The organism is Albibacillus kandeliae (assembly GCF_003116585.1).
Lineage (GTDB): Bacteria > Pseudomonadota > Alphaproteobacteria > Rhodobacterales > Rhodobacteraceae > Albibacillus > Albibacillus kandeliae.
Map to the genome: position 1 here is coordinate 1 of NZ_QEHM01000010.1, position 57671 is coordinate 57671.

Annotated in this window: 48 protein-coding genes (1 of these 48 running past the window's edge); 25 read left to right on the top strand and 23 right to left on the bottom strand. The window is 64.7% G+C overall.

All coding sequences use genetic code 11. The features are described from left to right. The first annotated feature begins 295 nt into the window (after positions 1-295). Complete coding sequence (locus tag DDT93_RS21200; RefSeq protein WP_109467903.1) at positions 296-1408, top strand: zinc-binding dehydrogenase; 1113 nt, start codon at positions 296-298, stop codon at positions 1406-1408. A gap of 235 nt (positions 1409-1643) precedes the next feature. Here the strand turns inward: DDT93_RS21200 and DDT93_RS21205 are convergent, their stop codons facing one another. Continuing rightward, the gene (locus DDT93_RS21205) at positions 1644-3113 is read right to left on the bottom strand and encodes a DUF1254 domain-containing protein (protein ID WP_198654927.1); all 1470 of its coding nucleotides are present in this window, start codon (positions 3111-3113) and stop codon (positions 1644-1646) included. A gap of 368 nt (positions 3114-3481) precedes the next feature. Here DDT93_RS21205 and DDT93_RS21210 point away from each other — a divergent pair, with 368 nt between their 5' ends. The 10 genes from DDT93_RS21210 (at position 3482) to DDT93_RS21255 (ending at position 12819) form a co-directional block, all read left to right on the top strand. Further along, positions 3482-4108 (top strand): hypothetical protein, encoded by a 627-nt coding sequence (locus tag DDT93_RS21210; RefSeq protein ID WP_109467905.1) that lies wholly within the window; start codon positions 3482-3484, stop codon positions 4106-4108. 516 nt (positions 4109-4624) lie between these two features. After that, entirely contained in the window at positions 4625-5143 is a 519-nt protein-coding gene (locus tag DDT93_RS21215) for a MarR family winged helix-turn-helix transcriptional regulator (protein WP_109467906.1), read from the top strand. Between the two features lie 141 nt (positions 5144-5284). Beyond that, on the top strand, positions 5285-6304 hold the full coding sequence (locus DDT93_RS21220) for an ABC transporter substrate-binding protein (RefSeq protein ID WP_109467907.1): 1020 nt from the start codon (positions 5285-5287) through the stop codon (positions 6302-6304). Positions 6305-6404: 100 nt separating this feature from the next. Continuing rightward, positions 6405-7460 (top strand): ABC transporter ATP-binding protein, encoded by a 1056-nt coding sequence (locus DDT93_RS21225; protein WP_109467908.1) that lies wholly within the window; start codon positions 6405-6407, stop codon positions 7458-7460. Beyond that, positions 7457-8314, top strand: a complete 858-nt coding sequence (locus DDT93_RS21230) for an ABC transporter permease (protein WP_109467909.1) — start codon at positions 7457-7459, stop codon at positions 8312-8314. Before DDT93_RS21225 ends, DDT93_RS21230 begins: the two co-directional genes overlap by 4 nt. Further along, positions 8311-9099 carry an ABC transporter permease gene (locus DDT93_RS21235; protein WP_109467910.1) on the top strand — a complete coding sequence of 263 codons (789 nt, stop codon included), beginning with the start codon at positions 8311-8313 and terminating at the stop codon, positions 9097-9099. The genes DDT93_RS21230 and DDT93_RS21235 overlap by 4 nt, the downstream gene beginning before the upstream one ends. A gap of 24 nt (positions 9100-9123) precedes the next feature. Further along, on the top strand, positions 9124-9942 hold the full coding sequence (locus DDT93_RS21240) for a polysaccharide deacetylase family protein (protein WP_109467911.1): 819 nt from the start codon (positions 9124-9126) through the stop codon (positions 9940-9942). Continuing rightward, a complete protein-coding gene (locus DDT93_RS21245) occupies positions 9939-10670 on the top strand; it encodes an SDR family NAD(P)-dependent oxidoreductase (protein WP_109467912.1) in 732 nt (243 codons plus the stop codon). Before DDT93_RS21240 ends, DDT93_RS21245 begins: the two co-directional genes overlap by 4 nt. An 8-nt stretch (positions 10671-10678) precedes the next feature. Beyond that, positions 10679-11416: an SDR family NAD(P)-dependent oxidoreductase gene (locus tag DDT93_RS21250; protein WP_109467913.1), complete on the top strand. Its 738-nt coding sequence runs from the start codon at positions 10679-10681 to the stop codon at positions 11414-11416. Positions 11417-11436: 20 nt separating this feature from the next. After that, positions 11437-12819, top strand: coding sequence for an amidase (locus tag DDT93_RS21255; RefSeq protein ID WP_109467914.1), 1383 nt, complete (start codon positions 11437-11439; stop codon positions 12817-12819). Positions 12820-13200: 381 nt separating this feature from the next. Here DDT93_RS21255 and DDT93_RS21260 read toward each other — a convergent pair whose 3' ends face one another. The 12 genes from DDT93_RS21260 to DDT93_RS21315 all read right to left on the bottom strand — a co-directional run bounded on the left by DDT93_RS21260 (position 13201) and on the right by DDT93_RS21315 (position 28518). Next, positions 13201-14016 (bottom strand): ABC transporter ATP-binding protein, encoded by an 816-nt coding sequence (locus DDT93_RS21260; protein ID WP_109467915.1) that lies wholly within the window; start codon positions 14014-14016, stop codon positions 13201-13203. After that, positions 14009-14983 carry an ABC transporter ATP-binding protein gene (locus tag DDT93_RS21265; protein ID WP_157960243.1) on the bottom strand — a complete coding sequence of 325 codons (975 nt, stop codon included), beginning with the start codon at positions 14981-14983 and terminating at the stop codon, positions 14009-14011. The genes DDT93_RS21260 and DDT93_RS21265 overlap by 8 nt, the downstream gene beginning before the upstream one ends. Continuing rightward, the gene (locus tag DDT93_RS21270; RefSeq protein ID WP_109467917.1) at positions 14983-15822 is read right to left on the bottom strand and encodes an ABC transporter permease; all 840 of its coding nucleotides are present in this window, start codon (positions 15820-15822) and stop codon (positions 14983-14985) included. The genes DDT93_RS21265 and DDT93_RS21270 overlap by 1 nt, the downstream gene beginning before the upstream one ends. 3 nt (positions 15823-15825) lie before the next feature. Further along, complete coding sequence (locus tag DDT93_RS21275) at positions 15826-16854, bottom strand: ABC transporter permease (protein ID WP_109467918.1); 1029 nt, start codon at positions 16852-16854, stop codon at positions 15826-15828. Between the two features lie 63 nt (positions 16855-16917). Continuing rightward, positions 16918-18528 (bottom strand): ABC transporter substrate-binding protein, encoded by a 1611-nt coding sequence (locus DDT93_RS21280; RefSeq protein WP_198654928.1) that lies wholly within the window; start codon positions 18526-18528, stop codon positions 16918-16920. A 54-nt stretch (positions 18529-18582) separates the two neighbouring features. Beyond that, positions 18583-20178: a hydantoinase B/oxoprolinase family protein gene (locus DDT93_RS21285; RefSeq protein ID WP_198654929.1), complete on the bottom strand. Its 1596-nt coding sequence runs from the start codon at positions 20176-20178 to the stop codon at positions 18583-18585. Continuing rightward, positions 20175-22187, bottom strand: a complete 2013-nt coding sequence (locus DDT93_RS21290; RefSeq protein ID WP_109467920.1) for a hydantoinase/oxoprolinase family protein — start codon at positions 22185-22187, stop codon at positions 20175-20177. The genes DDT93_RS21285 and DDT93_RS21290 overlap by 4 nt, the downstream gene beginning before the upstream one ends. A 323-nt stretch (positions 22188-22510) precedes the next feature. Further along, complete coding sequence (locus DDT93_RS21295; RefSeq protein WP_109467921.1) at positions 22511-23272, bottom strand: IclR family transcriptional regulator; 762 nt, start codon at positions 23270-23272, stop codon at positions 22511-22513. 150 nt (positions 23273-23422) lie between these two features. Next, positions 23423-23803 (bottom strand): nuclear transport factor 2 family protein, encoded by a 381-nt coding sequence (locus DDT93_RS21300; RefSeq protein ID WP_109467922.1) that lies wholly within the window; start codon positions 23801-23803, stop codon positions 23423-23425. Between the two features lie 19 nt (positions 23804-23822). After that, entirely contained in the window at positions 23823-25127 is a 1305-nt protein-coding gene (locus tag DDT93_RS21305) for an aminotransferase class III-fold pyridoxal phosphate-dependent enzyme (RefSeq protein ID WP_109467923.1), read from the bottom strand. A gap of 5 nt (positions 25128-25132) precedes the next feature. Beyond that, complete coding sequence (locus DDT93_RS21310; RefSeq protein ID WP_109467924.1) at positions 25133-27307, bottom strand: 3-hydroxyacyl-CoA dehydrogenase NAD-binding domain-containing protein; 2175 nt, start codon at positions 27305-27307, stop codon at positions 25133-25135. A 5-nt stretch (positions 27308-27312) separates the two neighbouring features. Beyond that, positions 27313-28518, bottom strand: a complete 1206-nt coding sequence (locus tag DDT93_RS21315; protein WP_109468104.1) for an acetyl-CoA C-acetyltransferase — start codon at positions 28516-28518, stop codon at positions 27313-27315. Positions 28519-28697: 179 nt separating this feature from the next. Between DDT93_RS21315 and DDT93_RS21320 the strand changes: the two genes are divergently transcribed. Both DDT93_RS21320 and DDT93_RS21325 read left to right on the top strand, forming a co-directional pair. Next, complete coding sequence (locus DDT93_RS21320) at positions 28698-30332, top strand: AMP-binding protein (protein WP_109467925.1); 1635 nt, start codon at positions 28698-28700, stop codon at positions 30330-30332. Between the two features lie 62 nt (positions 30333-30394). Continuing rightward, the gene (locus DDT93_RS21325; protein ID WP_109467926.1) at positions 30395-31567 is read left to right on the top strand and encodes an acyl-CoA dehydrogenase family protein; all 1173 of its coding nucleotides are present in this window, start codon (positions 30395-30397) and stop codon (positions 31565-31567) included. 421 nt (positions 31568-31988) lie between these two features. On the opposite strand, the gene DDT93_RS21330 is transcribed toward DDT93_RS21325, so the two are convergent. From DDT93_RS21330 to DDT93_RS21365, 8 genes are all read right to left on the bottom strand, one after another. After that, entirely contained in the window at positions 31989-33251 is a 1263-nt protein-coding gene (locus tag DDT93_RS21330) for a pyridoxal phosphate-dependent decarboxylase family protein (RefSeq protein WP_157960244.1), read from the bottom strand. A gap of 53 nt (positions 33252-33304) precedes the next feature. Next, positions 33305-33964, bottom strand: a complete 660-nt coding sequence (locus tag DDT93_RS21335; RefSeq protein WP_198654930.1) for a GntR family transcriptional regulator — start codon at positions 33962-33964, stop codon at positions 33305-33307. Positions 33965-34038: 74 nt separating this feature from the next. After that, positions 34039-35112, bottom strand: coding sequence for an amino acid ABC transporter permease (locus DDT93_RS21340; RefSeq protein ID WP_109467929.1), 1074 nt, complete (start codon positions 35110-35112; stop codon positions 34039-34041). Continuing rightward, the gene (locus tag DDT93_RS21345; protein ID WP_109467930.1) at positions 35109-36281 is read right to left on the bottom strand and encodes an amino acid ABC transporter permease; all 1173 of its coding nucleotides are present in this window, start codon (positions 36279-36281) and stop codon (positions 35109-35111) included. Before DDT93_RS21345 ends, DDT93_RS21340 begins: the two co-directional genes overlap by 4 nt. Then, complete coding sequence (locus DDT93_RS21350) at positions 36281-37297, bottom strand: amino acid ABC transporter substrate-binding protein (RefSeq protein WP_157960245.1); 1017 nt, start codon at positions 37295-37297, stop codon at positions 36281-36283. Before DDT93_RS21350 ends, DDT93_RS21345 begins: the two co-directional genes overlap by 1 nt. A 416-nt stretch (positions 37298-37713) precedes the next feature. Then, positions 37714-38517: a phosphonate ABC transporter, permease protein PhnE gene (gene phnE / locus DDT93_RS21355; protein ID WP_109467932.1), complete on the bottom strand. Its 804-nt coding sequence runs from the start codon at positions 38515-38517 to the stop codon at positions 37714-37716. Further along, positions 38510-39349: a phosphonate ABC transporter ATP-binding protein gene (locus DDT93_RS21360; protein ID WP_232825527.1), complete on the bottom strand. Its 840-nt coding sequence runs from the start codon at positions 39347-39349 to the stop codon at positions 38510-38512. The genes phnE and DDT93_RS21360 overlap by 8 nt, the downstream gene beginning before the upstream one ends. 67 nt (positions 39350-39416) lie before the next feature. Then, complete coding sequence (locus DDT93_RS21365) at positions 39417-40268, bottom strand: PhnD/SsuA/transferrin family substrate-binding protein (protein ID WP_109467933.1); 852 nt, start codon at positions 40266-40268, stop codon at positions 39417-39419. Between the two features lie 86 nt (positions 40269-40354). Here DDT93_RS21365 and DDT93_RS21370 point away from each other — a divergent pair, with 86 nt between their 5' ends. The 12 genes from DDT93_RS21370 to DDT93_RS21425 all read left to right on the top strand — a co-directional run bounded on the left by DDT93_RS21370 (position 40355) and on the right by DDT93_RS21425 (position 55604). After that, on the top strand, positions 40355-41494 hold the full coding sequence (locus DDT93_RS21370) for an alpha-D-ribose 1-methylphosphonate 5-triphosphate diphosphatase (RefSeq protein ID WP_269800957.1): 1140 nt from the start codon (positions 40355-40357) through the stop codon (positions 41492-41494). Further along, on the top strand, positions 41487-42299 hold the full coding sequence (gene phnF / locus DDT93_RS21375; RefSeq protein ID WP_157960246.1) for a phosphonate metabolism transcriptional regulator PhnF: 813 nt from the start codon (positions 41487-41489) through the stop codon (positions 42297-42299). Before DDT93_RS21370 ends, phnF begins: the two co-directional genes overlap by 8 nt. A 120-nt stretch (positions 42300-42419) precedes the next feature. Continuing rightward, a complete protein-coding gene (locus DDT93_RS21380; RefSeq protein ID WP_109467936.1) occupies positions 42420-45716 on the top strand; it encodes an adenylate/guanylate cyclase domain-containing protein in 3297 nt (1098 codons plus the stop codon). A 168-nt stretch (positions 45717-45884) separates the two neighbouring features. Then, entirely contained in the window at positions 45885-46802 is a 918-nt protein-coding gene (locus tag DDT93_RS21385; protein WP_109467937.1) for a dihydrodipicolinate synthase family protein, read from the top strand. A 3-nt stretch (positions 46803-46805) separates the two neighbouring features. Beyond that, on the top strand, positions 46806-48311 hold the full coding sequence (locus DDT93_RS21390) for an aldehyde dehydrogenase (RefSeq protein WP_109467938.1): 1506 nt from the start codon (positions 46806-46808) through the stop codon (positions 48309-48311). Between the two features lie 8 nt (positions 48312-48319). Further along, positions 48320-49666, top strand: a complete 1347-nt coding sequence (locus DDT93_RS21395) for an NAD(P)/FAD-dependent oxidoreductase (protein WP_109467939.1) — start codon at positions 48320-48322, stop codon at positions 49664-49666. Between the two features lies 1 nt (position 49667). Beyond that, positions 49668-50603: a LysR substrate-binding domain-containing protein gene (locus tag DDT93_RS21400; RefSeq protein ID WP_109467940.1), complete on the top strand. Its 936-nt coding sequence runs from the start codon at positions 49668-49670 to the stop codon at positions 50601-50603. 299 nt (positions 50604-50902) lie between these two features. Continuing rightward, on the top strand, positions 50903-51754 hold the full coding sequence (locus DDT93_RS21405) for a glycine betaine ABC transporter substrate-binding protein (protein ID WP_109467941.1): 852 nt from the start codon (positions 50903-50905) through the stop codon (positions 51752-51754). Between the two features lie 55 nt (positions 51755-51809). Beyond that, positions 51810-52877, top strand: coding sequence for a quaternary amine ABC transporter ATP-binding protein (locus DDT93_RS21410; RefSeq protein WP_109467942.1), 1068 nt, complete (start codon positions 51810-51812; stop codon positions 52875-52877). Position 52878: 1 nt separating this feature from the next. Next, the gene (locus DDT93_RS21415; RefSeq protein ID WP_109467943.1) at positions 52879-53721 is read left to right on the top strand and encodes an ABC transporter permease; all 843 of its coding nucleotides are present in this window, start codon (positions 52879-52881) and stop codon (positions 53719-53721) included. Further along, positions 53718-54542, top strand: a complete 825-nt coding sequence (locus DDT93_RS21420; RefSeq protein WP_109467944.1) for an ABC transporter permease — start codon at positions 53718-53720, stop codon at positions 54540-54542. The genes DDT93_RS21415 and DDT93_RS21420 overlap by 4 nt, the downstream gene beginning before the upstream one ends. A 24-nt stretch (positions 54543-54566) precedes the next feature. Next, positions 54567-55604 (top strand): GlxA family transcriptional regulator, encoded by a 1038-nt coding sequence (locus tag DDT93_RS21425; protein ID WP_109467945.1) that lies wholly within the window; start codon positions 54567-54569, stop codon positions 55602-55604. Positions 55605-55722: 118 nt separating this feature from the next. Here the strand turns inward: DDT93_RS21425 and DDT93_RS21430 are convergent, their stop codons facing one another. Continuing rightward, complete coding sequence (locus DDT93_RS21430) at positions 55723-56472, bottom strand: IclR family transcriptional regulator (protein WP_109467946.1); 750 nt, start codon at positions 56470-56472, stop codon at positions 55723-55725. A gap of 24 nt (positions 56473-56496) precedes the next feature. After that, positions 56497-57671, bottom strand: the 3' portion of a protein-coding gene (locus tag DDT93_RS21435) for a formimidoylglutamate deiminase (protein ID WP_157960247.1). The gene runs 238 nt beyond the window's last position; 1175 of the gene's 1413 nt are visible here — the last part of the coding sequence; its start codon lies off the right edge, out of view; its stop codon occupies positions 56497-56499.

The window sequence follows — 57671 nt, forward strand, 5'->3', positions numbered from 1 at the left end:
GGTACTGCGTCTCAAGACGTGGGAGAGTAGGGCATCGCCAGACCTAGTAAACATCCTTCTCTCTATATCGATCAAAACAAAACAATCCCGAGAACGCCGCACGGACACAACCCGCGCGGCGTTCTCGCGTTCAAAACACATCACTTCAAATCCGAGTAAGGACGTTGGCTCTATCCATTCGATCGACGGATGGTCGGCGCCAAGTGACGCCGCGTGAGTGATCTCCATAACGGTTTCGTTCCGCTTGCCCGCAGGGCAATCTGGCAGCGCGAAACCAACCCCTGGAGACCCCACCATGCCAACCACCGGCAAGCAACTGTTCACGACCCTGGACGCAGACGGAACGCTGACCGTAGCGATCGAGGATGTCACCTTTCCCGATCCCACCGGCAACCAGGTGCTGGTGAAGATGGAAGCGGCGCCGATCAACCCGTCGGACCTCGCCATCCTGGCCGGCGCGGCCGATCTGGAGAATGCCAGCTACTCGCACGGCAAGTTCGTCGCGAAGGTGCCCGAACCGTTCAACACGGGATCGAAAGCGCGTCATGGGCTCAAGCTGCCGGCCGGGAACGAAGGCGCGGGCACGGTCGTCGCGGCCGGCGAGGGTGACGCGGCCAAGGCGCTGGTCGGGCAACGGGTCGCCTGTGTTCCGGGCAATGCCTATAGCCAGTATTGTCTCGTCGATGCGTCGGCCTGTCTGCCCCTGGGCGATCATTCCGCCGAGGATGGCGCAAGCGCTTTCGTCAATCCGATGACCGCGCTGGGGTTCGTCGAGAATGCCAAGATGGACGGACAGAGCGCGATCCTGCACACCGTCGGGGCCTCCAACCTGGGCCAGATGCTGACCCGTATCTGCAAGGAAGACGGGATCGGGCTGGTCAACATCGTCCGGAAGGAAAACCAGGCCGATTTGCTGGCCGGGCTCGGCGCGACGCATGTCGTCAATTCTTCGGGCGACGACTTTCCGAACCAGCTGCGCGCCGCGATTGAAGACACCGGTGCCTTCTACGGTTTCGATCCGGTCGGGGGCGGCAAGGCGGTCGACACCGCCTTCAGGGCGATGGAGCAGGTCGCGGTCTCGCGGATGACCGAGTATTCGCGCTACGGCTCGAACCAGCCAAAGCGGATGTTCATCTATGGGCGGCTCGACACTGGTCCGACGATCCTGACGCCGAGCTACGGCTTTGGCTGGACCCTGTCGGGTTGGCTGCTGTTCCCCTTCCTTCAATCCGCCGGGCGCGAAACCGTCGGGCGGATGCGCAAGCGCGTGCTCGACAGCCTCACGACCACCTTCGCCAGCCACTACAAGACACGTGTCAATCTCGACGAAATGCTGACCAAGGAGGCCGTCACCGACTATCGGGCGATGAAGACGGGCGAGAAATACCTCGTCACGCCCTGGTCGTGATCATGTGACGCAGCGCTGGCGGGTGCTTGTCCGGAGGGCAGGGTATATGAGGGCGCGGCCCTTGTTTGAGTGTTGGTGACCGATACGGGCCACCCCTGAAAGGGTGGCCCCCTGTTCCGCTAGTTCTGGATACTTTGCGCCGTTCTCAGCGCCGCAACGGGCAGAACCTGTAGACCAAATTGGGACGACCCTCTTTCGTATCGGACCTTCCCGATGTGGGGGCCGGCGGTACGGTTCATTCCACCGCTGCGATGTCGTTCAGCTTCCAGCTCTGCTCGAAGAACGGCTCGAGAGGGCCGTAGATGCGGAAGATGGCCGTCCAGCCTTTCGTCGGATCGGTCTCGATCCAGTTTGCCTGCTTCCCTTCTGGCGCCTGCGGACCGAAGTAGAGGTCGACAGATCCGTCCTCGTTTTGCGAGAGGTCACTGTAGCTGCTGAGCGCCGGGAACTCCTGAGAGGTCAGCATCATGGAGCGGCTCGCACTGTCATAGACCACGACCGACCAAAAATCCTTGGCAGGTACGTCCGCGGGAACCGTAAGTTTGTATGTCCTTGCTCCGTCGAGCGGTTGACCACTGCCGTCAGTATGGGTGCAGAGGTACTGCGAGCCGATGCCGACCACCTTGCTCGCCATGGCGGGCGTCACGCCTGTCGCGTAGGCGGCAAAGAAGGCCTGAGCGTCGTAGTCGAGATAGCCCTTTGGATCGAATGTGTAGACACCTCCGACGAAGGGGTTCCACCACTTCCGGTCTGCGTAGATGTATTTCTCGTCTCCGACATAGTTCCACATGTTGGCCCGGAGCAGCGCCGCGCCGAGCTTCGCCGCTGGTTCAAGAATCGCCCGCTCCTCGGGAGACGGCTCGAAGGGCTTTCCGAACTCTAACCCGATGGAGGCGAGCAGGAACTTCTGCGCCCCGTCGAGCGCATCGGGATGCTCTTCTGCTATCAGCGCGCCGAGCTCCTCGATCAGGTGATAGTTCTCGGAGTGGACGGTCAGAATCTTCTGGCCTGAGCCATTGATGAGTTCTGTTGGAGGCGGGTTATCTGCCTTGGATAAAGGGTAGATCTTCAGATTCTCATAGAGCGCGTTAGCGGCATTCGTCCTGCCATCGGCCAGAAAGGCGCGAAGGCCCATCCAGACGCCATAGGTGCGCGACGAGAAGGTGAAATAGCCATCCGGTACCTCTCCCTCGTAGCCGGGCGGGAGGATAAGGAATTTGCCGCCCTGACCCTTGTCCGGGCCGGCATTCCCAACATCGCCGACATACCGCATCCACATGTCATTGAAGAAGCCGAGCATCCCTTCAGGTGCCTCGACCACGGTGGGCCCGTCGCCTTTCAGATCAAGGAAGGTCATCGCGTAGACGGTGGTGTTGTTCGCGGTCAGGAACTCGGACTTCGCATCCATAAGATCCTTGAACACAATCACCTGGTTCGGCGCGCCTCCACCGAAGGCTTCGAAGCCTTTGCGCATGGCAAACAGTGACGCCGCAAAGGTGTTTTCCTGGATCACCTCCATAACCCTGTAGGTGGTGCGCAGTTGGAAAAGGCGCTCGGTAGTTTCGGGCGTCGGAAAGCCCTTTTGGAAGGTGAAGTCACCGGCGATGGACGAGATCGTCTCGTTTTCGAGAAAGCGCTCCTCGGCGCCAGCCGGACCGGCGATAATACTCAGTGCGACGCAGGCTGCGAATTTTTCCAGTTTCATCCTAAAATCTCCCGTGAAATGGCTTCGTCGTCGATCCAGCCTGCCGACGCACCGCAATCGTTGGTGTTCCCGGGAACTCACCCCGGCATGGCATGGGGCCGTCATTGCAGAGCTGGAGAAAGATGAGCCAAAAAACGGCCGACAGCTCCGATCGTATCAAGTTGTCGTAGGAAAGTATCCGAATTTCGGGGTTGCGTGGAATGATATGGATCAATCGACTTTCTGCAACCGGGCATGCTCCTCCGAATGCCGGCCAGTGGGACAGACTACAGCTTCAAGAACGGCGGACCGGCAGATTGGCGCGCGTGGCGCGCCCCCGGTGGCGCTGCCCCTTGTGGGTCCTTCGGCGCGTCCTGTAAGTCGCTGCCATGCAAGATTCTCTCTTCAGCCTCGAACTCTTCGACAGCGGGCGAACGCGCCTGATCGCGGCCTATCGCGATCCGGATCATGGCCGGTTTCGGCGGATTTCTCAGCTTCTCTCGGTGGAAGAGACCACGCAGCTTGTCCTCTTCTCCGAGGCGATCCGGTTGCAACGTGTTGTTGGAGCCCCGGGCAAGCCGGCAGTCGAGGTAGGCGCATCGAATCTGTCGCACGATCCGGATTCGTCTCACATCAGGCTTACCCGGTCGGTCGCTCCTCTCAACGAGGTTCAGGCGACGACGGTGGACGTTGAGACATTTCTGCGCACCATCGAACCTGTCACGTGCCAGGTCCGCGAGCGGGCACAATCCTCAAAACACGGACAGTCCCTCGCTGAGCACCTCGATGGCATGAGGCTTCCCGACAGCATGACCGCCGCGAGCCAGTCCGAGGAGATCACTTCGCGACTGCGAGATATCGCGATGATCCTTCTCGTTGAACAAGCCAGCCGGAAGGGTTCGGATTTCGGACGCCTGCTGCGCGCGAAGAGCCGTCAGGCCGAAGCGAAGGCCGAGGTGGCGAGTGTCTTCGAGCAGATTGCCCAGGGCTTCGCGCCTCCTGCAAAAGCTGCGTGAGTTGAGAGTCGCAGGAATTGTGGGGGCCTGACCTGTGCAATCTCTCCGGGGGAGGGCGAACCGGGGATGGCCGGGCAGACCTGCATTGGGCGTGGATCATGGAGACAGTGACGCCATCGGCTCTGCTATCCTGATTGCCGCCGATTGACACTCCCGCATGATTGGACACCGAGGCACTGATGCGACTGATCCCGGCCCATCGCTTTTGGCATCCTGGGTCGAAGTGGGGGAACGGAACTCCGGGACCATAACCGGTCGATTGAGGGCCCGGGTCGGTCCTCTGGCTGTCCTGGCCTTTACCTACCATCACTGCCATGCCGAACGAATGGAGCGCGCGATCGGCCGCGCGGGCCGCAATCTCTCCGTCCGCCGAGACCCGCACAACCAAGGGTGTGTTCGGATTTCCCCTCTCGCAGAGGGTGGCGAACAGATTCATCTGACCGATGCATTGTGATATTGAGGTTACGCGAGATAAAAGCAAAAATAACCTTTTGCAAAAGACAAGTGAGGGCCGCGATGTCATTCGAGATTGAGAAGGAAAAGGACCTCGCCGACCATGGCATCGCCTGGTGGAACACGGAGCGGCCAGAGATCAACACCTCCGGCAAGGAGATCACAGGTCGCCTGATGCGACTGGGCGAGATGGCCGGTAACCGGATGAACACGGTCAGTTCCAAGTTCGGGGTGAAGTACCCGACCTACGCCATTCTTGCGACGCTTCGCGCCTCCGGGCCGCCCTACGCGATGACGCCGAAGAACTTGCAAGCTACGCTGCTGGTGTCTTCGGGCGGCCTTTCCAATCAGCTCGCGCGGATCGAGAAGCAGGGCTTTATCCGGCGGGTCGAGGATCCGAGCGATGGCCGCGGCGTGAGGGTCGAGCTGACCGAGGCTGGAATGGCCCTCACCGAAGAAGCAATGCCAGCCCAGGCTGCCGCCGAGGTGGATTTCATCCGGATGCTCAGCGAAGAGGAGCGCAAAACGCTGGAAACGCTCCTGCGCAAGGTGCTGGTGGTCAACTCGATTCGCGCTGGCTGACCCCTCCCTGAGGGTGGTTGCGCTCGATTCCGGCCTATAAATCTTTTGAAATGCTTTATGATAGCTTTAGTGAAAGATATTTGTGGACGTACGTGCGCGAGTTCGCCAATCTGTGCTCATAAACAACCAACGGGGAAGACCATGAAAAGATTCCTTACAGTGACCACTGCCGTCGCAGCCCTGGTGGCAGGCGGCCAGTCGGCACAGGCCAAGGACCTTGTCGTCGGCATGTTCGGCGGCAGCTTTGGCAAGGCTGCGCAGACCTGCCACATCGCGCCGTTCGAGACCGCGAGCGGCGATACGGTGGTGGTGCAGGAGGGCAGCTCCTCGCAGTTCGCGGCGATGGTGCGCGCGACCGGCGGGGACAGCGACTTTGACGTCGTTTACATCGACAACTCGTTTGCCGCGCAGCTGGCCGCCGAAGGTTTGCTGCAGGCTCTCGACAAATCGAAGCTGAGCCACGCCGGAGAACTGGTCGATGGCGCCTTCGGGGCCGAGGACCACTTTGTCCAGTACCAGTGGGGTGCAACCGCCATCGCCTACAACCCGGCCGATTATCCGACTCCGCCGGACAGCTGGGCCGACGTCTTCACGGCCGCTGCCTCGGGCAAGGTTGCCCTGCCCGATATCGCCGGCACGGCCGGTGTTCACTTCCTGATTGCCGCCGCACTGCTGAACGGTGGCTCCATCGACAACCTCGATCCGGGCTTCGAGGCGATCGCCAAGATCGCGCCTGAGGTGAAGGCCTACTACACTCAGGCCGACCAGATCATCTCGATGTTCGAGCGCGGCGAGATCTCGATCGCGCCCTGGTACCCCGACCGAGCCGCCGCTGCCGGCGATGCGGGCGTTCCGGTGGCCATCGCCTATCCCAAGGAAGGCGCTGTCGGCATCAAGGTCACCATGGTGATCCCGGAAGGTGCCGGGAACACGGACGGTGCCTATGCCTATATCGACAACGCGCTGTCGGCAGACGTTCAGAAGTGCTTTGCCGAGAATATGTATGCCGGTCCCGTCAACAAGGACGTGAAACTCGAAGGTGCAGCGGCCAAGGCCGTGCCGCCCGAGATGTTCGGCAAGCTCTACTTCCCCGACCCCGAAAAGATCGCCGCCAATGTCGGCGACTGGCGCCAGCGCTGGCAGCGCGAGGTCACGAAGTAATCACCCGGTTTCGGGATTTCGGCTAAGATCCCCGGGGCGCAACACCTGCGCCCCGGACCAGAGGAGCCATGCCCGGCTCCGAGTACCAACGGAGACATCTGTGACTTCCCTTTCCCTCAGAAGCCTCACCAAGCGCTATGACACGGCGACCATCGTCAATGCCGTTTCACTCGACGTCGAACAGGGGCAGCTGGTTTCGCTGCTCGGGCCGTCGGGCTGCGGCAAGACGACGATCCTGCGGATGATCGCGGGGCTGCTGGACCCGACCGGCGGGCAGATCCTGTTCGGCGACGAGGATGTCACCGCACTCCCGGCAAACCGGCGCAACGTGGGGCTGGTGTTCCAGTCCTACGCGCTGTTTCCCCACATGACCGTCTTTGAAAACGTGGCCTTTGGCCTGCGCCGTCAGGGCGTGAAGGGGCAGGAACTGAAAACGCGCGTCGGCGAGGCGCTGGAACAGGTCCGGCTCGGCGCGCTGGCCGAGCGGTTCCCACGCCAGCTCTCCGGCGGTCAGCAGCAACGTGTCGCGCTGGCGCGCTCGGTGGCGCCGCGCCCGGCCATCCTGCTGTTCGACGAACCGCTGTCGAACCTCGACGCCCAGTTGCGTGAGGAGATGCAGATCGAGATCAAGCGCCTGCAATCCGAACTCAAGCTGACGTCTCTCTTCGTGACGCACGATCAGCACGAGGCAATGTCTCTGTCGGACCGCATCTGCCTGATGTCGGGCGGCAACATTCAGCAGTTCGCTACACCCGAGGAGGTCTATTTCAGCCCGGCCAACGGGTTCGTGTCCGGCTTTGTCGGCAGTCCGAACAAGCTGACCGGAGTCCTGCGCGACGGGGCGGTGGAGCTGGCGCCGGGGTTGCTACTACCAAGCAGCCGGGCCGTTTCGACTGGTGGCGGGCGTGTTCGCGTGACGCTCCGGCAGGAAGATTTGGTGCTGGCGCCACAGGGTCCCGGCCTTCCCGGCACCATAACCATGCGCATCTTCGAGGGTGCGTCGGTCCAGTACATCGTGACGCTCGACAAGGGGCCGGAGGTGATGGTCCGCGTCTCTTCGCGCGGGGCGCAGGCCGACCTTGAGAAAGGCACCGCGGTTGCCGTCAGCATTCCGGCGGACCGCGTGTTTGTCTCGGCGGAGGAGAGCGCGGCATGACCCGTTCCCGCTCTGCTGGCGTGGGCCTGATCGGCCCCGCCTCCGTTCTGATCCTCGCGGGGTTTCTTGCTCCGACAGTGATCATGGCCATGCTCAGCCTGCGGGACTATTCGGGCATGCACGGGATCGGTACCGACTGGACTCTGTCGAACTACATCGACGTGCTGGGTGATTGGTTCTACATGGAGATCGTCCTGCGTACCCTGGCACTCGGCCTCGTCGTGACGGTGCTGTGCCTTGTAGTGGGATTTCCGCTCGCGCTCTTCATCCTTCGGGTGGGACCGAGGATGCAGACCGTAGCTATCTTGCTGGTGATCTTTCCGCTGCTCTGCAACATCGTGGTCCGTTCGTTTGGATGGATGGTCCTGCTGTCCCCTCGAGGCGTGATCAACGACGCGCTGCTGAATATCGGCCTGATCTCCGAACCGCTGGACCTGATGTACAACCTGACCGGCGTCATCATCGGGCTGGTCCAGATCTACCTGCCGTTCATGGTGCTGCTGCTGGTGCCGGCGCTGCAAAACATCCCGGCCGATGTCGAGGCGGCCGCACTGACCCTGCGCTCGTCGCGGGCGCGGGTGTTCTTCACTATCACCGTACCGCTCGCCAGCCCCGGTATCATCACCGGATCGATCCTCGTCTTCGTGCTGTCGATCTCGGCCCTGGTGACGCCACGGATGCTGGGCGGACCGACCTACCGGGTCATGGCCACGCAGATCTACGACGAGTTCATGACCAACCTGAACTGGCCTTCGGGCGCAGCGCTCGCCTTCGTGCTGACCTTCATTGCACTGGCTTTGATCTGGGCGGCGAACCGGGTCGCGGCCCACCTGACCCGGGGGATCTCGGCATGATCGCGCGGAAACCCTCCTGGCTGCTGAGCCTCGTCGCGATCGCGATCCTAGTCTACATGAATGCGCCGACCATCGTTGTGGTGCTGGCCTCCTTCTCGGATACCTCCTACCTGACGGTGCCGCCACAGGGCTGGACGCTGCACTGGTTCGAATACGTGCTGGGCGACAGCCGCTACATGAGGGCGATTTGGACCAGCCTCTGGCTCGCCTCCGGCGCGACCTTTCTGTCGCTGATCCTTGGCACGGCGGCGAGCTATGCGCTGCATCATTGCCTGGTGCCGTTCCGCGACCTGATCCTATCGGCCGTGATGGCGCCGCTGGTCTTTCCGGCGGTGGTGATCGGGGTGGCGCTGTTGCAGTATGTCTCGCTGCTGGGCCTGCGCGGCCAGCCCTTCGTGCTGCTGCTGGCGCATACGTTGATCACGCTGCCCTACGTGGTGCGCTCGGCCATGTCCTCGCTGACCGGGATCAACCCGCAGATCGAGGAGGCGGCGAACGTGCTCGGCGCTTCGGGCTTCACCGCCTTTCGCCTCGTGACGCTGCCGCTGCTGAAGCCGGGGCTGGTTGCGGGAGCGATCTTTTCCTTCGTCACCTCGCTCGACAACGTGCCGGTGACGATCTTCCTTCTCACCCCGCGCCAATCGACCCTGCCCGTGAAGATCTTTGCCTCGGTAGAGCATGGCGTCGATCCCTCCATCGCCGCGGCCTCGACCCTGCTTGTCGCCGGGACAGCCGTCGCGCTGATCCTTGCGCAGAAATGGGTCTCCTTCTCGCGCTTCTTCTGACACGGACAAACTGGAACACAAACGATGAGCTTCACCTCCAAAGGCTTCCCAATGATGCTGACCTTCGATCTCGACTGCGAGACGATGTGGACAGCCCGCGACCCCGAAGCCCACACCCGCCCGATCCTGATGAGCCAGGGTGCCTATGGCTGGAAACGAGGCGTCTGGCGGGTGATGGACGTGCTGCGCCGCTATGACATCAAGTCGACCTTCTTCGTCCCCGGGCTGGTCGTCGAGGCGCACCCCGAGGTGATCGAGGCGCTGCTGAAGGACGGCCACGAGATTGCCCACCACAGCCACACGCACCGCTGGATCGTGACGCTGACCCCGGAAGAAGAGCGCGAGGAGATGGAGCTGGCGCAGCAGGCCATCATCAAGGCCACCGGGCAGGCGCCGAAGGGCTGGCGTTCGCCGGCGGCCGAAGTCACCAGCCTGACCATGGACCTGATCAAGGAGTACGGGTTCTCCTATTCCTCGAACTTCTTTGATGATGACGCGCCCTACATGCTCAAGGTGCGCGGGGAGGAGATCGACTGTGTCGAGCTGCCCTTCCGCTACATCAACACCGACAGCCCTTATTTCCAGTTCGCCAAGATCCTGCCCGGCCGCACCATCACCTCGCCGCGGCAGGTGTTGGACACCTGGAGCTGGGAGTTCGATACGCTTTATGCCGAGGACCGCATGATGGTCCTCGCCTGCCACCCGGAGTTCATCGGCCAGCCTTCGGGCGCTATCCTGCTGGATCGGTTCATCCAACATATCCTCAAGCACGAGAACCTCTGGGTCGACCGTTGCGACAAGATCGCGGCCGACATGGCGACAAAGCTCAAGGTTCCGGCATGAGCCGGCTGGAGGGACTGAGGGCCATCGTCACCGGCGGCGCCGCCGGGATCGGCTGGGCCACCGCATGCAAGCTCATGGCGGAGGGCGCGCGGGTCGCTGTCGTGGACCGCAGTCCCTGTCCCGAGGGCGAGGCGCTAGGCTATGTCGCCGACATGACAGACGCAGAGGGGCTGACCACCGCGATCGGAGCGGCGGCCGAAGCCATGGGCGGTCTCGACATCCTCGTCAACAGCGCGGGGATCGACCTGGAAGCGCCGACCGAGGCGGTCACCGACGCTGACTGGACGCGGGTGCTGGAGGTCAACCTCACCGGCCCGATGCGGGCAGCGCGGGCGGCCTTTCCCTGGCTCGCGAAGTCCGGGAACGCGGCCATCGTGAATATCTCCTCGGCCGCCGGGCTGCGGCCGATCCCGGACCGGGCGGCCTATACCTCCTCCAAGGCGGGCCTGATCATGCTGTCGAAGTCGCTGGCGCTCGACTGGGCCGACGAGGGGATCCGGGTGAACGCGGTGTGCCCCGGCGCGGTGCAGACCGCGCTGTTCGCGACTTCCTACGAAGATGCGGAAGACCCGCAGGCCCGGCTTGCCGAGATCAAGGACCGCTACCCGCTGAAACGCGTGGCCGAACCCGAAGAGCTGGCCGAGGCCATCGTCTTTCTTGCCAGTCCGGCGGCCGCCTACATCACCGGCGTCGCCCTCGCGGTGGACGGCGGGCGCAGCTTTCACTGAGGTCGAAGATGCACAGATTTACCGGCAAGACCGCGATTGTGACCGGCGGGGCGGGAGGGATCGGCCTCGCGACCGCGACGCGTCTGGCCTCCGAGGGCGCCCGTGTCGCCGTGTTCGACCTAAACCCAGCGGAGGCCCCGGACGAGGCGCAGGCGGGCTGGCTCTCGCTCGCCTTCGACGGGACGGACAAGGCCGCGCTGGCCGAGGCGGTCTCGCAGGTGGAGGGCGAGTTCGGGCCGGTCGACATCCTGTTCAACAACCTCGGCCAGAGCGGGCGCGAGCGGGCAGGGCTGTTCTGCGAGAGCGACGAGGAGGTCTGGCGCTTCGTCACCGAGATCAACCTGATGTCGACCATGCGGGCCTGCCGGCTGATCGCGCCGGGCATGAAGGCGCGCGGGCGCGGACGGATCGTAAACATGTCGAGCGACGCGGCGCTGTCGGGCGACCTGCGGCTGTCGGACTATGCGGCGGCGAAAATGGGTATCGTCGGGTTCACCCGGGCGCTTGCGCAGGAACTGGCGCCCCATGGGGTGACGGTCAACGCGGTCTGTCCCGGTGCCATCGCCACCGAGGCGCACAAGCGGATCCCACGCGCCACGCTTGATGCGCTGGTGGCCGCTACCCCAGTGGGTTTCATCGCCACGGCTGCCGAAGTCGGCGGGCTGGTGGCCTACCTCGCCTCGGACGAGGCGCGTTTCGTGACCGGCCAGACCATTGCCATCAACGGCGGCCGGAACATGCTCTGACAGATGCGAAAGGACCTCCCGTGACCGATATTGCCGACCTGAGCGCCGTGGAGCTTGCCGCGGCAATTGCCGCGCGACGGATTTCCCCCGTCGAGGCAGTCGAGGCCGCGCTCGACCGGATCGAGGCGCGTGCCGAGCTGAATGCCTTTGTCACCGTCAGCGCCGAGCAGGCCAGGGCTGACGCCAAGGACGCCGAGGCCGCGGTGCAGCGGGGCGATCCGCTGGGGCCGCTGCACGGCGTCCCCTTCTCGGTCAAGGACCTGGTCAACACCAAGGGCGTGCGTACGACACAGGGCTCGAAGATCTTCGAACACTTCGTGCCGGAGAGCGACGCGGTCTCGGTTGCGCGGTCCAAGGCGGCCGGCGCCATCATGATCGGCAAGACCACGACCCCGGAGTTCGGGCACAAGCCCGAGGCGACCTCGCCGGTGTCAGGGCGCACCCTGCACCCCACCCATCCCGACCGTTCGCCCGGCGCGTCGAGCACCGGTTCCGCGGTTGCGGTTGCGGCGGGCATGGGACAGCTTTCCATCGGGTCGGACGGAGGCGGTTCGATCCGCATCCCGGCGGCCTGCTGTGGCATCGTCGGATTCAAGGCGACTCTGGGCATGATCCCGCACCTCCAGCTGCCGGACCTGTTCGGCGCCAACTCCTACGTCGGGCCGATGGCGCGCGACGTGGCCGACACCACACTCTTCTTCGAGACGATGGCCGGTTTCGACCGGATGGACCCCTATGGCCAGGCGGTCCTGCCTCCTGAGAAGCGGGTGTCCGACCTCAGGGGGCTCCGCGTCGGCTGGCTGCCGGAGGGTGGGGCGAAAGTTGACCCCGAAGTCGCCGCGCTGACCCGCGCCGCCGTGGAAGCAATGTCAGGGCAGGGGGCAGAGGTCGAGGAGATCGACCTGGACTTCAAGGGGTTGGAGCCCGCGTTTCTCACCGTCTTGCGGGCGGGCCTCTCCTCTCGCGTCGGCCCGCATGTGGCAAAGTTCGGGAACCAGCTGGATGACACCTTGCTGGTGCGTATCCTCGAAGGCGCCAAGCTCGGTGCCAATGACCTGTCCGTGGCCAGCTACGAACGGACCCGGTTCTTCCGCATTCTGCAGCAGGAGCTGGACCGTTTCGACGTGATCATTTCGCCGGTGCTGACCGCACCAGCCATCCAGATTTCGCTCGACACCGCAGGCGAAGTCGAGGTCGCAGGCAATCGCGGCACCATTCGCGGCGCCTGGTATCCCTTTACCTACCCACTGAACCTGACGGGCCATCCTGCCATCTCGATGCCCTGCGGACGAACGACCGAAGGTTTGCCTGTGGGTCTGCAGATCATGGGGCGGTGGTATGCGGACCGGATGATCCTAGATGTCGCCGGGCTGCTCGAGACATTGCTAGGTGAAGCCGCGTGAGGTCGAAAGGCTTGGAAAGGTGCACCTAGAACGGGAGGCCGCGACCCGTGGTCCTGGAATGATATTGCGCCCGGTGCTTTGCCTGTTTGCGAGGATGGAAAACGTGTAGAGCAGCGTCGCGATACCGAACGAAGTACCAGTAATGTCGGGTCCAGCTTTGCGGATCAAGGAGACCCCAGCAGGAACAGGCTGCTCATCTGGCCTCCCTGATGCAAGGCTAGCGAGAAAAGCGCTCATGATACAGGCAGCCATCCGACCCCAATTGGTGGACCAATTCAGTGTGGGCAGTCCAGGACCACTGGCTGGGTACGGCTGACAAATTGCGGCCCGCTTTGAGCATTCGGGCTGTGCGAGGTGTGTTCTCCTTTGAAAGGACCCTAATCAGTGTTCGCGGCCTGCGCGTTCTACGCGTCGCTGGCCCAGTTGGGGGATCGCGGCGATGAGTTCGCGGGTATAGGCCTCTCGGGGGGATGCGAAGAGTGATGCGGCCGGGCCTTCCTCGACCAGCGCGCCCTTTTGCATGACGAGGATGCGGTCGGAGATCAGGCGCACGAGGTTCAGGTCGTGGGTGACGAAGATGTAGGTCAGGTCGAGATCGGCGCGCAGCTGCATCAGGGTCTGGATCACGTGGGCCTGCAAGGAGGCATCAAGCGCCGAGGTCGGTTCATCGAGGATCAGCAGCTTGGGGCGCAGGACGATGGCACGGGCAATGTCGACCCGGGCGCGCTGGCCGCCGGAGAGTTGGTGAGGAAAGCTGTTGAGTAGCCCGAGCGGCAAGCCCGCGCGTTCGGCGGCCTCTTCGACCAGCGCCTTAACCTTGTCGCGTTCCTTGGGAGTGCCCAGCCGACGGATGGGGTCGGCGATGATCTTGGCGGCGGGCCAGCGTGGATTGAGGCTCGCCAAGGGGTCCTGGAACACCATCTGGATGTCGCGGCGTGCCTCGGCCCGCGCAAAGCGCGCCCCGCTGTAGGAGGCGAGGTTGGCCTTATCGAACCAGACCGAGCCCTCGGTCTGGGGAAGCAGCCGCGCGACGATCCGCGCGAGGGTGGACTTGCCCGAACCGCTTTCCCCGACGACCCCGAGGATTTCCCCCCGTCGCAGCTTGAATGAGACGTGATCGACGGCGCGCAGGTGTTTCCCGCGCCCGAGGGGAAAGTCTTTCACGATGGCGCCGGCTTCGAGAAGGATCTCAGTCATGGGGGAAAAAGCACCTTACTGCATGGGCCTCGGACGGTCGCGCCTCGGGAATGGATTGCGTGCGGCAGCAGTCCTGCACGCGCGAGCAGCGTTCGGCGAACCGGCAGGCGGGCAGGTCGTCGCGCCTGAGATCGGGAAGGTTGCCGCCCATTGGCTTGAGGTCGGCCGCGCTCTCCTTGCCGTAGGGCATCGAGTCGAGCAGCATCCGGGAGTAGGGATGGCGCGGGTGGACAAAGACCTCCTCGGCGGGACCGTCCTCCAGCATCTGACCCGCGTGCATCACTACCGCGCGGTCGCAGTACGCGGAGGCAAGCGCAAGGTCATGGGTGATGAACAGCACGGCAACACCGCGCTCGCGGCAGGCCGACATCAGCAGGTCCATCACCTTGACCTGGGTGGTCACGTCGAGCGCGCTGGTTGGCTCGTCGGCGATGATCAGCTCGGGTTCGCACAGCAGCGCGGCGGCGATCATGATGCGCTGGCACATGCCGCCCGAAAGTTCCGCCGGGTAGGCATACATCCGGTCCTCCGCCTCGCGGATGCCGATCATCTCGAGCATGTCGAGCACACGGGCGCGGGCGTCCCGGCGCGACAGCCGCTCGGGCGCATGGGCGCGCAGGATGTCGGTCAGCGTATCGCCGACCTTGCGCAGCGGGTTCAGTGCCGACTTGGCGTTCTGGAAGATCATCGCGACGCGGCGGCCCCGGATGGTCTGGAACGCCTTGTCGGTGAGGCCCTGCAGGTCGGTACCGTCGAGGGCGATGCGGCTCGCGCGGATGCGGGCATTGGGGCCGTTCAGGCGCATGATGGCCATGCCGGTGATGGACTTGCCCGAGCCGCTTTCGCCCACCAGCGCCACACATTCCCCACGGTCGACGGAGAGCCCGACGTTGTCGAGCGCATGTACGCGCCCGGCCGGGGTTTCGAACTCCAGCGTCAGATTGTCGATTTCAAGCATGGCGGTCATCAGCTTCTCCTGCGCGGGTCGGCAATGTCGCGCAGCCCGTCGCCCAGCAGGCTGAAGCAGAAGACGGAGAGCACGAGGGCGAGGCCGGGGAAGAACACGGTCCACCATTCGCCGGACATCATCATGGAGGCACCCTCCTGGATCATAATGCCCCATTCCGGGGTGGGGGGCGCCACACCGAGGCCAATGAAGGCGAGGCCGGAGGTGTTTAGGATGGCCCAGCCGAGGTTGAGCGAGACCTGGACGATCACCGGCGGTAGCGAATTCGGCAGCAGGAAGCGGAAGATCACCGACCCGCTAGAGTTGCCGTTGATCAACGCTGCCTCGACATAGCCGATCTCGCGGCGCGAGGCGGCCTCGATCCGGGCCAGTCGGAAGTAGAAGGGGAAATTGATGATCGAGGTGGCAAGCACCACCGATTGCACTGAGTTACCGAAGACGGCGACGAGCGCCATGGCTGCGACGAACAGGGGAAAGGCCATCATGACGTCGACGATGCGGCTGGTGACACCATCGAGCCAGCCCCCGAGGTAACCGGACATGGCGCCAACCGAGATGCCCGCGAGGGCGGAGATCGCGACGGCGGCGACGGCGATGGCAAAGTCGAGGCGAGTGGCCACAACGACCCGGCTGAAAATGTCACGGCCCAGCTGGTCGGTGCCGAACCAGTGTTCGGCTGAGGGGGGCTGCAGCACCTCCTGCATCGAGGTTGCCAGCGGATCGTAAGGCACGATGAGCGGGCCGAAGATCGCCAGCAGAAACAGCAGCACGATGACCGCAGCGGCGACGCTGGTCGCGGTGTTGCGGCGCAGGTGATAGAGGGCGACGGAACGGGCCATGACTTACCCCTTCAGCTTGTAGCGCGGGTCGATAGCCGCCGAGAGGATGTCGATCGCCAGCGTCATCAGGACGAAGAGCACGGCGACGATGAGGACGAAGGCCTGCACGGGGGCATAGTCCACCCCGGTCAGCGCATTGACCGAGTAGGAGCCGATGCCGGGCCAGGCAAAGAGCTTTTCGATCATGATGTTGGCGCCGAGCATCGTGGAGAGGACCATGCCCATGGTGGCGAGCACCGGCAGCATGGCGTTCGGAAGAGCATATTGCAGCAGGATCTTGCGGCGGGGGATGCCGTAGGCACGGGCCGCCTTAATGTAGTCGCTGTCGAGCGCGTCGATCATGCCGCCGCGCATCATCCGCATCAGGGGCGCGACCGCGAAGATGGCCATGGAGGCGGCGGGCATCAGCATCTTCCCGAGCGCTTCCCAGAAAATTTCCCAGTCACCGATGAGGGCGGCGTCGATGGTCATGAAGCCGGTGACGGTTGGCGGCGCGATGGACCAGCCCGAGAGGCGCCCGATGGGCTCGGGCGCGATGCCCATGAGGAAGTAGAAGATGAAGATCAGGATCAGGCCGAAGAAGAAGCCGGGCATCGCGGCCGAGACCGAGGTGATCACGCGGACCAGCTGGTCGATCCAGCTGTCGCGGTAGAGGGCCGAGAGGACCCCGACGGGCAGCGCCACGACCAGCGACAGGGCGAAGGCAAAGACGGCCAGTTCCAGCGTCGCGGGCAGCCGTTCGCCGAAATCCTTGAGCACGGGTTGCCCGGTGACCAGCGAGTTCCCGAAATTCAGGTGCGCGATGTTGTTGAGGTAGATCAGGAACTGTTCGAATACCGACTTGTCGAGGCCCATGGCACGGCGGATGGCGTCGATGTCTTCCTGGCTCATGTTGGGGCCTGAGGCATAGACGATGGCCGGATCGCCGGGGAGGGCGCGGATCAGAACGAAGGTGACGACGATGACGCCGAACAGGATCGGGAGCGCCATCAGCAGGCGCCAGGCGATCAGGCGAAGGGTCCGATGCTTCATCAGGGTCTCCGGTAGGGGCGGCCCCCACGGGGCCGGCGGACCGGCCCCGTGGGGAGTTCAGGCTCAGGACTTGTAGAGCGGGCGCAGCTCGAGCTGGCCGTGGAACATGTATTCGTAGCCATGCACGGCGTCACTGAGAACGGTGTCCTGGAAGGGCGACCAGAGCAGGATCAGCGGCACGTCGTCCTTGGCCAGTTCCACCATGCGGATGACCTTGGTCTTGTAGACTTCTTCGTCGGTCTCGAAGCGGGTTTCCTCGACCAGCTTTGACATCTCCTCGTTTTGGTAGTTGCCGTAGTTCCAGCGACGGGTGGAGTTGTAGAAGATGCGGAAGAAGTAATCCGGGTCTGCCAGCCAGGCGCCACCCACGGCGATATACATCGGAAGGGCGCGGTCGGTCTGGAGCTGGCCCATCTGGGCGGAGGGCACCTTCTCGATCTTGACGGTCACGCCGATCTTGCCGAGCGCTTCCTGCATCAGGATCGCGATGGGTTCGGCGGTGGTGCCGAGCGAGCTGTCGATGGTGAAGGTCGTCTCGAAACCATCGGCCATGCCCGCTTCGGCCAGCAGCGCCTTGGCCTTTTCGAGATCCTGTGTGTAGGGCAGGGGCTGGGGATAGCGGGCCTCGGTGGTCTCGGCGGAGCCGCCGAACAGCGGGGTGCCACGGCTGTAGAGGACCGACTCGAACATTTCCTGATATGGCACCGCATAGGCGACGGCCTGGCGAACCAGCTTGTTGTCGAAGGGCGCCATTTCCGAGTTCAGCGCGATGGAGACCATCCGGGCCGGGTTGGAGATGCCGAGCACACGTGGTTTGCCGGCGTCGATCATGTCCTTGATGTCACGGCCCGAGAGTTCGCGGACGAGGTCGGCCTCGGCGCGTTCGGCAGAGGCGCGGCGCGAAGAGGCCACGGGGACGATCTGGGCCATGATGCGGGCCGCGCTGGCGACCTCGCCATTCTTCCAGTCGGCGAAGCGGTCAAGCACGAACTGCTGGTCAGCGACATAGCGGCTGACGGTGAAGGGGCCGCCGCCGGCTTCGTTGGTCTTGAGCCAGGCTTCGGCCCAGGGATCTTCGGTGGTCGCGTGTTCCTTGGCCAGTTCGGAGTTGATGATGGCCGGGAACAGGATGCAGAGGTTGGGCAGGGTGAACCTGTCGGCCTGCGGCAGCGTGATCTGGAACGTCATGTCGTCGACCACGGTGAACTGGTCCGGGCTGGTCAGCGAACCGGTGCCGAGCTGGGCCTTGGAGGTCGGCAGGTTCACCGCGCGGTCGAGCGACCACTTGGCGTCATGCGCGGTGACCGGTCGGCCATCGTGGAAGGTGGCGCCTTCCCGCATCTTGAAGGTGATGGTGGTGCCGTCCTCGGAGACTTCATAGCTCTCGGCGGCCTGGCCGACGATGTTGGAATAGTCGTAGATGAAGGCATCTTCCTTGTCCTCGACCGGCTTGACCCCGAAGGTCACCAGGCGGTCGTAGACGTTCCAGGAGATGTTGCAGGAGGCCGGGTTGTATCCGGTGCCCGAGGGGTCGAAGGTGTTGGGGCTGTCTTCGAGCAGGACGCGGATCACGTCGTTGCGGCCCTGTGCGTTTGCGGGGGTCACGCCGAGCCGGAGGCCGAGGAGGGAGACCCCGGTCATGGCTGCGACATTCAGGAAATCACGTCTTTTCATTTTTCGTGTCTACCTTTCGTTCCTGTTGGATTTCAGTTGGTGTGGGTCCGGAATTCAATCCGTCGCCAGCCCATACCCGCCACCCCCGCAGGACATGACTGTAACCCGGTCATCCCTGTTGATGGTGACGTTATGCTTGCCGGGCAGCTTGGTCTGCGTGCCTTCTTTTGTTTGCAGGTGCACCTCGAAGGGCGCGCCATTCTCGCCGCCTTCCAGCCCGTAGGCGGGAACCACGGCACGTTCGAACATGGTGGTGAGCGAGATGTTGTCGGCGAGCATCCGGTAGACCCGGTGCAGGCCGTCGCCGCCCACGTGGGCCCCCTTGCCGCCCGAGCCGTGGCGCAGCGCCTGACGCTCGACCATGAGGGGGTACTCCGTCTCGATCACCTCGACCGGGGTGCTCATCACGTTGGCAAGGTGGACGCGGGTGACGGCCATGCCGTCCCGGTCGATCCGGGCACCTTCACCGCCGCCGTGCACCTCGTAGAAGGTGGAATAATCGCCCTCGTCGTTGCGCGCCGAGAAGATCAGCAGGCCCGCCGTTGTGGGGCCGCCCGCCGAGAGTTTCTCGGCGGCGACTGGCACCAGCGCCCTGAAGATGGCGTCGGCCACGCGCTGGCAGGTTTCGTGGTTGCCGCCCACGACCGGCACGTTGCTGCGCGGATCGAGGATGGAGCCAGGGCGCGTCACCACCGAAAGGGGGCGGTAGCAACCGGCGGACGGCTGGATGTCGGGGCCGTAGAGCGCCTTCATGACGTAGAAGACACCCGCCGCCGCGATGAAGGGCGTGGTGTTGAGCGCCCCGGGCACGGCATTGTCGGTCCCGGTGAAATCGAAGCTCGCGGTCTCGCCCGAGATCGTGACCTTGACGCGGATCGCGACGGGGGCGCCGCCGTGGCCGTCATCGTCCATGAAGTCCTCGCCTTCGTAGACGCCGTCGGGGATGGTCGCGATGGCCTCGCGCATCTGCCGTTCGGCGCGGTCGTGGATCGCCTCGAAGGCGGCCTTGAGGAAGGCGACGCCATATTGCAGGCGCAGCTCTTCCAGACGCCGCCCGGCGACGGTGGTGGCCGAGATCTGGGCGAGGATGTCGCCGCGCCGCTCGGCCGGGCCGCGCACGTTGGCGAGGATCAGTCCCATCTTCTCCTCGTCGATCTCGTCGCCGGCGACGAGGCGGACCGGGGGAATCCGCAGACCTTCCTGCCAGCAGTCGAAGGCGGCAGCATAGTAGCTGCCGGGCATCGCTCCGCCCACGTCGGCCCAGTGGGCGAGGCTGATCGAGAAGGCATAGAGGTCGCCCTCGTGAAAGATCGGGCGGATCAGCTTGACGTCGGGCAGGTGGTTGCCGCCCACGTCCGGGAGGTTGAGGATCCAGACGTCGCCCGGGCGCAGTGCGTCGCGGCCAACCTTGTTGAGGAACTCGCGGACAGTGAAGCTGAGCACGCCGAGGTGCACCGGCACGTCGCGGCCCTGCGCCACGAGGTAGCCCTCGGCGTCGGTCAGGGCGGAGGAGTGGTCGCCCGCCTCGCGCAGCAGCGGCGAGCGCGCGGCACGCATGACCACGCTCGACATTTCCTCGGCGACGGCGGTCAGCGCGTTGCGGATGACTTCGAGCGATACGGGATCGAGTTGCACGGCGGTGTCCTTCATTGGTCCAGCTCCACCACGATGTGGAGATTTCCTGTGGCGTCGCGGCGGATGGTGTCGCGCGGTGGGACGACGACGGTTGACCAGGTGTCCTCGACGATCAGCGGGCCGGTCAGCACCTCGCCCACGACCAGCGCATCGCGATCATAGACAGGGGTGTTGGCGCTTTCGCCGGTTTCGAAGGTCACCTCGCGGTGGCCGACAGGTGCGGGGGTGGTCGCACCGCCCGGCACTTCGGCGTTGTTGAGTTCGCGCTCGGGGCCGGAAACCTCGGTGCGGACGGTCATCAGCTCCCACGTCTCGCCGGTCGAGTAGCCGTAGACCGCCTTGTGCGCGGCGTCGAACTGGGCGCCGAGCGCTTCGAGGTCGTCGAAGGCCGGGTCATGGATCGGCGTTTCGTAGCTCTGGCCCGAGTATCGGATGCCGGCGGTGTGGGTGACGCGCAGGGTCTCGGCCGCGTGGCCCGCTGCGACGAGGGCGCGGGAGAGCGTTTCCGTTTCCTCCCGCAGCAGCGCATCGAGACGCGACTGGTCCCAGGTCTTCGATTTCATGTTCACGGTGAACTGGCGGGAATAGCTCATCGCCGCATCGACGCAGCCGAGCGCGGAGAAGCCGGAGGAGAACATCGGGACGACGATGGTCTTGATGCCGCAGATGCGGGCGACCTCGACCGCGTGCATCGGGCCGGCGCCGCCGAAGGCCACGAGGTCGAAGCTGCGGATGTCGAGACCGCGTTCCACGGTGGCGCGGCGCAGGGCGCGGGCCATGGTGGCGTGGACGACGCGGGTGATGCCGACGGCGGCCTGCCTGGTCTCGAAGCCCATTTCGGCGGCAAGGGCGCCGATGGCCTTGTCCGCCAGTTGCGGTTGCAGCGGAACCGAGCCGCCAAGGGTGCGGGTAGGGTTCAGGTAGCCAAGCGCGATGTCGGCGTCGGAGACCGTGGGCAGGGTGCCGCCCTTGCCGTAGCAGGCGGGGCCGGGCGTGGCCCCGGCGCTGCGCGGGCCGACCTCGAGCGCGCCCGAAACGAGGCGGGCGATAGAGCCGCCGCCGGCGCCGATGGAGTCGACCGCCACCATTGGCAGGCGGATGCGCTGGCCGCCTAGTTCGCGGTTGGCCGCGATTTCGGCGCGGCCGTTCACGATGAGGCAGACATCGGTGGTGGTGCCGCCCATGTCGAAGGTGAGGGCGTTCTGGATCCCGAGGGCGCGGGCCATCTCGGTCGTTGCCAGCGCTCCGGCGGCGGGGCCGGACATGGCAAGCATCAACGGACGTTCCGCGATCAGGTCGGGCGTGGCCATGCCGGAGGCGGAGTGCATCAGGTGGACCAGGCTGTTCTCGGCCTTTGTCTCGTCGATGCGGTTCAGGTGGGCGCGGATCTTGCCCATCATCATGGCGTTGAGCACCGTGGTGCTCATCCGTTCGAACTCGCGTATCTCGGGGGAGATTTCGTGGGAGAGCGAGACGTTGGCAAAATGCTCGGAGAGCTTTTCGCCCAGCTTGATCTCATGCGCGGGGTTCTGGAAGGCGTGCAGCAGGCAGACGGCGACGGTATCGACGCCGGTTGCCTTGATCTCGGCGATCACGCGGTCGATCTCGGCATCGGAAAGTTCGGTCAGGACGCTGCCGTCGGCCAGCAAGCGTTCCTCGACCTCGAAGCGCAGATCGGACGGGACGAGCGGGGCGACCTTCGGCGTCACGTCGAGTCGGTAGAGCACGCGGCGGGAGGTGCGGCCGATCTCGATGGAATCCGCGAAGCCGGAGGTCGCGATCAGGGCGCAGGGGCGGAAGTGCTGCTCGACGATATCGTTGGTGACGATGGTCGTGCCGTGCACGATTTCGCCCACGTCGGACCAGTTCAGATCGACGGCGGCAATGGCCTCGACGATAGCCCGCACCGGCTCGGCCGGTTTGCTGGGGACCTTGGCGGACCGACGGTTCGTCCCGTCGGGAGAGACTGCGATCACGTCGGTGAACGTGCCGCCGATATCAATTCCTAGACGCCATTCCGACACGGGACTTCCTCATTCTCGGTATTCGATAGTTTTTCTTACTTTTTCGAAAAACGATATTGAGGGGCGCCTGTCAACGTCTTCGCTCGGGATGTGAAATGTGGCAGTTCAAAAGGGGCTGGAACGCCGGGGATCTGCGCAAGAATTCATCAAATATCGGAAATACTACCGCCACAACTTCCGGTAATCGGATGTTTTTGACCCGCAACGGTAACTTTCACACTGAATGCCTGCCATTGATCCGGAAGGCAGCCGGAGCGATTCTCGGTCGGATCGAATGAGGTGTTCGATGGGTAGACTGAAGAGGGTTTCCGGAATCCGGAATGTCAGCTGCCGTTGCTGCGCAGGGACAGGGACAGCCGCTGCGCCGCGTTCACAAGCTGGGTCTCGACGATCCCGCGGTCGATGGTCGAGAAACGGTCGGCCAGTCCGAACACGGCGAGGGCATAGGTGATGCCGGTGCGGCGGTCTTCGACGGCGGCGGCATAGGACAGGATGCCGGGGTCGAACTCGTTGTTGCAGACGGCGATCTGCCGTTGCCGTGTCTGGACGATCTCGGCGCGGATGTCAGCCTCCTCCACCTTGGTGTTGGGGGTGAAGGCAGTACGTGGCAGCTTGAGGTACTCGTCGATGAAGGTGTCGGAACTGAGCGCGAGGAGAATTTTCCCGGTCGCGGCGGCATAGAGTGGCATCCCGCGCCCCGGTTGCACGAAGGACTGTCCAAAGGCGGTCGGAGTGCAAGTCGACATGACCTCGACGTTGCGGTCGGCGAGGCGGGCAAGGAAGGAGGTCTCGCCAAAGCGGTCGGCCAGATCCTTCAGGACGGGCGCGGCGGAATAGGTGATGTCTGCGCCGTTGGTCATCTGGCTGGCCATGACCCACATCCGCTCGCCCAGGACAAAGGCCTTGGTGTTGAGTTTTCGCACCGCGCCGACGCCGATCAGCGTGTTGAGCTGGCGGTGGACGGTGGCGACGACGAGATCGGTCGCGGCGGCGATCTCGGAGAGGGTGAGGCCGTCGGGGTGTGAGGAGAGCGTTTCCAGAATCCGGAAGGCACGGCCCAGCGGGGTATCGTCTACTTCACTCACGGGTCGTCTCTCCTCCGGCGCGCTGCGGGGACGCCTGTTTTGGCCATCTTGAAAATCAAGGCAAAAAAGTAGGGCGCCGCCTTGGCCAGCTATGTGGTCAGGCGGCGCCCTGTCAACTTGAAATTCCGAATTTCGGAAATCTGCGGGGGATCAGGTAAGGACGTGCCACGCCTTGACGACGATCCACCAGCGACCGTCTTCCTTGAGGAAGGTCAACTCGTTCACAAAGTGCGCCGGGGCATAGATGTCCTTGACGCGCGCATGGGCGGTGGTCGGGCTTGCGATGCTGAGGGTCACGATCTCGTCCTCGCGGACGTCGTTGCGCGATGCACCCGAGGGGCGGCCCGCCACGCGCTGCATGTAGGGTTCGTGGTCGAAGGCGGTGATCTTGCCGTCGATCATGGCGAAGAGGCGGCAGAGCGGGTGGAATACTTGCCGGATGCGGACCACGTCGCCCGCATAGATGGAGTCGAAATATTCCTGGATCAGCGTCTTGAGCAGGATCTCGTCGGATTGGGTCTGGTCGTTCATGTCGTGGGGTCCTTCGGGGTCAGGCCGCGGTGGGGGCGTATTCTTCGTCGGCGGCGGAGAGCGCGTGGTCGAGCACCTGCAGCAGGTGGTCGAGCTCGCTGTCCGAGATGATCAGGGCAGGGGCGAGGAACAGCGACGTCTGCTCGCCGCTGGTGCCGATCGAGACGTTCTGCGCCATGGCGGCGGCGACGACCTTGGAGGCGATGGGCGTCTCGCGGGTGGCGGCGGTCCAGTGCTTCCAGTGGGGGCCGTGGAACTCGATGGTCCAGTGCAGGCCCCGGCCATCGACGCGCGACACGGAGGGGTGTTTCTGGGCCATGGCGACGAGGCGCTCGGCAATCACCGGTTCCAGCGCGGCGACACGCTCCAGCAGGGCATCGCGTTTCAGGACGTTGAGGTAGGTCGAGACGCCGGCCATCGCGACCGGGTGGCCGCGGTAGGTTGAGTAGTTCTGCCATGCGGCATCTTCGAGCTGCTCGGTCAGCTCTTTGGAGAGGATAATCGCGCCTATGGGGCCGGCGCCGCCGGCCAGTGCCTTGCCCATGGTCACAATGTCGGGGCGCGATGTGCCGCCCTGGAAGGCGAACCAGCGGCCCGAGCGGCCTGCGCCGGTGACGACCTCGTCGGCAATCCAGAGCGCCCCGGCCCTGCGGGCGGCCGCGGCGGCCTGATCCTGATAGGCGGCGTCGTGATAGATGCCGCCCTGGGTGTAGTCGATGATCATCGCGGCGCTGTCCGAGAGGACACTGGCCATCTGGTCCTCGGTCATGGCGTCATATTGCACGACCCGCTCGCCATAGCGCGAGGAGTTGGGGGCCGAAATCACGCGGACCGGACAGTTGGGCGCCGCCGGGCTGACGGTGCCGTCGCCACGCGACAGGCCGCCGTGCCATTGCGGCTGGGTGGTCACTTCACGCGAGAGGCCGGTGAGGCCGTGGTAGGCCCGTTCGCGGGTGCCGATGGCGGCGCGGCCGGTCACGGCCTGCGAGAAGGAGAGGGCGAGGTCGTTGATCTCGGAACCGGAGAGGCCGAAGCGGACACCGCCGACCCAGTCCTTTTCCTCACCGAAGGCCAGCTCGATCAGGTCTTCAGCGGCCTTGGCGCGGCCCTCCCAAGCCCAGCCTTCGGAGATGGCCGGGTACTCGGCGGCCTTGCGAATGGTCTCGATCATGTCGGGGTGACGGTGGCCGAGGGCGCCGGCGGAGTTCGATCCGTCGAGCACCTTGCGGCCATCGGAGAGGGTGAACCAGCAGCCTTCGGCGCCGATGACAAAGACGGGGGCTTCATCGTTCGTTGTGAGGCTGGTGTTGAGGAGTCGCGACATGGCAGTCATCCTTGTGTCGAGGGGGCGGTGTCGAAGGCGGCCGCGCGGTCGAGCAGGGCCAGGAGGTCTTGGGCGGTGGCGACGGGCAGGGCGAAGCGGGCGCCGTGCCTTTGGGCGAGTCTTTGGCTGCGGGCGAGGAAGGCGCCTGCGCCTTCGCTGGCAATCAGGCGGAGCGGGCCGCCGGTCCAGGCCGGGAAGCCGATGGCCTTGATGGCGCCGGTGTTCACCTCGGCGGCGGACTGGATGACGCCCTCGTGCAGGCAGCGCAGGACATCGCAGCATTGTGCCGTCAGGTAGCGCTCGGCGATCTCGTCGAGGGTTGCGGTCGTTCGGGCAGGGGCGAGGTGCGAGAGACCCGGCCAAGGCGATTTGCCCGCGTCGGTATAGTCGTAGAACCCGGCCCCGGCGCGACGGCCTTCGCGTTTGTGGTCGTTGACGAGCGCGAAGATGACCCGTTCGCCCGGGTGGTCCTCGGGCGGTTTGCCTGCGGCGATGGCGGCCTCGGCGGCATGTTCGATGACTTTGATGGAGAGCGTGAGCGCCGTGTCGTCGATCAGAGACAGCGGCCCGGCGGGGTAGCCTGCCTGTAGCGCGGCGTTTTCGATCAGGGCGGCGGGGACGCCTTCACCGATGAGGGCCGCGGCCTCGTAGATGAACTTCTGGAACGCGCGGCTGGCAAAGAAGCCATGGCTGTCGGCCACCGTGATCGGCTGTTTGCGCAGCGATGTTGTGTAGTCATGCGCCAGAGCGAGCATTGCGTCGGAGGTCTGGGCCCCGACCACGATCTCGACCAGGTGCATCCGGTCGACGGGGGAGAAGAAGTGCAAGCCGAGGAAGCGTTCGGGGTGCTGGAGGGCCTCGGCGATGCCGGTGATCGAGAGGGCCGAGGTGTTGGAAGCAAGGTGGCCGTTTGCGGGCAGTAGGGCCTCCATCTGGGCCAGGACGGACCGTTTGAGGGCGATGTCCTCGAAGACGGCCTCGATCATCAGGTCGCACCCGGCGAGGGAGGGAATGCCTGCGCCGGTGGTCACGCGGGCGAGGAGGGCGGCGCCTTCGGCATCTGTCATCTGTTTGCGGTGAAGGGCGCGGGCGACGTCGGCCTCGATCTGGGCAAAACCGCGCGCGGCGGCCTCGGCACTGACGTCGGCGAGAATGACCTCGTACCCGGCGCGCGCGTTAGCAAAGGCGATGCCGGCGCCCATGAGCCCGGCGCCGAGGATGCCAACCCTTTCAGGCATTGGATGGGGCGGTTGTGCCTGCGGACGGGATGGCGCCCGTTTGAGGGTCGATTTGTCCTTGAGGTTCAGGCCGATGCGGGCCGTCGCCTCGGGGCTGACCGCCAGCCGGGCAAAGGCGCGGCTCTCGATACGCTCGCCGTCGGCAAAGCCGCAGGCCGCCACGTCGCAGATGGCGGAGAGGGCGGTGATCTCGGCCATCTGGTGTCCGTAGCCGCGCTTGACGTGGCCCGAGACGCGGCCCTGCATGGCAAGGTAGCGGCCGCGCTTGTCGAAATGGCCGCCGCCGGGGATCTTGTGGCGCTTTTGGTCCCAGGGCTTGGCGGGTGCCGGGTTGGCTGCAATCCAGTCGCGGGCGGCGGTGAGCAGCGCCTCGCGGCTGTCGGCGAGGCCGGTGACAAGACCGAGTCGCGCGGCCTCGGCGGGGGCGATCAGTTTCGCATCGACGATCAGCGGCTGGGCAGCGTCGCAGCCGAGCAGGTGGACGGTGCGCACCAGTCCTCCCGCGCCGGGCAGCAGGCCGATGGAGCATTCGGGAAAGCCGAGGCGGATGCGGTCATCATCCAGCGCAAAGGCCGCATGGCAGGCAAGTGCGAGTTCGAAGCTGCCGCCGACCGCCATGCCTTCGAGAAGGGCGACGACGGGCAGGCCGAGCGTCTCGATCCGGCGGTAGAGCGCCTTGAGGCGCTGGCTGTCGGCAAAACTCTCTTCTGCTCCGGCGGCCGCCAGCGCGGCGATCTGGTCGACGTCGCCGCCGACGCCAAAGGCCGCGCGGTCGGTGAGCAGGATCACGCCCCGGACAGGGTTGGCCTCGAGCCGGTCCAGCAGGGCGCCGAGTTCGTCCTTGAACTGGCCGGTGGTCCGATTCATCGGGCCGGAGGGATCGGCCAGCGTGACGGTGAGGATGCCGTCGTCGGCGAGGCTTTCGGTCAAGTAGTCAGTCATTCGTCTCAAACCCGTTCGATCACGGTGGCGGAGCCCATGCCCGCGCCGATGCACATGGTGACGAGGCCATAGCGACCCCCGGTCCGCTCGAGCGCGTCGAGCAGGGTGCCCGTCAGCATGGCGCCGGTGGCGCCCAGCGGATGGCCCATGGCGATGGCGCCGCCGTCGATATTGACCTTTTCCAGCGGTACGCCGGTTTCGGCCATGAAGTGGAGCGGCACGGAGGCGAAAGCCTCGTTCACCTCGAAGAGGTCGATGTCGTCGAAGGTGAGCCCGGCGGCATTCAAAGCCCGGCGTGCAGCTTCGGCGGGGCCGGTGAGCATGATCACCGGCTCGGAGGCGCAGAGGCCGGTGCCGAGGATTCGGGCCCGGGGGGTGAGGCCAGATGCCTCGGCCTGTTCGCCCGAGGCGACCAGCACCAGCGCGGCGCCATCGACAATCGCGGAGGAGTTTCCGGCGGTGTGGTCATGGCGGATCAACAGAACCTCGGGGTAACGCCCGAGGGCGACATGGTCGTAACCGCCGCGCCCGATGCCATCGAACACCGGAGCGAGCGCCCGGAGGCTCTCGACCGTCGCGTTGCCCCGGATGTTCTCGTCGCGCTCCAGCACCGAAAGGCCCAGTTGGTCGCGCACCGGTACCACCGAGCGGGCGAAATGGCCGTTCGCCCAAGCGCGGGCGGCGTTCTGGTGCGAGCGGGCGGAGAAGGCGTCGAGGTCATCGCGGCTCATGCCGCCGAGGGTGGCGATGAGGTCGGCGCTGATGCCCTGAGGGACGTAGTCGGTGGCGGTGGAGATCTCGGGGTCGAACTGCCAGGCGCCGCCGTCCGAAAACATCGGCACCCGCGACATGGATTCGACGCCGCCCGCGATCACGAGATTTTCCCAGCCCGAACGCACCTTCTGCGCCGCGAGGTTGATGGCTTCGAGCCCGGAGGCGCAGAAGCGGTTCACCTGCATCCCCGGGGCGGCCATGTCCCAGCCGTTCAGCAGGGCGGCGGTGCGGCCCATCGGTCCGCCCTGTTCGCCGACCGGCGAGACGCAGCCCAGCACGATGTCATCGACGGCCTCGGGCGCGAAGCCCGCGCGTGCCTGCAGTTCCGCCAGCAGACCGGCCACCATCTGCACCGGCTTGATCGAGGCCAGCCCGCCCCCGGCACGTCCCTTGCCGCGCGGAGTGCGCAGGGCTTCGCAGATATAGGCGTCTGGGATGGTGGTCACGTCGGGGCCTCCGCTGAGAATTTGATCAGAGGAAGATCATGGGTTTCGAATATTCGCAAGGTTTTTCCGATTTTCGCTATTCGAGCTTTTTGCGGGGTGCTAGCAAATAGGCAAGTTGGCGGGCCCGAGGGCCTGCGCCGGCGCGACTCGGGTTCGGAAAGGACGGCATCATGGGCAAATCGGCAGAATCGCATCTTGGACCGGATGGCAGCCTTTTCGGGAACCTCGCGCGGCAGGCGAAGGAGCGCCCGTATGCGCGGGCGACGGCCTATTACGGGGCGGACCTGAGCTATGCGCAGCTTTACGAGAAGGTGGGGCGGATTGCCGGTGCGCTGCTGACGCTTGCGGTGGCGCCGGGGGATCGGGTTGCGATCCAGATGCAGAACAGCCCCCAGTACATCATCGCCTATTACGCCGTGCTGGCGGTGCGGGGTGTGGTTGTGCCGCTGAACCCTATGTATCGCGCCGACGAGGTTGCCGCGATCCTCGGTGATGCCGGGGCGCGGGTGGCGCTGGTCGCGGAAGACATGCTGGACCGCTACGTGGGCTGGCCGGGGGCGGAGCGGCTGAGCGTGATCGTGGCGCGCTATGCCGACATGCTGCCCGAGGCGCCGGTGGCGGCGCTGCCGGAACTGGTGATGCGTGCGCCGGTGGAGTTTGCGGCAGATTCGCGGATGATTTCCTGGGTGGAGGCGCTTTGCGCTCCGATTCCGGAGGATCTGGAGGGGCTGTCGGCCCCGTCGGCAGACTGGGCCGTCATGCCCTATACCTCGGGGTCGACCGGCCTGCCGAAGGGCTGCCTGCACACCCACACCAGCGTGATGCACACGGCGGCCCTGCAGGCAGAGTGGTACGCACTAACGCCCGAAAGCGTTCTGACGGCGGTGCAGCCGCTGTTCCACGTCGCGGGCATGCAGGGCTCGATGAACGCGGGCGTCTTTGCCGGGGCGACGATGGTGATCCTGACCCGCTGGGATGCGGATGCCGCCATCGACCTGTTCAAACATTATGGTGTCACCTTCTGGAACGCCCCGCCCACGATGGTGGTCGACATGCTCTCACGCGGAGAGGCGGTGACGCCGGCGCTTGCCAAGGTGACCTGCATCACCGGCGGTGGGGCCGCGATGCCGGGGCCGGTCTCGGCCCGGCTAAAGGACCAGTACGGGCTGGAATACATAGAGGCCTACGGCATGTCGGAAACCATGTCGCCGACGCACCTCAACCCGATGGACGCGCTGCAGAGCGGGACCATCGGAATTCCCGCACAGAATACGCTGGCGATGATCATCGACCCGGAGACGCTGGCGCCGGTCGCCGATGGCGAGGTGGGCGAGATCGCGGTCTCGGGCCCGCAGATCATGGTTGGCTACTGGAACCGACCTGATGCCGACGCCGAGGCCTTCTTCGAGTACGAGGGCCACCGGTTCCTGCGTACCGGCGACCTCGGACTGCGCCAGCCGGACGGCTATTACAAGATCGTCGACCGGCTTAAACGGATGATCAACGCCTCGGGCTTCAAGGTCTGGCCGACCGAGGTGGAGAACCTCATTTACGGGCACGACGCGGTCGAGAAATGCTGCGTCATCGCCTCGCCAGACAGCTATCGCGGCGAAACGGTCAAGGCGCTGGTGCTGCTGCGGCCCGGCGCGACGCTGGGGGCCGATGAGCTGATCGAGTGGATGCGCCCGCAGCTCGCGGCCTTCAAGCTGCCCCGCAAGGTGGACTTCGTCGACAGCCTGCCGCTGACCGCGTCGCACAAGGTCGACTGGCGCAGCCTGCAGGAGCGCGAAGCGGCCAGCGCCTGAGCTAACCCAATCCCATGCAAGCAGGAGCCGCCCCGGGGAGCGGCCCTTAAAAGGAGTCTGCCATGATTGCCGAACTATCCTCCATGACCGATGACCAGCGGATGCTGGCCGACACGGTTGCAACCTTTGTCGAGCGCGAACTGAAGCCCCACGAGGAGGAGGTCGAACGGCTGGGCGAGGTGCCCGCCGATCTCGTCAACCAGATCAAGCAGCGCAGCCGGGACATGGGCCTCTATGCGGTGAACATGCCGGAGGAACACGGCGGCGGCGGCCTTGGCTATTCCGACCGGGTCTATGTCGAGCGCGAATTCGGGCGCACCTCGCGCGGGCTCTCGACCATCGTTAACCGCCCGGCGGTGATCCTGATGGACTGTGCCGGGGACCAGATCGACACCTACCTCAAGCCGGTGACGACGGGCGAGCGGTTCGAATGCTTTGCGCTGACCGAGCCCGGCTCCGGCTCGGACGCGCGCGGAATGAAAACGACGGCGCGCCGGGACGGCGACGACTACGTCCTGAACGGCACCAAGCACTTCATCACCAATGCGATCCTCGCGGATTTCATCATCGTCTTTGCCGTGACCGGACAGGACGAGACCCCGCGCGGCCCGCGTCCACGCATCACCAGCTTCCTCGTGGACAAGGCTCTGCCAGGCATCACGGTGACGCCGATGGACGTGATGTCGAACCGGGGGATGAAGAGCTGTTTCATCAGCTTCGACGAGGTCCGCGTGCCGGCGCGGAACATCCTCGGCGAAGAGGGCGCCGGGTTCAAACGGGCCAAGAAGTGGCTGTTCTCGGGCCGCATCTGCCTGGCCGCCTGCAATGTGGGGCTGGCGACGCGCGCACTGAGCGAAGCGGCGCAATGGGCCAATGAGCGGGTCCAGTTCGGCCAGCCCATCGCCCGGTTCCAGGGCACCAGCTTCAAGTTCGCCGATGGAGCGATGGAGGCGCACCTGGCATGGCTCGCCATTGTGGAGGCGGCGAAGAAGATGGACGAGGGTACGCTGACCGAGGCGGAAGCCTCCGCGGCGAACCTCTTCGCCTCCGAGATGCTTGGGCGGGCGACAGACAACGCGCTGCAGGTGCTGGGTGGCATGGGCATGTCGAAGGATGCGCCGTTCGAGCGCTACTTCCGCGATGCACGGGTCGAGCGGATCTGGGAGGGCACTTCGGAGATCCACCGCCATATCATCTCAAAGTATGTGCTCGATGGTGCAACCGGATCGCGTTAGAGCGGGCTGTCATTTTTGAACGGCTAGGGCAACGGACTTCGCGGATGTTTGTTGCCCTACACGCTTTCATCTTAGACCATTCCAATCAGGTTCGCGGCTTCGCCTCCCGAGCCAACTTGAAAAGTCTCAGTGCCGCCGTGCCCGACGAGTGGAGGGTCACGGCTCGGCATATAGGTGCTAGCCGACTGTCGTTGCGTCGACTGGTTAGAACTGTTCGAGAACCCCGTCGGAACGACCAAAGAGGCGATCTTGTCATCTAGGATCATGTCCGCCGATCTTGACGACCGCAGTTCAAATGGGAACCGCTTATGAGATTTAGTTCAGCATCTATATTTTACATAATCATCATTATATGCTGCTCACACACTGCCACGCCGAACACTTTGCAAAGCGCTATGAACGTCACCCAAGCGTCCCGCCCTCAGTAAACCGCCTCTAGCTTGGAGGTTTGCATCGGGTCGCTACGCACATCTTCTACGCAGGCACGCAGGTCGTGTAGGTAATCCTCGCGGGCCTGACCGTCGTGGAGCATGGAGAGCATCGCGTGCATCCCGCGCGGTGTGCGTGTCAGTCCGGGTAGCCAGCCGCGCGCCATCATGCGTTCGGCGACTGCGAGAATGTTGAGGGTGTCGGACCCGAAGTTGATGATCGAGACATCCGGTCTGGACCAAAGCCTCAGCCCTTCGATGGCCTCGATACCCTCGCAGTACTGGTCCACCATCGCGGCGAGGCGCGCTGCCGCGTCGCGGTAACCTTCCTCGCCCAAGTAGTTCAGGACCGCCCAGGCTCCGGCCACGGCGCCGCCGGGTCGAGTGCCGGCAAGGGTTGCAGTAGAAAAGGAGCCGCTGGGCCATGCGTCCGCCTTGAAGGTCGCCCGCTCAAGGTCGGCTTCGTCCCGGTAAAAGACGGTCGAGGCGGGCTTGGGGCAGAACCCGAACTTGTGCAGGTCCGCGGAGATCGAGCGGACGCCGGGAAAGCGGAAGTCGAAGTCCGGCGTCGGGCGGCCATTGCGGGTGAAGAACGGGGCGATCCAGCCACCGACGCAGGCGTCGACGTGCAGCCATGTCCCATAGGCGAGTGCGACCTCCGAGAGCTCCTCGATCGGGTCGATGACACCGTGAGGAAAACAAGGGGCGGATCCGACGATTGCGGCGGTGTTGCCGTCGATCAGTTCGGCCATGGCGATTGGATCGACCCGGTAATCGTCGCGCAGGGGCGCGCGGCGCATCTCGAGGTCCATCGCATCCGCCGCCTTGTCGAACGCGGGGTGCACGGTGATCGGCACGACGATGTTCAGCCTTGTCCCGGCCCCCTGCCCGACACGGGCGCGGTGCGCGTCTCGGGCAGCCTTCATCGCGATGAAGATGCTCTCGCTGCCACCCGAGGTGAAGGCCCCTGCCCCGCCTTCGGGCGCGTTGAAGAGATCGAGCCCGAAGTCCAGCACGTCCTGTTCCATCGAGGCGATCCCGAAGAAGGCGCGCTTGCGACCGAGGGCGTTCTCGCTGAAACACTCGAAATAGGCATCCCGCCCGACCTCGTAGGTGGCCTGATCGTTGCGGAAGACAAACAGCGGCGTCCGCCCGTCGCGCCAGGCCAGATCCTGACCCGAACGGGAACGGATCTCGGATTGCAGGTCGGTCCAGCTGCGGCCCGTGGCGGGAAAGGGCGAACGGGGCGAGGTCATGGTCGTATCCTTGTTTCTATTCTTTCTGGCAATCGAACCGCGTGGCTGGCGGTTCATTCCGCCTCTTCGAAAAACGCGATAATCCGACGGGAGCCTTCCGTGAGGTCGCGGGTGATGGCGGCCCGGGCGGCTGCGGGATCGCGCGCGCGCAGAGCGTCGATCAGCACCCTGTGATTGTCGTATCCGGCAAGGGTCTTGCGGTAGCTGACGGGCAGGTGATTTCGCGTCGGCCCGGCGCGCAGCCAGAGCCGGTCGATGATGCCCGTAAGGGTCGGCTGCTCCGAGGCGCGGTAGATCGTCAGGTGCAGTTCCGAGTCGAGCCGAAGCGCGTCACGGAACCGTTCTTCGCCGATCGCGCGGGCGAGGTCCTCGTTGATGCGCTCCAGATCGTCGAACAGCGCATCACCGGCCTTCAGCGCCGCCACTTCCACCGCCATCGGTTCGAGCAGGAGGCGGATGTTCGCGATCTCGCGGTACTGTTCGAGGGTCAGCGTGGTGGCCGAGTAGGTTCGGTTGAGCGCCGAGTCCAAAGCACCTTCGTTTACGAGGCGCATCATCGCCTCGCGTGCCGGAGTCAGGCTGACACCGAGGTCCTTGCAGATGCTGCGGGCCGAGATCTTCTCGCCCGGCGCCCACATCCCCAGAAGGAGGCCGTGGCACAGGCGTTCATAGACCTTCTCGGTCAGGGTGCCGCCGCGGTCGATCTCGGTCATGTCGGCGCCGCTCGCACCCGCTCTCAAAATCTTTTCAAGGTGTAAGGCCATCATTGCTGTCCCCGATCCTCCCTTTATTTCTTGTGTTCGCGGCTGCTGACGAAGCGATGCTCGATCCGCCGCCCGTACCAGGAGATGCCCCCGCACATGACACCGTATATTATGCCTGCGAAGACGTAGGCTTCTACATAGAACCCGATCCAGTCCGGGTCCGCGAGCGCCGCCTTGGTGGTGCCCAGCAAGTCCATCATCGCGACGATGACGACGAGCGAGGTGCCTTTCAGCGCCGAGATCACCATGTTCACGATTGCCGGAAGCACGATGACAAAAGCTTGCGGGAGGATGACCTTGGCCATCGTCGCTACGTAGCCGAGGCCCAGTGCGGCGCAAGCCTCGTACTGACCGCGCGGCAGGGATTGCAGGCCACCGCGCAGCACCTCGGCCATGTAGGCCGCAAAGAAGATCACGATGCCGGTCAGCGCGCGGCCGATCCCGCCGGGGGTCAGACCCTCGGGGAGGATGACCGGCAGAAGGATCGACGCCATGAAGAGTACGCTGATGAGCGGTACGCCCCGCACCGCTTCGATGTAGACCGTCGCGGCGACGCGGAACACCGGCAGGCGGGATTGCCGCGCCAGCGCCACGGGCACCGAGAGCACGAGGCCAAGGCCGGAGCCGAACACCGTCAGCAGGATCGTGAGCGGCAGGCCGCCCCAGTCCGCGCTGGAGACCTTCGGCAGGCCCGGCAGTCCGCCCGCCATGAGCACGAAATAGAGGATCAGTCCTGCCCCCCAGGACCAGACGAGGCGGCGCCCCCAGCAGCTTGGCGTCAGCGAGGCCATGACCAGCCCGACCAGAACCGCCGTGCCCGCCGCCGCGCGCCATTGCTCCGGGCCGGGAAAGCGACCGAAGAGGATCAGCCGCATCTTGTCCCCGATAAAGGCCCAGCAGGCACCGGTCGCGCCATCGCAGGCCGCGCCGCTCTCCCGGCGCCAGACCGCATCGAAGACGGCCCAGTCCAGCGCAGGCTTGAGGATCGCGATGAATGCCAGCAAGACCAGCAGGTTCAGGCCCGCCGCGAGCGGCGAACGAAGCTGGCTCCGGACAATGTCGGCGAAGCCGGAAGTTATGGGAGCTGCCCTCGTCATCGGTGCTGCATCTGTACGCGGGCGTTCACGACGTTCAGCAGGGCCGAGATCAGGAGACTGAGCATCAGGTAGATGATCATGATCAGGGCGATGCACTCGATGGAGCGGTTGGTCTCGGACAGGGTGATGTTCGCGACACGCACGACCTCGGGATAACCGATGGCGACGGCAAGCGAACTTTCCTTGGTCAGGCTCAGGTAGGAGTTCGTCATCGGAGGCGTGATGATGCGGAATGTCTGCGGAATGACGATCAGACGCATGATCTGGCTGCGCCGGAGCCCGAGCGACAGTCCGGCCTCGGTCTGGCCCTTCGCAACGCCCTGGATCCCGGCGCGGATGATCTCGGCGTTGAAGGCAGCCGTATAGAGCGTCAGGCCGATGACCATCGCGGCGAACTCCGGTGTCAGGGTCCAGCCGCCCTTGAAATTGAAACCGGCAAGCGCGGGCATGTCGAGGCTGAAGGGTGCGCCGTAGGCGAGGAAGACTGCAAGCGGCGGACCGAAGATCATGGCCAACCGCCATTTGGGTGCAATCACCCCGTCCCGCTGCCGGGCCATATGGCGCAACAGGATCGACAGGGCGAGGCCCGCGACAAGGGCCAGCAGCATCGGCAGATAGGCCGGATCGGGCGCGATTGCAGGTACGTAAAGCCCGCGGTTGGTCAGGTAGACACCCTCGACCGGCGAAAGCGCCTGCCGCACTGCGGGCAAGCCCCGCAACAGGAAGGTGTGCCAGAAAATCAGCTGTAGAAGCAGCGGCATGTTTCGGAAGACTTCGACATAGAGGCGGCAAAGCCGCGCCGCCAGAATGCTGGGTGACAGCTGACCGAGGGCGATCACGAGACCGAGGATGGTAGACAGGATGATCCCGCAGACCGCCACCTTGACCGTGTTCAGCAGCCCGACGAGAAAGGCGCGAAAGTAGGTGTCGCCTGCCTGAAAGGGAATGAGGCTCTCTCCGAGTTCAAAGCTGGCGTGCTCGCGCAGGAAGCCGAAGCCGGACTGCGCGCCGCCACGTCCCTCGATCCCGGATGCCGCCTGGATGAACCCCCAGACGAGGGCGGCCAGAAGCACACAGAAGACGATCTGCGCCTGAACCTCCCGCTGCCGCATCCGGCCGGCGAGCCGTGCCCCGAAGGGCAGGCTGCCGGAGAGAGCCCCACTCCGCATTACTGCCAGCCGGGTGCGGTCAGTGCGCCGCCGTCCCGAAGCAGGGCGTTCAGTCCGCGCGGCACCTGAAGCGGGCTGTTGGCGCCCAGGTTGTTGTCGTAGAACTCGCCATAATTGCCCACGGCCTTGATCACGTTGACCATCCAGTCGTTCGTGGTGCCCATGTCGGCGCCGATGGTCCCTTCGACGCCCAGCAGGCGCTGCACCCGGGGATCGGTCGACGAAGCGACCATTTCGTCCACGTTGGCCTTGGTGACCCCGAGTTCCTCGGCGGTGACCATGCCATAGTGCATCCACTGCAGCAGCTTGTAGAAGCGCGGCGAGCCTTCGCGGATCATCGGCGCCTCGTAGGACTTGGCGATCACATCCTCGAAGATCACATGCTCTTCGGCGGTCGACATCTTCTGACGACGGATCGCAAGGTAGGGCGGCTCCATGGTGACGGCGTCACAACGGTTGTCGAAGTACATCGAGAACAGCTGGTCGCCGTTCTCGGCCGCCACCGGGGTGAAGCTCATGCCCTTGGCCTTGAAGTAGTCGGCAAGGTAGCGCTCGGTGACCGTCCCGGCGAGAACACAGATCGTTGCCCCGTCCATCTGGTCGTAGTCGGTGGCCCCGGTCGACTTGTGGACCATCAGGCCCTGCCCCGTCATCATGTTCGGGCCGATGTAGCTGAAGCCCAGCGTGGTATCGCGCGAGATCGTGGCGGTGACACTGCGAGAGAGAATGTCGATCTCGCCCGAAGCCAGCGCGGGAAACTTCTGGGCCCCGGTGACCGCGACGAACTTCACCTTGTCCGGCGTGCCGAAGATCGCCGCCGAGGCGGCCTTGCAAAAGTCCACGTCAAAGCCGCTCCAGTTTCCTGCGTCATCCAGAAAACCGATCCCGGCCAGGTAATCCATCGTTCCGCAGGTCAGTTCCCCGCGAGCCTTGATCTCGTCCAGCAACTCCGCGCTTGCGCTTGTGGCGGCAAGGCCGATGACAGCTGCGACGACATTCAACAGGCGCCTTCTCATAGTCATATCCTCCGTGCGGTGTGGCCGGTTTCCACGCCGCCGCCCAGGCCACAGGAGCAACGGTTTTTCTGCCGTCATAGTGATATGCGATATATCACATGTCAAAATGTTTCTTTACCGAGGAGCGGATGCTGCAAATTTCGCCGGGTGGTGACCGAGCTGAAATCTTGTTTTTCTTCGCACTTTCAAAGTCTTGATGCGTGCGCTGAAAATCCTTGCAGCACCGGGGACTGGCATGCCTCCGGAGGTCAGACGCCTGCGGCGCCGCGTTTCGCATCCAAACGAGAGTCGGCTGAGGGGTGAATCGCTCGGAGGAGCGAGGCAAATATTGCGCCGTGCTTCGTGCTGACAAGCGCGATTCAGGGTCGCGTCAGCGAGGTGACCGGGAGCAGCCGCACAGGCTGCTCCGCACGTTCCTACTGGAGGCTCGCCCGCAGCCGGTCGGTCACGTATTCCATGACCAGAACGATGACGAAGATCGCGAGGATGATCATCGACGCGTTCTTGTACTGGAAGAGGTCGAAGGCGACCTTGAGTTCCTGACCAATCCCTCCCGCACCGACGAGGCCGAGCACGACAGAGGAGCGCACGGCCTTTTCCAGCGCAAAGAGCGAGGTGTTGATCAGCGAGGGTGCCGCATCGGGCAGGATTGCGCCAAAGAGGATCGACATGCGGCTCGCCCCGATGGCCGACAGCGCCTCCTGCGGCTCCTTGTCGGAATCCTCCATCGCCTCTGCGAAGAAGCGACCGCAGAAACCGACGGTGTCGACGATGATGGTCATGGTCCCGGCGACCGCCCCGAGACCTACCGTGGCCACGAAGAGAAGGGCCCAGACGAGATCCGGAACCGTGCGCAGCAGCGAGACGAAGGCCTTGACCAGGTAGCCACCCCGCCCGAACGGCGTGATGCCACGCGCCGCGAGCCAGCCGACAGGCAGGCTTAGCAATACGCCCACGGCAGCCCCGACCAGTGCGATCTGGAAGGTTTCGACAATGCGCAGGCCGATCCGCTTGAGAAACGCCGGATCGGTATTGGGCGGCAACATGCGGTCGACCAGCGACACCATGCCGGGGACCCCGTCCACCAGTTGTTTCGGGCTGGGCGCGACCGACTGCATGGAGCTGAGAATGAGTCCGCCGGCGGCCACCAGCAGGATGAAGGTCACCGGAGAGAACCCGGACCAACGTCCGGGCATCAGCGTATCGCGTGCCTCAGGCATCGAAGGTCTCCTGCAGATCGCGGTCGGTCACATCGGCGCTTGGCCGGTCGAGGAAGATCCGGCCCTGACGCAGCGCGACCACCCGGTCCGAGAACTCGCGTGCGTGGGCCATGTCGTGCGAGGTGAAGAGCAGGGTGATCCCGTGCTGCTTGCACAGGCGCGAGAAGAGCTCCATCACATCGCGACCGGAAACCGGGTCGAGGCTTGCTGCCGGTTCGTCCGCGATCAGCAGCCGCGGTCGGCGCACCAACGCGCGCGCGATGGCTACCCGTTGCTGCTGCCCGCCCGAGAGCGCATCGGCCCGGCGCAGCGCAAAACTCTCCAGATTGACCTCGCTCAGCGCCTCCAGCGCCGCAAGACGCCAAGCTTCGGGCGCGATGGCCTGACTGAAGCCGCGCCAGCTCCCTTCTGTTCCCAGCATCCCGTGCACCACGTTCGACAGCACGGTCCGGCGCCGAACCAGGCAATGTTTCTGAAAAACAAATCCGGTCGACCGTCGAATGTTGCGGCGCTGGCCCGCGTCGGGCAGCCGGGAGAAGCTGTGATCCATCACCGTGACGCGCCCGCCGGAGTTTGGATGAATCCCGATCAGGCACTTCAGGAGCGTGGACTTGCCGCTGCCGTTCGATCCGATCAGGGCCACGCGCTCGCCTGCACGAATGCTCAGGTCGATCCCCTGAAGGACCGGGGTCGCGCGGTCATAGTATTTCCTGAGGTCGGAGGTCGCGAGGATCGTCGCGGCCCCATTGGTCGTTTCCTCACCCTGCCGCAGCGGAGTGATGACATTCTCGGGCAACAGACCGGAACGGGTGTCTTCAAGCAGGTCCGGCACGTCGCAGCTCCCGGGAACAAGGAAGGGCGGGGCAGATCGCCTGCCCCGCCGGAAAGGAAACGACCGGTCAGTCGCCAACGAAGGAAGAGGTATCGACGCCGATGGTCTTGTACATCTCGCGGACGTAGTCGTAGTCGCTGTCGTCGACCTTGGTGAGGAAGAAGCCGCCTTCGTACTTCTTGTTGTCCTCGCCCTTGGTCACGGCGGCCATCAGGTCGGCGCTGTCGTTGACAAAGGCGTCGGCGATCTTGGCCAGCGCATCGGCATCAAGGTCCTTGCGAGCGACAAGGATATCGTTGGGCAGGTCGCGGCCCCGTGCGATCACGGTGAATGCCTGGTCCGGGAAGGCTTCGCGGATGCGGCGCAGGTGCCCTTCGTTCAGACCGACCGCCTGAACATCACCGCGGATCAGCGCTTCGATGGCTACGTTGCGCGAGATGATCTGCGGCTGGTAGTCGGAGGCATAGGCGAGGCCGAAGTCGGAAAGCACCTGCGCGGGCCCGAGGTGCTGCGAGGTGGAGCCGACCGAACCGAAGGTCACGATCTTGCCCTTGAGATCGGACACCGACTTGATGTCGCCTTCGGACATGGTGACGATCTGCGCGTAGTAGTTCGGACGCTGCCAGGCCACCACGATCTTGGCGTCGGTCAGTTCCTTCATCACCACGTATTCCGCCGGGCCGGTCAGCACGAGGTCGACCTGACCCTGGTTCAGCGCTTCGACCGCGGAGGTGCGCGAAGACACCGGGTACAGCTCGATGTCGAGCCCGGTCTTGTCCTCAAGCGCAGCCTCGAAGGCCGCGAATTCCTGTTGCAGGGCCTCGAGGCCCTCGATGTCGGTCACGGCAAACTTGATCGGTTCGGCGGCAAGCGGGGTCGCGAGGACCAGGGCCGCGACGGTCAGAATCTTGCGAAACATTTTTGGCTCCAAGGTTATGCTGTATACACAGCAATGTCACACAAGGATGGGATAGATGATTCCTGTAACGACACCGTGACGCGCAGATAACGAGGACCGAGCAGATGCGGAATTGGACGATCAAGGGTGGCCGCGTGCTGACCGATGGCGGGTTCGAGGAGACCGATCTTCACCTCGCCGAGGGGCGCGTCGTGGCAGAGGCCGCGACCGACGCGACCGAGGTTTCTGCGAAGGGCTGCCTCGTCCTGCCAGGCATCGTCGACGTCCACGGCGACGGATTCGAACGGGTGGTGCGGCCGCGTGCGGGGGTCGACTTCCCCCTGCCCCTCGCCCTCGAGGAATCCGACCGGCAAATGATCGGCAACGGGATCACTACGGCCTTTCACGGGCTGACCGCCTCGTGGGAAACCGGCCTGCGCAGTTTCGACACCGCCCGCGCGTTCCTTGACACCCTCGCGGCGGTGACCCCCACGCTCGACTGCGATACCCGCGTGAACCTGCGGTGGGAGGTCTACTGCCTCGATCCCGTTGACGAGCTGATCTCGTGGCTGGACCGGACGCCGGCGATGGTGCTGTCGCTGAACGACCACCTGACGCCTTACCTCGAACTGCCGCCGGACCATCGCAAGATCGTCCGCATGGCCGAGCGCATGGACATTTCGCGCGAAGATGTCGTGGCGCGGATCGCCGCGCTCCGGGCCCGCGCCGACGAGGTTCCCGCCGCCGTCGCCCGCGTTACCGCCGCCGCCACCGCGCGGGGTCTGACCGTCTTTTCGCACGACGAGACCTCCCCCGAGGATCGCCGGGCCAACCGTGCACTGGGGGTCACGGTTTCCGAGTTCCCGATGACGTGGGACACCGCGCGCGAGAGCGCCGACGGCGAAGAGCACATCGTGCTCGGCGCCCCCAACGTGCTGCGGGGCGGGAGCCAGAACAATGCCATCGACGCCGAGCCTGCCATCGCTCAGGGGCTCTGCACCGTCCTGGCGTCGGATTACTACTACCCGGCCCAGATGCTGGCCGCCTTTGCCCTCGCCGATCGCGGAATTGTCCCGCTGGAAGACGCCTGGGCGCTGGTGTCGAGCGGCCCTGCGGAGGCGGTGGGCCTGCATGACCGGGGCCGCCTGAAACAGGGGCTCCGGGGCGACCTGTTGATCCTCGATGCCGATACCCGCAGACTGAAGTCCGTTTTCGTCAACGGCAGGAGGGTGCTCCAGCGTGACTAGGCAGATGAACATCGACGGTGTGAAGGGCGCGGCGCTGGAAAGGCTGCGCGAGATCGGCAGCGTCCCCTATCTGCCCAAGCAGGACCGCGCCATCTGGCTCCAGGTCTATGACCGCATCGGAGAGGCCTGCGTGAACGGTCCCCTGCTCCCCGGGTCGCGGTTGCCCGGCGAGTTCGATCTTGCCGAACTCTTCTCGGTAAGCCGCATCACCATGCGCAAGGCCCTGTCGAAACTGCAGCAGGAGGGCCAGTTGCAGGCGCGCAAGGGGGCCGGGATCTTCGTGCGACGCAGCCGGACGAGCTATACCGTCGACGACGGCCTGCGGTTCTCCCAGAGCCTCGAGGCCAACGCCGATACCATCGAAACGCGCACCCTCGAACTGTCGCGTGTCGAGGCCGATGCCGAGAGCGCGGCATGGCTCGACATAGCCGAAGGCAGCGAGGTCATCCGGCTCAGCCGGGTGCGCGTCGTTGACGGCGCGCCGATCTACCTTGCCGTCAAGGATTTCCCTGCCCTGCTGTTCCCGCAATTCGAGCAGGAATTCGAGCCCGCGCAGTCCGTCACCGACGTCTACCGCGCACACGGCATAGCTCACCACACCCGGGGCGAAACCCGTGTCACCGGCAAGTTCGCCAGCGAATCCGAGGCGGCCGCGCTGCAAGTCACGCACCGCACTCCGCTCCTGCACGTGGTCTCGGTCAATCTCTCACCCGAGGGCACACCCATCGAGTACAACCGTGGGCGATGGGTCTTTTCCGCGGTTGAACTCGTCTTTGGCGGCCGACACCCCGAAAGCAGCGCTTAATCGCATGAGACGGGGGCGATCACACTGCCTGCGAAGTGATCCCCGATTCCGAAGTACGAATAACGCGCCTGCATCGCGCAAATCCTGATATGATCGCCGGGTTCGTGTCGGGGTGCGTGCATGGACCTTGCAGCATGGCTAACGGAAATCGGACTCGCTGAACACGCGTCGGCATTCGCCGAAAACGCGATCGATATGACTCTGTTGCCGGAACTCACGGACGCGGACCTGCGCGAACTCGGGATTTCCCGCATGGGCGACCGCAAGCGGCTTCTGGCCGCGATACGACGCATCGGTGCGGACGAAGCCACCACCCGAGACCTCTCGACGGAGCCGGGCGAACGCCGGCAGGTGACCGTGCTCTTCGCCGACATTGCGGGCTTTACCGCCATGTCCGGCCCTCTCGGGGACGAGGGCACCCATGCCATTCTGAACCGCTTCTTCATGATGTCCGACGCGGTGATACAGGACTACGGCGGCGCCGTGGACAAGCACATCGGCGACAACGTGATGGCCGTGTTCGGCGCCCCGCGCGCCCATGACAACGATCCGGAACGCGCGGTTCGGGCTGCCCTCGCACTGCACCGGAAAGCTGCCGACATTCACGGCCCGCTCGGCCCCCTGCAGTTGCACATCGGCATTGCCTGCGGGCTGGTGGTTGCCAGCGGGACAGGATCGGACAGCCATCGGGAGTACACCGTGACCGGCGAAACCGTGAACCTCGCCTCACGGCTGGAGGGGCTGGCGCAGCCGGGTCAGACGCTGGTTTCAGAGATGGTCGCGCTCGCGACGCCTCTGCATTTTGTCTTTGATGCGCTTGGCCCGCAGGAGATCAAGGGCATCGCCCGGCCAGTGCCCGTTTTCAGCGTGAAGACCGAGGCCGCTGTGCCCCTTCCAGCGCGAAGCACGCCCTTCGTCGGACGGCAGGGTGAACAGAGCCAATGCCTCGCTATTTTGGATCAGGCCCTTCGGACCGGACGGGGCCGCATGATCAGCCTGCGTGGCGTCGCCGGCATCGGCAAGACCCGGTTGTCCGAAGAAGTGACACGAGCCGCGCGAGAGCGGGGGTTCAACGCCCACCGTGGCACGATCCTCGACTTCGGTTCCCGCAAGGAACAGGACATGGTCGCCGCCGTCATCCGCGATCTCACCGGGCTGGCACCAAAGGCATCGCTTTCGGATGCAGAGCTCGCATCGTTCCTCACGGATCTGAACCCGGTGGAATCTGCGCTAGCGAAGGACCTCCTCGCGCTTCCTTTGACGGATCAGGACCGCGCGGTCTACGACGTGATGGACGATCCGTCGCGGCGCAGCGGGCGCCGCCGCCTGATGACCAGGCTGGCCGCCCGTGCGAGCGCGCTTCAGCCGCAGCTCATCGTGGTCGAGGACCTGCACTGGGCGGACCAGCATACGCTCGACGTGCTTGCCGGATTGGTCGAAACGACGAGGGATCACCCGCTGGTCCTGCTCGCAACGACCCGTCCCGAAGGGGATCCGCTTGAGGGGCACTGGCGATCCCTTACGCTCGATCATCCCGTCAGCATCATCAACCTCGGGCCCCTTCCCCTTGGCGAGGCGCGTGAACTGGCGTTGAGCTTTGCGCGCGCGAACCTGCAGCACATTTCGGCCTGCCTCGATCGGGCGTCTGGGAACCCGTTGTTCCTGGAACAGCTTCTCCAGAACGCTGCCGAGAGCGCCGAGACCTCGGTGCCGGGCTCGATCCGCAGTATAGTGCTCGCCCGCCTCGACCGCCTTGCGCCCAAGGACAAGCGCGCATTGCAGATGGCCTCGATCTTCGGTCAGCGCTTTGAGCTCTCGACGCTTCAGACGCTCCTGAAGGACCCGGACTACGATTGCGCGGGCCCCCTGCGCCAGCATCTGCTCCAGCCTGATGGATCCGATTTCGTCTTTGCGCATGCCCTCATCCGGGACTGCATCTATGACTCGGTTCTGACAAACACGCGGGCCGACCTTCATCGCCAGATCGCCGAAAGTTTCGCCAGCAGCGACCCTGCCCTTCGCGCCGAGCATCTGGACAAGGCGCAGGAACCTGCTGCTGTTGCCGCCTATCAGGACGCCGCCCAGATCGAGCGGCGCCACTACAGATATGACCGGGCGATCGACCTGCTCCGGCGGGCCGCCGAGATCGCGACGAAGGATCCGGATCGGCGCGACATCGCCCTCGCGCTGGGGGAGACCCTGCAGAACCGGGGCGCATCGGGTGAGGCCATGGCGGTCTTCGATCAGGTCTTGAAGCTTCCCGGGGATCCGGTCGCGACCTGCCGCGCCAGGATCGGTCTGGCCGGATCGAAGCGCATCCTCGACGATCTCGACGGCGCCCTCGCCGATCTCGACATTGCCGAGGCAGAGGCGACCGCCGCCGGTCTCGATACCGAACGCGCCGCCGTTCACGTGCTGCGGGGCAACCTGATGTTCCCGCGTGGCGAAATCGACGCCTGCCTCAGGGAACACAGCGCCGCTCTCGGGCTGGCGCGCAGCGTTGGGAACCCGGAACTGGAGGCCGCCGCGCTTGGCGGTCTGGCCGATGCCGAGTACCTGCGCGGCAAGTTCCACACCGCCATGGCCCTCTTCAAGGAATGCGTTGCGCTCAGTCGGCAACAGGGGTTCAGCCGCACGGAGGTCGCCAACATGCCGATGATCGGGATCACCGCCTTCATGAGCGGTGAGGGACGTCCGGCGCTGGACGCGGCAAACGAGGCCATCGAGACCGCGCAACGGGTTGGGAACCTGCGCGCCGAGATGGTCGCGCATCATGGTGCCTATTTCTGTCGGCGCTACCGCGGCGAGCTGGACCTTGCCCGTGCACATGTCGCGGCCGCGCTGGAGGCCTCCCGCACCCTGAAGGCGCCGCGCTTCGAAGCCGAGGCACTGGCCTTCGACGCCGACCTCGACCTGTTGCAGGGCTTCCGCGCGCAAGCGCTCACCACGGCCCGCACGGCGGTGGCAATCTCGCGCGAGACGGGGATGAGCTATCTCGGCCCGATGATCCTCGGCGTGCTCTACGCTGCCGCAACCGATGCCGATGAACGCGACAAGGCGGGTATCGAGGCCGAGACGCTGCTTGCCGAAGGCTCGATCAACCACAACCACGTGCTGTTTCGGAACTCGGCGCTGGAGGCCTGCCTTCGAGATGGCATGTACGAAGAGGCCCTGCGCCACGTGCACGAACTACGCCGGCAGATCGCCGAGCCCGAGGCGGGAGTGGTCACGTTCTTTGCCGATTACGGATTCGTTCTGGCCAGGATAGGGATGGGAGATCGATCCCGGGACATCGCCGATGCCCTGTCCGCTCTGCTTGCATCGGCGAAGGAGATGGACTTGATGCTGTTGCTGCCGGATCTCGAGAGAGCCGGGGCGGAATTGCGACGCGAGCAGGATACTCCTCTGACCTCCTGATTCGCGCCTGTTCGCCGAGAAATGGCAGCGGAAACATATGGTTCCCTTGACATTAGCTGAGCTAATGCCTGCCCGCAGATCATTCTCCTTTGCGCGAACACATGGCCGCGAATACCCCTGCAGACCAAGACGCATCTGACGTCGGGAACCGCATGGGAGAGATGACACATGACAGCCCGGTTCAAGCTGGAAGGCATCTACACACCGGTCATCACGCCGTTTGACGATGCGGGCGAGATCGACTTCGACTCTCTCGCCGATCTCGTCGAGCGCCTTGTCGGCGCAGGCGTTCATGGACTGATTTCCGGCGGCTCGACCGGCGAGAACTATGCCGAAACGGTCGAGGAACGAGTCCGGATCGCCCGCTTCATCACCGAACGGGTCAAAGGGCGCATCCCCGTCTTTGTCGGTACCGGAGCCCTGCGCACACCGGACTCGATCGCGCTGGCAGAGGGTGCGAAGGACATGGGCGCGACCGGCATCCTGCTGGGTACACCGCCCTATTCGGTGCCGACCGAGCGGGAGAATGCGCTGAACGCACTGGCCATCGACCGCGCGGCCGGGCTGCCGATCATCCTCTACAACTACCCCGGCCGGATGGGCGTTGAGATGGGGCGCGAGTTCCTTGATCGGGTCGGGCGGTCGAAGAACGTCATCGGGATCAAGGAAAGCTCGGGCGATATCAACCGGGTGCACCTGCTGGCGCGGGACTACCCGCACATCCAGATGTCCTGCGGCATGGACGACCAGGCGCTGGAGTTCTTCGCCTGGGGCGCGCAGAGCTGGATCTGCGGCGGCTCCAATTTCCTGCCCGAGGAGCATATCGCGCTTTACGAGACCTGCGTGCTGAAGGGCGACTTCACCAAGGGCCGCCGGATTATGTCGGCGATGCTGCCGCTGATGCGGGTGCTGGAGCAGGGCGGCAAGTTCATCCAGTGCATCAAGCATGGGGTCGAGGTTTCCGGCATTCACGCCGGGCCGATACGGCCACCGCTCAAGGGCCTGAACAAGGAAGAAAAGCGCGAGCTGGAGCAGGTGATCCGCACGCTGAAGACCACCGTCAAAGCAATCTGCGAGGGGAACTGAGCCATGACCGACCTGCTGACCCACGAAGAATACAAGGCCATCGCCGCCGCGCTGGACCTGCCGCAGAACGCCTGGATCGACGGCGGCTACCGGCCCGCGATCTCGGGCGAGACCTTCGAGACGGTGAACCCGGCGACCGGCGCGGTGCTGGGGACCGTCGCCGCCTGCGGAGCCGACGACGTGGACCTTGCCGTCGCCAAGGCGCGCGAAGCTTTCGACGATGGCCGCTGGTCTTCGCTGCCCCCGGGCGAACGCAAGGAGATCCTCCTGCATCTCGCGAAGCTGCTGGAGCGCAATGCCCGCGAGCTGGCGGTGATGGAGAGCCTCGACAGCGGCAAGACGATCTATGACTGCGAGACGGTCGATGTGCCCGAAACGATCCATGTTCTGCGCTGGCACGCCGAGCTGATCGACAAGATCTACGACCAGGTCTCGCCCGCCTCGGCGGATCACATCGCCATGGTGGTGCGTGAACCCGTCGGCGTAGTGGGCCTGGTCCTGCCGTGGAACTTCCCGCTGCTCATGTTGGCGTGGAAGATCGGCCCGGCGCTGGCGGCGGGTTGCACCGTGGTCGTGAAGCCGGCGGCCGAGACATCCCTCACCGCGCTGCGCCTCGCGGAGCTCGCGGCCGACGCTGGCCTGCCGCGTGGCGTGCTGAACGTGGTGACGGGCGGCGGCGCCGAGGTTGGCGAACCGCTTGGCCGTCACCCGGACGTCGACATGGTGTCCTTCACCGGCTCGACCGTGACCGGGCGGCGCTTCCTGCACTATTCGGCGGACAGCAACCTCAAGGAAGTGGTGCTGGAGCTGGGTGGCAAGAACCCCTGCATCGTCCTGGACGACGCCGAGAACCTCGACGCCGTCGCGGCGCATGTGGTGAACGGCGCCTTCTGGAACATGGGCGAAAACTGCTCGGCCGCGTCGCGCCTCATCGTTCAGAACGGCATCAAGGAGAGTCTCATCGAGAAGGTGCGCGCACATGCCCGCGAATGGATCGTGGGCGAGCCGCTGAACCCCGAAGTTCGGGTCGGCGCCCTTGTGTCCAAGGCACATTTTGCCAAGGTCTCCGGCTTCCTCGAGGCGGCTGCGAAAGAGACCGTTCTCATGGGCGGCACTTCTCCGGCGGATGGCTTCGTCGAGCCGACGGTCGTGGAGGCCGACCGAAGCTCCACGCTCGCAACCGAAGAGATCTTCGGCCCCGTCCTGACCGTGATCGAGGTCGGCAGCTTCGAAGAGGCCATCGCCGTCGCCAATGACACCGACTACGGTCTCGCAGCGTCGATCTTCACCGCGAACGGCAAGCGGGCCTTGCGTGGGGCGCGGATGCTGCGCGCGGGCACGGTCACGGTGAACAGCTTTGGCGAGGGAGACATCACAACCCCCTTCGGCGGTTACAAGCAGTCGGGCTTCGGGGGGCGTGACAACTCGGTCCACGCGCATGATCAGTATACCCAGCTGAAGACGATCTGGATCGACCTGACAGACACCTCCGACACGGATATCGGCTGAGGCAGAACATGTCGCCACGACGGGTCACACGGCTGCCAGTCCACACCGGCCCCGCAGGGTGGGAGGCGATCCTGCCTCCCCGTCCGTCGGGCCCGGTTCTGACGGGCGATCAGAGCTGCGACGTCGCCATCGTCGGCGCGGGGTTCGCGGGGCTTTCAGCGGCACGCCATCTCCGGGCAGCGGACCCGACCCTCGACATCGCGGTGGTGGAGGCCGGACGGATTGCCCGGTCTTCCGCCGGTCGAAACTCGGGTTTCATGATCGACCTGCCGCACGACCTGACCAGTTCCGACTACGCCGGGACCGGCGAGGCGCATGACCGCATTCTGACCCGGCTCAACCGCCATGCCATCGACGTTGCCGCAGCCGCAGTCACGGAGTACGGGATGCCGGAGGGAACAATCAGGCGATCGGGCAAGATCAACGCGGCGGCGTCGCGTGTGGGCGAAGATGCGAACCGGACCTATGCCATCCACCTGCGCGAGCTGGGAGAGCCGCATGAAGTCCTCGACGCCGCGCAGATGCGCGAGGTCACCGGGTCTTCCTATTACAGCGGCGGGCTGTTCACCCCCGGCACGGCGCTGATCCAGCCAGCCGCCTACATCCGCGGACTTGCGGACGGTCTGGCCGCGACGGGCGTCAGAATATTCGAAGACAGCCCGGTCACCGGTTTCGACAGCACGGGCGCAGGTTGGGTCCTGCAAACGCAGCAGGGCAAGCTGAGGGCCGCGCGGGTGATCCTTGCCAACAATGGCCATCTGGAAAGCTTCGGCTACAAGGTCGGGCAGCTGATGCACATCATGCTGAACGCCTGCATGACCGCAGAGCTGCCAGCAGACGCGCTCCGCGCGCTTGGGGGGCAGGACAGCTGGGGCATTACCCCGTCCGATCCGATGGGCTGCACGGTGCGGCGCATCACCACCGCGCAGGGCGGAAACCGGATCGTCATCCGGCAGGGCGGCTACTATCGCCCCAACATGCAGACCAGCGGCGCCGATCTGGACCGCCTCGTTCGCAAGATGCGCAGCAAGTTCGACGATCGCTTTCCGATGCTGCGCGGCATTCCGTTCGAACATGCATGGTCCGGCCATCTCTGTCTCAGCCGCAATGGTGTCTCGGTGATGCGCGAGCTGGAGCCGGGGCTGTTCTCGGCCTGCGTCCAGAACGGGCTTGGCACCACGCGCGGTACGCTGACGGGTATCGGCGCTGCGGACCTTGTCCTTGGCCATGACACCGAGATCACCCGCTTCTTCCTGGCCGAGGCCGAGCCGTCACGTCTGCCACCGCATCCATTCGACACGATCGGGGCAAATGCGTATCTTCGCTGGAAGGAATGGCAGGCCAGGGCAGAATGACATGAGACCCGTGCGTCGCAGATACCTCCCCTCTCTCGGGGCGCTCGCGACCTTCGAGGTCGCGGCCAAGCACCTGAGCTTTACCCTCGCCGCCAAAGAACTGAACATCACGCAGGGCGCGGTCAGCCAGCAGATCCGCCTGCTGGAAAAGGCGCTCGACGTGTCGCTCTTCGTGCGCAAGCACAATGCGCTGGAACTGACCCCCGCGGGCACCGATCTCTTTGCATCGGTCGCGGCAGGCCTCGACACTATCAGCGAGGGCGTGGGCCAGCTTTATCCGGGCAACCAGCCGCAGACCATTACCATTTCAGCCACCAACGGCATGGCGGCCTATTGGCTGAAGCCGCTGATCGACAGCTTCCGGGCCGACCACGCCGATGTGGGCTTCGTCGTCCTCGCGTCGGATGAAGACGGTGCCATGCGAAACTACTCCGGCGTCGATATCGCCCTGCTCTGCGGCAACGAACGCAGCGAGGTCGGCGAAGAGCTGCACTACCTCTTTCCCGAAACCGCTCAACCGGTCTGCTCTCCCTCCTACATGGCCGCGCACGGACCATTCGAGACACCGCAGGACCTGAACCGAGCGAACCTGCTCCACCTGCACGAACGGCACTGGAGCGCTGACGCCATCGGCTGGCAACCGTTGGGGTGGGAGGAATGGTTCCGCGCCCAAGGGGCCCACTGGGAGCGTGGCGCCTCCAGCCTTTCGACCAATAAGGTCAGCCTGCTGATCGAGGCGGCATTGGCCGGAGAAGGGGTCATGCTTGGCTGGCAACACATGGTGGCCGCCCTTGTGGAGCAGGGCCAGCTTGTGCTGGCCCATCCCGCACCGGTCACGGCCGGGCGCGGTAACTTCCTGCGGTGCCAGACGGCTTCGCTGCAGCGACCAGCCGTCGCCTCCTTTGTCGATCACCTGCTGGCGTCGCTGAAAAGCTGATTGATTTAGCTGAATTATGTCAATCGGTTACATGCGACCAACCGCATTAGCCAACCTAATGCAGACCCCGCCAAAATTCTCGTTTGCCGCAGAACCGGCCCCTGTCGGATAAAGGCCGGAAGGAGAGGACAAGGGTCCCGGACAACGCAGCCGCTGCAGGCGGCAAGAGCTTCCGGAGGCCCATTCTTCACACTCTTCCAATCACCAGATCGCCAGCCAGCTGGCGGATGGCGCCGTCGCGCCATTCGGTCGGCTGCGCGCAAGGCGGCGTTTCATCCAACACTGTCGGAGGACGACATATGAACAGCATCTTCAAGACCCTGGCCGCCACCGCGCTGGCCGCGACCCTTTCCGTCCCTGCCCTCGCCGAGGACAAGACGATTACCATCGGCACCATGTCATGGGAGGATCTGACCCCGATCACCGGGATCACCAAATCGGTACTGGAACAGCAGGGTTACACGGTCGAGGTCGAAGAGTTCTCCGAGTGGGGCATCGCATTTGCCGCGCTCACCAAGGGCGATGTCGACATCATGGCCTCCCAGACCGACTACGTCGCGCATGACTACTGGCTGAAGAACATGAAGAAGCTGGAGAAGATCTCTCCGGTGTCCCACGGGCTCTATCAGGCAATCGCCGTGCCCTCTTACGTGACCATCAACTCGATGGACGAACTGGCCGGGGTGAAGGACCAGTTCGGCGGCAAGATCATCGGGATCGAGCCGGGTTCGGGCCTGATGCGCGATGCCGCTTCGGCTGTCGATGCATACGGGCTCGACATGGAACTGGTCGAGGGCTCGACCGCCGCCATGACCGCAGCACTCGACTCCGCCATGACACGCGAGGAGTGGATCGCGGTCACGGTCTGGGAACCGTCGTGGATGATGCAGAAGTACGACGTGAAGTTCCTGGCCGATCCCAAGGGCGTCTTCCCCACCGCGCAGTCCTACTACTTCATCGGCACTGCCGGCTTCTCGGCCGAGAACCCTCATACGCGGGAGCTGCTCGCCTCCATCTATGTGCCGCTGGCAGACATCACCGCGATCAACGGTGCGATGAACGACGGCAAATCGCTGGACGAGGCCGTGTCCGACTGGGTTGCCTCGCACGAGGACCTCGTCACCCGCTGGACCGACATCAAGGCAGACTGATCCCTGTGGCCCCGGTCAAGATCGGGGCCTTTCCCCTGCGCCGACGGAGGACGTGATGACTGACGCCGACACCCCGCTCATCGAATGCCGAAACGTCTGGAAAGTCTTCGGCGAACGCGCGCGCGAGGCGATTGCCTCGATCCGCGAAAGACACCTTGGAAAACGCGAAGTCCTGACCGAATTCGGATGTGTCGTGGGCGTGCACGATGCCAGCTTTGCCCTGAAGAAGGGCGAGATCTTCTGCATCATGGGCCTGTCCGGCTCTGGCAAGTCCACGCTGCTGCGCCTGTTGAACCGACTGATCGAACCCTCGCTCGGCGAGGTTCTGGTGAAGGGGCGCGCGATCAACGGTCTGAGCAAGACCGAGCTGCGCGACCTGCGGGCCCGGACTATCGGCATGGTGTTCCAGAACGTCGCGCTGATCCCGACGCGGACCGTGCTTGAGAATGCCGCCTTCGGACTCGAGGTGCAGGGTATCCCGGCGGCAGAGCGTCGCCGGATCGCCACAGACGCCCTGTCGCGGGTTGGCCTCGGCGACTGGCTCGACCGCTATCCTCGTGAACTCTCCGGTGGCATGCAGCAGCGCGTCGGCCTTGCCCGCGCCATCGCGGCCGACCCCGAGATCATCCTGATGGACGAACCCTTCTCGGCACTCGATCCGCTGATCCGCCGCCAGCTGCAGGACGAGTTCCGCGCCCTGACCAAGTCGCTCGGAAAGTCCGCGGTCTTCATCACCCATGATCTCGACGAAGCGATCCGCATCGGCGACCGCATCGCGATCATGAAGGACGGCGCGATGATCCAGGTGGGCACGGCCGAGGAAATCGTCATGAACCCCGCCGACCAGTATGTGGCGGACTTCGTGGCCGGCATATCGCGCATCCATCTCGTCAAGGCCGGGTCGGTGATGATGCCGCCGGCGGACTTTACGGACGCCCCCACCGCAGCCCTCGAACAGACCGGCCTAGATGCCGATATCGACGCGCTGATCCACCTCGTTCTGGCCTCGCCGCATGGCGCCGTTGCGGTGTCCGAGGATGGAGATCTGCGCGGCGTGGTCACGGCCCGTACGCTTCTTGAAGGTCTTAAGGGCGACCACGCGCCGGTCGCGGGAGCGGCCTGAGATGGACCTGACCGCCTTCATCAAGGATTTCGACAAGGCCATCGACTCCGCGATGTCATGGGCGACGGATCACGGTGGCCTTCTGTTCGATCTGGTGCGTGCAGCGCTCGAAAGGTTCTTCGATCTGGTCACCAGCGGCCTACTCCTGTTGCCTTATTGGGCGGCGGCGCTCGTCGCCGGTGCCATCGCCGCCCGTTCGCTCGGCTGGAAAGCGGGGATCGCAACCGCCGCGGGCCTGGCCTTCTGCCAGATGATGGACCTCTGGTCCGAGACCGTGGAGACCATGTGCCTCGTCCTTGTCTCGGTCCTGCTCGCAATCCTCATTGGTGCGCCGCTCGGGATACTCGCGGGGTATCGTCCGCGCCTTTCACAGACCATCGATCCGGTGCTCGACCTGATCCAGACACTGCCGCCCTACATCTACCTGCTGCCCTCAATCGCCTTTCTGGGTTACGGCCCCGCCACGGCCATCGCGGCGACCGTGATCGTTTCGGTGCCGCCGGTGATCCGGCTGGTTGCTCATGGATTTCGGTCCACCCCGGTGGAATTCGTCGAACTGGGAGAGGCGACGGGCACCGCGCCGCGCGATGCCTTCCTGAAAATCCGGCTGCCCTTTGCCCTGCCCAGCATCATGGCGGGCGTCAACCAGAGCCTGATGATGGCCTTCGGCATGGTCGTGATCGCCGGGATCGTCGGCTCGGGCGGTCTGGGCGAGACCATTTATGGCGCCGTCCGCAAGCTCGACATCGCGCTCTCGGTCAACGCAGCCATCGCCATCGTCATCCTGACCATCATCATCGACCGCATCAGCCAGTCGGCCGCGGCACACCGGAGACCAGCATGAGCAGTTCGCCCCTCCTGTCCCCCGGCGACGCCGTTGCCCCGGCGATCGCATGGCTGAACGCACATGCCCACGGGCTGTTTCAAGCGATCAGCTTCGGGATCGAGACGGTCCTTGGCGCAATCGAGGCATGCCTTCTTGCTCTCCCTGCCACAGCAATGGCCGCGCTGATCATTGCTCTCGTGTTCTGGAGGCAAGGGAGCCGCATGGCGACTCTTAGCGCGCTCTGCATGGCGGTGGCCGGTCTTTCGGGGCTCTGGACCGAGACGATGGAGACCGTGGCGCTCGTGACTCTCGCGGTCACCATTTCCGTCGCGATTGCCTTTCCGTTGGGAGTTTTGGCCGCCCGTCGCCCCCTACTGGAAGCGGCGCTGCGACCCACGCTCGACCTCATGCAGACGGTGCCGCCCTGGGTCTACCTGATCCCGGCTGTCATGATCTTTTCGCTGGGCAAGGTCCCCGCGCTGCTGGCCACGGTCATCTACGGCATCCCGCCGATGCTGCGTCTCACTATCCTTGCCTTCCGGCAGGTTCCGTCCGAACTGGTGGAGCTGGGAGCGGCCTCTGGTGCGACCACGTTTCAGACCCTCACCAAGATCGAGATCCCGGCGGCCCGCAAGACGTTGCTCCTTGGTCTCAACCAATGCATCCTGCTCTCGCTCGCCATGGTCGTGCTGGCGGGCCTTGTTGGGGCGGGCGGTCTTGGTGCAGAAGTGACCCGGGGACTGACCCGGATGGAAATGGGGCTCGGGCTCCGATCCGGTCTGTCCATTGTCGCCGTGGCTATCTTTCTCGACCGGGTGACCCGGCGCGCGCTCGGATAGCCATCGCAGTGAGAGGACGTTCTCATGGCCGTGAAAGACGGAGACTCGGATCTCAGGGCGCTGGTCCCGAAAGGGGCCGCGTATCAGCCTGTCGACAACCCCGGTCCGACACGAACCTATGCATTCGTGCTGGTCCCGGGTTTCACGCTGCTCGCCTTCTCATCTGCCGTCGAACCCCTGCGCATCGCCAATCAGCTCTCGCAGAAACCGCTCTATCGCTGGGACCTGATGTCAACGGACGGCAAGCCCGCGATCAGTTCCTCGGGCATTGAGGTCAGCGTCGGGGGGCCCTTGGCGACACAGGACAAGGAGGTTCCCCTCTTCGTCTGCGCCGGAAACCCTGCGACGGCGGCGACCGACCCCTCCGTCGTGGCAGCGGTCCAGCGGCACTACCGTTTCGGCGGCACGGTCGGAGGAATCTGTACCGGGGCGGTGGCGCTGGCAAAGGCCGGTCTGCTGGGCGGGCGCAGGTTTACGCTGCACTGGGAAAACCAACCGGGGTTCTGCGAAACCTTCCCCGACCTCGTACCGACCCCGTCGCGGTACGAATCCGACACGCGCCTGATGACCTGCGGTGGCGGCGCAGCGGCGACGGAAATGATGCTCTCGGTCATTGCTGCAGACCACGGTGCCGTCTTTGCCGCAATGGTCTCGGACATGTGCCTGCGCCCGGCCATGATAGGCACCGACCCGGAGCAACGCAGTTCGACCTCCGCGATGATGAACCTGCGCAGCCCGCGCGTCATCGCCGCGATCAACCTGATGCGCGCCAACGTGGACCTGCCGCTGGCAGCATCCGACATCGCGGAAAGCGTCGGCTGCTCACGGCGGCAGCTGGAACGCCTGTTCACCAGCCACCTGAACCAGACCCCCGGGGCCTTCTATCGCAGCATCCGGCTCGACCGGGCGCGCAACCTTCTCGCCACCACGGATCTGTCGGTCACCGAGGTCTTCACGGCCTGCGGGTTCGACTCCACCAGCCATTTCGCCCGCGCCTTCAAGGCCCGGTTCGGGGTCGTGCCCACGAAGCTCAGGCAGCAGACAAACCAGACGGCTCACTGAAGCCTCCGAGTCATCGAACAAGGGAACGGACAAGGGGTTGGCTGCCTCCATGAATTGGGGACAGCCCACGGCCGCATTGCCGAGTCAACCTGTCGGTCAGAAGGCCGAAGCCGCTCTGCTAAAGCATCTGAGAGATCGTCTGTGCCGTGTCCCTGACCTTGGCAATCAGTTCGTCGCTCGGCCGAAGCTGCATCTCGTGACCCGACAGGTTGATTGCCCCAAGGTAGCGACCATAGCGAGACACCAGCGGTGCGGCGATCGAGAACGTCCCCGTGGCCAGATGCGAGCTCTGCGCGACGTAGCCCCTTTCCCTGTCCGCCTTCAGGATCGGCTTCAACTCGTCCAGCGAGGACGGAGCGAGGGGGCTCATGCGTTCGAACACATATCCCTCGAAACGTCGGTCGAGATCCTCTTCGGGCAGGTCCGACAGCAGTACGCGCCCCATCGTGGTCGAGAAGGCCGGAAGCCGGGAGCCGACCGGAACGTTCGACACCATCGAACGGTCTGACAGCGCGCGATAGACATAGACGATCTCGGTTCCCTCGAGCACCGACACATGGACCGTGAAACCGGTCTCGGACCGCAGCTCGTCCGCCGGAATGCGGGCAATGTCGTAGATGTCCTGCGACGCCAGATAGCGATAGCCGAGGTCCATCACGCGCGGGGCCAACCGATAGCTGGTCTTGCGCTTGATGAGATAGCCTTCGCGCTCCAGCGTGACGACGAAGCGATAGGCCGCGCTGCTGGTGATCGAAAGCTGGTCCGCGATCTCGGAAAGCGTCAGCTCGGGATGATCCGAACTGAAGCATTCGAGAATGCTGAGCCCCCGAAGAAGCGAGTTCGAGCGGTAGTCAGGTTCTTTCGCCAAGACTTGTCCCCGGGGTTCGCAGTATCAGGCCATTTTCCTTGCAGACAAACGCTCTGCCACACGCGACATGGCAGCGGCATACTCTGCGGTGATCTGTTCTTCCAGCGGATGATGTCCGCCCGACACCACCTTGCGCCCACGCACCACCACGTCGCCCACGTGGAATCCCCGCCCGGCGAAGACGTGGAAATCCAGCATCGCCTCGGGCTCGACCGGGAGCATGGCTTCCGGTTCCGGGGACGTGACCTCGACAAAGCTGGCCATGCCGCCTACCGCGAGGCCCTGCTCTGGACGGCCCGCAGCGCGGGCACCGCCCTGTGCCGCGCGAGACCAGAGGTTCGTCGCGACATGGGGCGCATCCATTGCGGCAAGGACGTTGCGCTGCCGGTCGCGCAGCCGTTGGCTGTATTCCAGTTGCTGCAGTTCCTGCGCGGCAAAGGTGGCGATGTTGGAATCCGACCCGATGCCAAAGACGCCGCCCTGCCCTAAAAAGTCCGTGGCGCGGAAGATACCGTCGCCAAGGTTCGACTCTGTCATCGGGCACAGACCGACCGTCGCACCCGAGCGGGCGATCATCGCGACCTCGCTGTCGTCAAGATGTGTCGCGTGAATCAGACACCAGCGCTCATCCACCGGCGCGATATCATAGAGCTGTTGAACCGGGCGGCGTCCGTTCCACTCCAGCGCATCGTCGACCTCCTTGACCTGCTCGGCAACATGGATATGCACCGGGCTGCCGGGTATGAGGTCTGCGCGCAGCTCCATCAGGCGGGCGATTTCCTCGGGCGTCGCGGCGCGGAGGGAATGCGGCGCGATCCCGAGCGTATGCCCCCCGGCCCGGGCCGGAACGCGCAGGCTGTCGAGCATCTCGGCATAGCTATCAAGGCTCTGGATAAAGCGCCGCTGCCCGCTGGTGGGCGCGAGACCGCCGAAATTGGAGTGCGCATAGAAGACCGGCAGGTGCGTCAGATCGAGGCCCGTGGCTTGTGCCGCTTCGAAAATGCCGAGCGAAAGTTCCTCGCGCCGGGCATAGGGGCTCCCGTCGAGGTCGTTATGGACGTAGTGAAACTCGACGATCCCGGTGTAACCGCCCTTGAGCAGCGACAGGTAGAGCCGTGCGGCGATGGCCTGCATGTCTTCGGGCGACAGGGTCAGCGCGAAGAAATACATGATGTCCCGCCAGGACCAGAAACTATCGA

Bases quoted from the DNA above. Each gene is read 5' to 3' on its own strand.
- DDT93_RS21330 (WP_157960244.1), bottom strand. From the start codon at position 33,251: ATGACCTCGCCCCGTTCGCCCTTTCCCGCCACGGGCCGCAGCTGGACC.
- DDT93_RS21310 (WP_109467924.1), bottom strand. From the start codon at position 27,307: ATGACTGACTACTTGACCGAAAGCCTCGCCGACGACGGCATCCTCACC.
- DDT93_RS21250 (WP_109467913.1), top strand. From the start codon at position 10,679: ATGCACAGATTTACCGGCAAGACCGCGATTGTGACCGGCGGGGCGGGA.
- DDT93_RS21210 (WP_109467905.1), top strand. From the start codon at position 3,482: ATGCAAGATTCTCTCTTCAGCCTCGAACTCTTCGACAGCGGGCGAACG.
- DDT93_RS21275 (WP_109467918.1), bottom strand. From the start codon at position 16,854: ATGAAGCATCGGACCCTTCGCCTGATCGCCTGGCGCCTGCTGATGGCG.
- DDT93_RS21260 (WP_109467915.1), bottom strand. From the start codon at position 14,016: ATGACTGAGATCCTTCTCGAAGCCGGCGCCATCGTGAAAGACTTTCCC.
- DDT93_RS21335 (WP_198654930.1), bottom strand. From the start codon at position 33,964: ATGACCGAGATCGACCGCGGCGGCACCCTGACCGAGAAGGTCTATGAA.
- DDT93_RS21390 (WP_109467938.1), top strand. From the start codon at position 46,806: ATGACCGACCTGCTGACCCACGAAGAATACAAGGCCATCGCCGCCGCG.
- DDT93_RS21325 (WP_109467926.1), top strand. From the start codon at position 30,395: ATGATTGCCGAACTATCCTCCATGACCGATGACCAGCGGATGCTGGCC.
- DDT93_RS21230 (WP_109467909.1), top strand. From the start codon at position 7,457: ATGACCCGTTCCCGCTCTGCTGGCGTGGGCCTGATCGGCCCCGCCTCC.
- DDT93_RS21320 (WP_109467925.1), top strand. From the start codon at position 28,698: ATGGGCAAATCGGCAGAATCGCATCTTGGACCGGATGGCAGCCTTTTC.
- DDT93_RS21245 (WP_109467912.1), top strand. From the start codon at position 9,939: ATGAGCCGGCTGGAGGGACTGAGGGCCATCGTCACCGGCGGCGCCGCC.
- DDT93_RS21340 (WP_109467929.1), bottom strand. From the start codon at position 35,112: ATGACGAGGGCAGCTCCCATAACTTCCGGCTTCGCCGACATTGTCCGG.
- DDT93_RS21365 (WP_109467933.1), bottom strand. From the start codon at position 40,268: ATGTTTCGCAAGATTCTGACCGTCGCGGCCCTGGTCCTCGCGACCCCG.
- DDT93_RS21410 (WP_109467942.1), top strand. From the start codon at position 51,810: ATGACTGACGCCGACACCCCGCTCATCGAATGCCGAAACGTCTGGAAA.
- DDT93_RS21220 (WP_109467907.1), top strand. From the start codon at position 5,285: ATGAAAAGATTCCTTACAGTGACCACTGCCGTCGCAGCCCTGGTGGCA.
- DDT93_RS21240 (WP_109467911.1), top strand. From the start codon at position 9,124: ATGAGCTTCACCTCCAAAGGCTTCCCAATGATGCTGACCTTCGATCTC.
- DDT93_RS21400 (WP_109467940.1), top strand. From the start codon at position 49,668: ATGAGACCCGTGCGTCGCAGATACCTCCCCTCTCTCGGGGCGCTCGCG.
- DDT93_RS21395 (WP_109467939.1), top strand. From the start codon at position 48,320: ATGTCGCCACGACGGGTCACACGGCTGCCAGTCCACACCGGCCCCGCA.
- DDT93_RS21300 (WP_109467922.1), bottom strand. From the start codon at position 23,803: ATGAACGACCAGACCCAATCCGACGAGATCCTGCTCAAGACGCTGATC.
- DDT93_RS21350 (WP_157960245.1), bottom strand. From the start codon at position 37,297: ATGAGAAGGCGCCTGTTGAATGTCGTCGCAGCTGTCATCGGCCTTGCC.
- DDT93_RS21345 (WP_109467930.1), bottom strand. From the start codon at position 36,281: ATGCGGAGTGGGGCTCTCTCCGGCAGCCTGCCCTTCGGGGCACGGCTC.
- DDT93_RS21215 (WP_109467906.1), top strand. From the start codon at position 4,625: ATGTCATTCGAGATTGAGAAGGAAAAGGACCTCGCCGACCATGGCATC.
- DDT93_RS21420 (WP_109467944.1), top strand. From the start codon at position 53,718: ATGAGCAGTTCGCCCCTCCTGTCCCCCGGCGACGCCGTTGCCCCGGCG.
- phnE (WP_109467932.1), bottom strand. From the start codon at position 38,517: ATGCCTGAGGCACGCGATACGCTGATGCCCGGACGTTGGTCCGGGTTC.
- DDT93_RS21270 (WP_109467917.1), bottom strand. From the start codon at position 15,822: ATGGCCCGTTCCGTCGCCCTCTATCACCTGCGCCGCAACACCGCGACC.
- DDT93_RS21305 (WP_109467923.1), bottom strand. From the start codon at position 25,127: ATGTCGCGACTCCTCAACACCAGCCTCACAACGAACGATGAAGCCCCC.
- DDT93_RS21405 (WP_109467941.1), top strand. From the start codon at position 50,903: ATGAACAGCATCTTCAAGACCCTGGCCGCCACCGCGCTGGCCGCGACC.
- DDT93_RS21425 (WP_109467945.1), top strand. From the start codon at position 54,567: ATGGCCGTGAAAGACGGAGACTCGGATCTCAGGGCGCTGGTCCCGAAA.
- DDT93_RS21280 (WP_198654928.1), bottom strand. From the start codon at position 18,528: ATGAAAAGACGTGATTTCCTGAATGTCGCAGCCATGACCGGGGTCTCC.
- DDT93_RS21200 (WP_109467903.1), top strand. From the start codon at position 296: ATGCCAACCACCGGCAAGCAACTGTTCACGACCCTGGACGCAGACGGA.
- DDT93_RS21235 (WP_109467910.1), top strand. From the start codon at position 8,311: ATGATCGCGCGGAAACCCTCCTGGCTGCTGAGCCTCGTCGCGATCGCG.
- DDT93_RS21385 (WP_109467937.1), top strand. From the start codon at position 45,885: ATGACAGCCCGGTTCAAGCTGGAAGGCATCTACACACCGGTCATCACG.
- DDT93_RS21265 (WP_157960243.1), bottom strand. From the start codon at position 14,983: ATGACCGCCATGCTTGAAATCGACAATCTGACGCTGGAGTTCGAAACC.
- DDT93_RS21380 (WP_109467936.1), top strand. From the start codon at position 42,420: ATGGACCTTGCAGCATGGCTAACGGAAATCGGACTCGCTGAACACGCG.
- DDT93_RS21205 (WP_198654927.1), bottom strand. From the start codon at position 3,113: ATGAAACTGGAAAAATTCGCAGCCTGCGTCGCACTGAGTATTATCGCC.
- DDT93_RS21285 (WP_198654929.1), bottom strand. From the start codon at position 20,178: ATGAAGGACACCGCCGTGCAACTCGATCCCGTATCGCTCGAAGTCATC.
- DDT93_RS21415 (WP_109467943.1), top strand. From the start codon at position 52,879: ATGGACCTGACCGCCTTCATCAAGGATTTCGACAAGGCCATCGACTCC.